This window comes from Rhizobacter sp. P5_C2 (assembly GCF_054049715.1).
The window spans coordinates 1-48,003 of the sequence record NZ_JBFULV010000052.1 but is presented as its reverse complement, the minus strand read 5'-3'; the positions used below and the strand labels follow the sequence as shown (position 1 = coordinate 48,003).

The window sequence follows — 48,003 nt, the reverse complement described above, 5'->3', positions numbered from 1 at the left end:
GAACGGGCCCAGCGGCGCCAGCATCACCGCCACCAGCGCGCAGGCCAGCGCCAGCACCGCCGCCGCGCCATGCGGAGCCGGCTGCGCCGCAGCGGCAAAGCCGGCACGCCGCCGCAGGCTGCGCAGCACGGCCCAGGCGAGCAGCACGAAGGCGAGGATGAGCCCCGTCCATGTACCCGCCGACATCTCGCCCGCCGTGCCGAGCAGGTGGAATTGCTGCGAGCCGGCGATCAGCTTGCGGTAGTTCAGCGCGCCGACGAAGCTCAGCTCGTAGCCGCCGGATTGCAGCGAGAAGCGGGTCAGCGAGAGCCAGGCCGAGGCGAGCAGCGGGAAGATCGAGAACAGCAGGATGACGGTGACGGCCGGCCCGATGAAGACCGTCCCCGCCTGACGGTCCAGCCAGTCGCTGAACTGCGCCTTCGTCACTTGGCGCCGATGCTCGCCTTGTAGGCCGCCTGCTGCTTGGCCTTGCCCAGCTCGTCGTTCAACTCGTTCCACGTGTCCTCGATGTTCTTCATCGTGCCCTTCACGTCCAGCTCACCGGCCAGGAAGCGCGCCATCGCGGTGTCCAGCGCGACCTGCTGGTAGCGCTGGTTGAACGGGATGCGCAGGTCCAGCACCATGTTCGGCGAGTTCAGCGAATCCTGGATCGCGGTCAGGTAGTCCTTGGCTGCCTTGTCCGACATGCCGGCCTTCTTCCACGGGCCCATGTCCTTGAACTGGCTCTGCCGGTACGGGTTGAAGCCGGTCGCGCCGACCGTCACGTCGACGTTCGATTGCTCCGGCTGCGACATGTACGAGAACAGCGCATAGGCCGCATCCTTGGCCTGCGGCTTGGCCTTCGCGTTGATCGCACCCGACCAGCCGCCGAAGGCCGCGAACGGCGCGCGGTTCACGCCGTTCACCGCGTGCGGGCAGCGCGTCGCGTCGCAGGCCACCAGCTTGCCGCTCGCGCGGTCGAGCACCTTGCTCGTGCCGGGCAGCATCAGCGCGCCGACCTTGTCGACCACCTTCGAGGCCTTCGGGTCGACCGCCAGCGGGCCGATGTCGCCCCAGTCGACGGTCAGCGCGCAGCCGCCGCTGACGAACAGCGTGCGGGTGTCGCCAACGTCCATGTTGATCTCGTTCGGCGGGCCGTACTTGCCGGTCTCCTTGTAGATCTCCAGCGCCCGCGCGAAGGCGTCGTTGTTGACCAGCGGCTTCATCGTCGCCGGGTCGAAGAACGCGCCCTCGCTGGTGCCCTTGGCCTGCAGGAAGGCGCCGGCCACCGAGGTGATCATCCAGAACGACTGCGCGCCGCGCTTCTTCGCGATGCACGAGCCGACGATCGGCTTGCCGTCGCCGAAGTCCTTGCCGTGCGCGGCCTTCGCGATGTCGAGGTACTCGTCCCAGGTCTGCGGCGGCTTCTTGCCGAGCTTGGCCAGCACGTCGCTGCGGTAGTAGGCGATGTGGAAGTCGCCGTCCAGCGTCACCGTGTAGGTCTTGCCGCCGTACTTCTGCGAGAACTCGCGGAAGAACGGCGCCACGTCGTCCTCGCGCAGCTTGGTGTCGGCCTTCACGCGCGGGCTCAGGTCCTCGAGGAAGCCGACGTAGTCGGGCATCCACTGCGGCGCGAGGATCGCGGCATCGATCGAGTTGGTGCCGGTCGACCAGTCGGTCAGCAGCTTCTGGTACAGGTCCGAGTACGGCACCGTGATCACGTTGACCTTGGCGCCGGTGGCGGCCTCGAACTCCTTGCCGCGGCGCTGCAGCGGCTCGGCGATCTGCGGGCCGGTGAAGGTCATCACGTTCAGCGTGACGCCCGCGTACTGCTTGGTGGTCTGCGCCTGCGCGCCGGGCATGCCGATGGCAGCGGCGCAGGCGAGCGTCGCCCAGAGAGGAATCGATCTGCGGTTCATGGTGTCTCCATCCTTGTTGTGTTTCACAGCGGGGTCACTCCGTCCAGGCGGTAGAAGCGCTCGGCATTGCCGGCCCACACCGCGTGGCGATCGTCGGCATCCAGCGGCGCCAGCACCTGCTCGGTCGCCGCGATCCAGTCGGCATAGCGGCCGGCCAGCGTCAGCACCGGCCAGTCGCTGCCCCAGATCACGCGGCGCGGGCCGAACAGCTCCAGCACGGTCTCCATGTAGGGGCGCAGCATCGCGGCGCTCCAGCCGGCGCCCGCTTCGGTGGCCAGTCCGGACAGCTTGCAGTGCATGCCCGGCAACTGCGCCAGGGCCTGCAGCCCGCGCCGCCAGGCGCTGAAGGCACCGCGTGCGATGTCGGGCTTCGCGGCATGGTCGATCACGATCGGCAGCGCAGGGTGCCGCTGCGCAAAGGCCAGCAGGTGCGGCAAATGAGGCGGCTTCACCAGCGCGTCGAAGCGCAGGCCGTGGCGCACGAGTGCGCCCACCGCGGCATCGATGGGCGCGGTGGCGATCCAGGCCGGGTCGGCCAGGTCCTGCAGCATCGGGCGCACGCCCTTCAGCAACCGATTGGCGGCGAGTGCCTCGATGGCCGGTACCGCGTCGCCGCGTGTCAGGTCGACCCAGCCGACGACGCCGCGCACCAGGTCGTGCGTTGCGGCCAGGTGCAGCAGCCACTGCGTTTCGGCGAGTGTCGGCGCGGCCTGCACGAGCACGGTGCCGCGCACGCCGTGGGCGGCCAGCAGCGGCTGCAGGTCGGTGGGGCCGAAGTCGCGGTACAGCGGCGTCAACTCAGGAGTGAGCCAACCATAGTCGTCGCGCTCGATCGACCAGAAATGCTGGTGCGCATCGATGCGGTACGTCACCGATCCGCTCCCGGCACCGGCGCGTCGGCATCGATCAGCCCCTGCTCGCGCAGCGCGCTCCACAGCGCGGCCGGAATCGGCTGCGTCATCCAGCGCACGATGCCGTTCAGCTCGTCCGCATTGCGCGGCCCCGGCACGCACGACACCACCGCCGGGTGGCCGAGCGGAAACTGCAGCGCCGCCGCCGCGAGCGGCACCTCGAAGCCGTCGCACACCGCCTGCAGGCGGGCGACGCGCCCGAGCACCTCGGCCGGCGCCGCCGCGTAGTTGAACTTCAGCGTGCTGCTCGGCCGGCGCAGCCCGGCCGCGAGGATGCCGGAGTTGAACGGCCCGCCGACGATGATGCCGACGCCGCGCTCCACGCAGCGCGCGAGGAAGGGGTCGAGCGACTGCTGCTCCAGCAGCGTGTAGCGGCCGGCCAGCAGCGTGCAGTCGAGGTCGACGTGCTCCATCGTGTCGCGCACGATCTCCCATTCGTTGACGCCGAGCCCGATCGCGCCGATCAGGCCTTCGCGGCGCAGCGTCTCCATCTCGCGCAGCCCGCCGCCGCTGGTGAGCTGCCGCCAGTGGAACTCGTGGCGCTCGCCGTGCGTCACGCGGCCGATGTCGTGCACCAGCGCGAGGTCGAGGCGGTTGGTGCCCAGGCGCTGCAGGCTGTCCTCGACCGAGCGGCGGATCGCGCCGGCGCTGTAGTCGTACTGCACCTCGAACGGCAGCGGGTCCTGCCACGCGGTCTCGCCGGCCGGCAAGGCGCGCGGCGGGGCATGCGGCGACAGCGGCTTCAGCAGCCGGCCGACCTTGCTGCTCAGCACCCACTGGTCGCGCGGGTGCTCGCGCAGCGCCTCGCCGAATCGCCGCTCCGACAGCGTGTAGCCGTAGAACGGCGCGGTGTCGAAGAAGCGGATGCCGGCGGCCCACGCGGCGTCGAAAGCCGCGCGCGACGCGGCCTCGGAGATCACGTCGTACATGTTGCCGAGCGGCGCGCCGCCCATGCCGAGCGTGGTCAGCACGTGGCGGGTGCGCGGGAGCATGCGGGTCGGAAGGGTCGTCATGGTGTGGCCTGTTGCATCGAAGGCATCGCGCGGATCGGCAGACAGCTCGGCCCGATCGGCTCGAAGGCCTTGTAGGTGAGGATGAACTCGCGGTGGCCGAGCGATTCGCTGGCCGTCTCGCGGCCGTGGCCGACGTCCTGCACCAGTGCGACGATCTCGGCGCCGACCTCGTCGAGCGTGGCCGCGCCGTGCAGGATGCGCCCGGCGTTGACGTCCATGTCGTCGGCCAGCAGGTCGTAGGTGTCCGGGTTGGCGCACACCTTGATCACCGGCGAGATCGCCGAGCCGACCACCGAGCCGCGGCCGGTCGTGAACAGCGTCAGGTGCGCGCCGCAGGCGATCAGCTCGACGATCTCGGCGTTGTCGGAGATGTTCGGAAAGCCGAAGCGCACCTCGCCGTCGGGCACCACGTCGAGCAGGTACAGGCCGCCGGTGGGCGGGATGTCGCCGGGCTTGATCAGGCCGCTGATCGGCGAATCGCCGCTCTTCGCGTAGGCGCCCAGCGACTTCTCCTCCTGCGTCGTCAGGCCGCCGTCGGCATTGCCGGGCGCGAAGCTGCCGTGGCCGAGCGTCTCGTAGTAGCGCGCCGCCTTCGCGACGCAGCGCACGATCTCGTCGCCGAGCTCGGGCGTCGCGGCACGCCGCTGCATGTGGAACTCGCAGCCGACCAGCTCGCCGGTCTCCTCGAAGATGCAGGCGGCGCCGCGCGCGATCAGCGTGTCGAACGCGCGGCCGACCGCCGGGTTCGCGGTGATGCCGCTGGTGCCGTCGCTGCCACCGCAGACGGTCGCGACGATGAGTTCATCCCAGCGCATCGGCACGCGCGGTTGCGCGTCGAGTTCGGCGAGCGCCCAGCGCACCCACTCGACGCCCTCGGCCAGCGTCTTGCGCGTGCCGCCGCGCTCCTGGATCGTCAGCGTGTGCACCGGCCGGCCGCTGGCCGCGACCTCGGCCTCCAGGCCGCGCTTGTCGAAGCTTTCGCAGCCGAGCGACACCAGCAGCACCGCACCGACGTTCGGGTGCGTCAGCAGGCGGCGCATCATCTTGTCGGCATAGGCGTTCGGGTAGCAGCCGGGGAAGCCGACCAGGTGCACCGGCTCGCCGCGGAAGGTCTGCGTCACCTCGTGCGCGACGAAGTGCGCGCACTCGACGAGGTAGGCCACCGCGACGACGTTGCGGATGCCCTTGCGGCCGTCGGCGCGGGGGAAGCCGGTCAGTTCGGGCAGGGGCTCAGTCATGGGTGGAGAGGACATATTTCGAGCCGTCCTGCAGCGTGTAGGTCGGCAGGTAATCGCTGCCGAGGTTGTCGGTGTGGATGTGCTCGCCGCGCGCGATCGGCCGCTGCACGCTGCCGATCACCGCGCCGTAGCGCAGCACCTTGTCGCCGACCGCCAGCGCACGCCGCGCCAGCTTGTGCGCCATCCCGACCGGCCGTGGCAGCGTCACCGGCTCGCCGTCGATCAGCAGCGTCTCGCCGGCCGGCAACGCGCGGCAGGCCACCAGGCAGTTGTCGGCCGGGTTCAGCAGCAGCAGGCGGGGATCGGTGGCGGGCGGGTCGCTGGCAGGGTTCATTCCGGCTTCCTGGGGTCGGCCTGAAAAGGTATAAAGGTCAGACCAATAGACCATTGTTGCGATCGCCAGCGATCCGCGGCAACCGGGTTGACCCTGATGGGAAAATCGACCGATGAGCCACCAGCGACTGCCGCCGATCGAGACCAAGCGCCTGTACCAGCACATTGCCGGCGTGCTGCGCGAGTCGATGGACAGCGGCCGTTTCGGCGTCGGCAGCTACCTGCCGCCGGAGCGCGAGCTGGCCGACCAGCTTGGCGTCAGCCGGGCCTCGGTGCGCGAGGCGCTGATCGCGCTGGAGGTGCAGGGGCGGGTGTCGGTGCGCGTCGGCGCCGGCGTGCAGGTGCTGGATGCGTCGGCGCCGAAGGCCCCGGCATCCGTCGTCGCGGCGGCCACGTCAGAGGACGAGCCGCCGGTCGGCCCGCTCGAACTGCTGGAGGCGCGGCTGGTGGTCGAGACCGAGACCGCCGCGCTGGCCGCGCGCCACGCGACCGCGCAGGACCTGCAGGGTTTGCAACGCAGCCTGGACCAGATGGTGCAGGACCATGCCCGCAACCCGATGCTGCACGACGGCGACCGCGCCTTCCACATCGGCATCGCGCGCGCCAGCGGCAATGCGGCGCTGCTGTTCATCGTGACGACGCTGTGGGACCAGCGCTACACGCCGATGCAGGAGCGGATGGAAACGCTGTTCACGACGCCCGGCCTGCATGTCGCCGCGGTCGACGACCACCGGCGCGTGCTGGAGGCCATCGCGGCCCACGACCCGGCGGCCGCCCGGCAGGCGATGCGCCGGCACCTGACGACGGTGCGCAAGACCTTCTCGCGCGCGATCGTCGCGGGCCGCTGAAGGCGCGGCCCGAGAGGTGTCAGGCCGACGGCATCGTCTCGGACCACTGCCGCGGCCGCGACACGCTGAAGTCGGCCGGGTGCGCGCCGTCCATCTGCGTGCGCGGGCGCTGGTCGCTCGGGAGGTCGACCCGCAGCATCACGAAATCCTGTTCGCCTTCGACGATGTTCAGGTCCGGCGCATGGCGCACGCTCGGGTGCAGGTACACCGGGTCGTGGTGCGCCTCGACCAGCGCGACCTCGCCTGTCAGATGCACGAGCTGCTGCGAGCGTGGCTCGACGAACGACAGCGTCAGGTTCGGGTCGAGGTCGATGTCGCGGGCGACCCGGCTGTCGCGCGGGACCATCAGCCACACATGCGGCGGGCCGTCGCCCGAGGTCATCGAGATCCGCACCCGGGCGGCATGCGGGTCGCCGCTGGCCAGGCGGGTCGTCACCATGCAATGGTGGGCACGCTGCAGCGCGGGCCACACCGACGGGAAGTCCCCGTCGTTGCGGCGGCTGAGGAAGGGCAGGTTCGGAAGGTTCATGACTGCTTGTAGGTATGGGTCGAGCGATTGGATGCAAGACCTCGGGGCAATCGGTGTGCCTGGGTCAGCTGGCCAGCAGTTCGCCGACCCGCTTGCGCAGCCCGTCCGGCGTCACCTCGCCCGGCGCCAGCGGCACGCCGGCCACCATGCCGACGCGCGAGAACATGCCGCGCCGGAACGGCTTGACCATCGCGCCGCCCTGCTCCACCCGCGAGAAGAACGAGCCCCACAGGTTCTGCAGCGCGAGCGGGATCACCGGCACCGGGTGCGTCTCGAGCAGCTTCATCACGCCACCCTTGAACTCGCCGAGTTGGCCGTCCTTGGTGATCGCGCCCTCGGGGAAGATGCACACCAGCTCGCCGTCGGCCAACACCGCGCGGGCGCGTTCGAAGGCCTGCTCGTAGACTTTCGGATCGTCGCGCTGCGGCGCGATCGGGATCGCCTTCGCCAGCTTGAACATCCAGCCCAGCACCGGCAGCTTGAAGATGCGGTGGTCCATGATGAAGGCGATCGGCCGCGGGCTCGCCGCCATCAGCAGCACCGCGTCGACGAAGCTGACGTGGTTGCACACCAGGATGGCCGCGCCCTTCAGCGGGATGTGCTCGTCGCCGCGCACCTTGAAGCGGTAGATGCAGCGGGTGGCGATCAGCGCGATGAAGCGCAGCAGGTACTCCGGCACCACCAGGAAGATGTAGAACGCGACGATCGCGTTCAGCACGCCGACGATCAGGAACACCTGCGGGATCGACAGCCCCGCCTTCAGCAGCGCGCCGACCAGCACCGCGCTGACGATCATGAACAGCGCGTTCAGGATGTTGTTGGCCGCGATGATGCGGGCGCGGTGGCTGGGCTGCGAGCGCAGCTGGATCATCGCGTACATCGGCACGCTGTACAGGCCGGCGAACAGGCTCAGCAGCGCCAGGTCGGCCATCACGCGCCAGTGCGCGCCGACCGACACGAAGCCCGCGAGCGACAGCTGCGCCGAATCGGGCAGCCCGCGCGACGCGAAGAACAGGTCGATCGCGAAGATGCTCATGCCGATCGCGCCCAGCGGCACCAGGCCGATCTCGACATGCCGGCGCGACACCACCTCGCACAGCAGCGAGCCGGTGCCGATGCCGATCGAGAACACCACCAGCAGCAGCGAGGCGACCTGCTCGTCGCCGTGCAGCACCTCCTTCGCGAAGGCCGGGAACAGCGACAGGAAGACCGCACCGAAGAACCACATCCACGAGATGCCCAGCAGCGAGCGGAACACCGCGACGTTCTGGTTCGCGAGCTTCAGGTTGCGCCAGGTCTCGGTGACCGGGTTCCAGTTGATCTTGAGCCCCGGGTCGGTCGATGGCGACGGCGGCACGTACTGCGAGGTCAGCCGGCCGAGCAGCGCGACCGCGATGCAGCCGATCGCGACGTAGTGGCGCCCGACTTCGGGGATGCCCACCAGCAGCCCGCCGGCCACCTGGCCGAGCAGGATCGCGACGAAGGTGCCCATCTCGACCATGCCGTTGCCGCCGGTCAGCTCGCGCTCGCCCAGGTGCTGCGGCAGGTAGGCGAACTTCACCGGGCCGAACAGCGTGGAGTGCAGCCCCATCAGGAACACGCAGGCCAGCAGCACCGGCACGTTGGTGACCCAGAAGCCCCAGGCGGCCAGCAGCATGATCGCGATCTCGAGCGACTTGACGAGCTGGATCACGCGCGTCTTGTCGTACTTGTCGGTCAGCTGGCCGCTGGTGGCCGAGAACAGCAGGAAAGGCAGGATGAAGAGCGCGCCGATCACCAACCCGGCGAGCTGCGGCGACAGCCACGACACCTGCACCTTGTAGGTCACCAGCACGGTGAACGCGAACTTGAACAGGTTGTCGTTGCCGGCGCCGAGGAACTGCGTCCAGAAGAACGGCGCGAAGCGGCGCTGGCCGAGCAGTGCGAACTGGTTGGGGTGCGCGTGGGGGTCCACGGTGTCTCCTGGTTGCTGTCTGTTGTTGTCGTGCGGGGCGCCGCCGGGCAATCTACCGCACAACGGTGATGGAACCACCCAGCCCGCTGCGTCCCATCCAGCGAAAGACCGAGTCGACCGTGACGGTTTCGATGCGATCGGCGAATCGCTTCGAATTCGGGTGGTCGTCGAACGCGACATTGGCGGCCGTCATGCGCGCGCCCAGCCGCTGGAAGGCCGACAGGTGCAGCGTGTCCGGCACGTAGCCGTGCTCGCGCAGCCAGGCCTGGGCCTGCGGACGGGTCGTGATCGACGGCTCCTGCGCCGCCGCGAGCGTCTCGATCGCCCACTGGTTCGACTGCTGGTAGGTCTGCGCCCACGGGTAGGCGACCATGCTGTAGGCCGGCGTGTGCAGCTGGGCCAGGCGCCGGTTGTCGCGCAGCGCCGGCAGCAGCCGGGCCTGGATCTCGGGGCTCGGCACCACCACGCCGGCCTCATAGTCGTACAGGTCGTCGAGGAAGAACTCGCCGAGGCCCTGGCGGTACACCGCGGCCTTCGCGGTGCCGCACTGGTTCAGCTTGTGCGCGACACGCCAGGGCGCGCCCGGCGCGTCGCGGTAGGCGATGCCGAAGTGCGAGTAGCGCTGGCCGTACTCGCTCAGGTTCTGGCCGACGCGCGCCACCAGCACCACCTGCGCGCCGCTCGCGTCCAGGCGCTGTGCGGTGTGCTCGGCCAGCGTCATCGCGCGCTCGACGTTGCGGGCCTCGGGCAGCTTGCGCTCGCACGAACGGCCGGCCTGGGCGAGCGGCGCCGCGGCGAGCAACGCGATCGCCAGCGCCGCGCGGGCGTTCACAGCGTGACCCGCTCGTTGTAGAGCAGCGCCTTGCCGATCTCGTTCGGGATGAAGGCGATCGCCTGGCCGGCGGCCGACAGCACCCAGCCGGTGCTGATCGCGGCCACCATCACCGTGGTGCCGGCCGCCACCGACATCGCGCCGGCCAGCTGCCCCGACAGGCGCAGGCTGGCGCGCGCGCCGTCGGACGCCCGTTCGAGCACCCAGACCGCGCCGTCGGCCGAGGCCTCGACCGCGACGACGCTCAAGATCGCGCCGGCCGACAGGATCATCGCCGGCGCGCTGACCGAGATCGCGATCGGCAGCAGCGACAGCGCGCTGGCGTCCGAGGCGTTCGGCGGGTGGGCGTGCACCGCCGGGGCGCCGGCGGCCAGCAGGGCGGCCGACAGCAGGCAATGCAAGGCAAATCGCTTCATGGTCGTCTCCGGTGAAGGGTTCAGGGGTTCACTCGGCTTCGCGCATCGAGCGCATGCCGTCGCGGCGGGCTTCGGCCAGTGCCGCCTCGTGGGCGTCGCGCAGCGTCTTGGCCAGCGTGAACACGCTCGAGATCAGGAACAGCCAGCACACGCCCAGGTAGGCCTTCCAGGTCGGGTTGATCTCCATGCGCCACAGGCCCCAGCCGGTCAGCGTCATCGCCAGCGCGAAGCCGCCCCACACCACGAAGCCCCACATCGGCGTGTCGTTCTTTCGCATCTCGTTGTCGCGGATGTACTTGGCCAGCGCGAAGGCGGTCGAGAGGCAGAACACGTAGCCCATCACCATGAAGGCCCGCTGGATGTCCTCGCCGGGCAGGTAGGCGAGGCCGGTCGCGCACAGCGTGGCGGCGGTGCCGAACGAGATCCAGACCTGGGCCTTCCAGGCCGTGGTGTCTTTGCGGATCAGGGTGGGTTGCATGGAGCTCTCGATGGGGTGGTTGAAGACGGAGCGGATGTTCATCTGTCCCGGACCGAAGTTCAATCCCTCCCAGGAGGGGTTGCGGTGGCATGGCTCTCGGGTATCGTTTGGCGGTACTTTTTGAGGATTGCGATGAGCACCACCCAGGACCTGGTCCAGGCGCTGAAGGCCGAGCTGAAGCGCGCCGACATCACCTACGCCCGCCTTGCCGACGAACTGTCGATGTCGGAATCCAGCATCAAGCGCATCTTCGCGAAGGGCGACATGGCGCTGTCGCGCATCGACGACGTGCTGCGCGTGCTGAAGATGGACTTCGCCGAACTGGCGCGCCAGATCGCCGATGCGCAGCCGCTGCGCAGCGAGCTGACGCTCGAGCAGGAGAAGGCGGTGGTGGCCGACCGCCGCCTGCTGCTGCTGGCGATCTGCTGCATGAGCCAGTGGACCTTCGAGCAGATGATCGGCACCTACACCTTCAACGAGGCCGATTGCGTGCGTTACCTGTTGCAGCTCGACCGGCTGGGCATCATCGAGCTGCGGCCGATGAACCGCTACCGGCTGCAGGTGGCCAAGACCTTCCGCTGGCGGCCGAACGGCCCGGTGATGGCGTTCTTCCGCGAGCACGTCGCCGACGACTACTTCAACAGCGGCTTCGACGGCGAGGGCGAGATGCTGATGCTGGTGCACGGCCAGATCGGCACCAGCCTGGCGTCGAGCTTCGTCGAGCGGCTGCAGCGCGTCGGGCAGGATTTCGCGCAGCAGCACCTGGCCGACCAGAAGCTGCCGGCCGACCAGCGGCGCGCCTACACGCTGGTGGTCGGCATGCGCTCGTGGCTGTTTGCGGCCTTTCGCGATCTCAAGAGAGACGCATGAAAAAAGGGGACCCAGCGGGTCCCCTTCGTTGCAGTTGGCGGCAGCTGCCGCCCTGCATCACCAGAACGTGTACTTGGCCGCCAGCGTCACGGTTCGGCCCATCTGGCTGTGGTAGCCCGGGTTGTACGCGATGTAGCGGGTGACCAGGCGCTCGTCGATCGGCGGTTCGCGATTCTCGATGTTGTCGACGTTCACGCTCAGCATCAGGTTCTTGAAGCCCTTGTACTGTACGAACAGGTCGGCGGTGGACCAGGCCTTCACGCGGCACAGGTCCGGGTGCGCACCGCTGGCGTACGAGCAGCTCAGGTCGGCCGGCGTGAAGGCACGCAGGAAGCCGCCGGTGTAGTTGCCGCTCAGCGTGGTCGACCAGTCGCCGATGTCCCAGTCGATGCCGGCCTTGAAGCGCTCCTTCGGCTGGTTGTAGGTGCCGGCGTAGTCGACTTCCGGTGCGTCCTTCACGTTCGCGACCAGGTAGCGCGGCATCTTGTTGTAGACGACGGTCAGGCCGACGCGGCCGGCCGAGCCGAGATCCTGGCGCGCCTTCAATTCGATGTCGTAGCCCCAGATCCGGGTCGAACCGAGGTTGGTGTACTGCAGGTTCAGGCCGTCGATCTCGCCGGCCTGGTTGCGCACCACGTAGCCCGGATAGTTCGCCTCGTTGGCCAGCAGGTAGTCCGGATCGATCGACGAGATCTCGTCACGGCGCTTGATCTTGTAGGCGTCGAACGACAGCGAGACGTTCTCGCTCGGCTCGAACACCAGGCCGGCCGTGAAGCTCTTCGACTTCTCGGGCTTCAGGTTCGGGTTGGAGCCCGACAGTGCCTCGAGCGACAGGTCGCAGTTGGGGTTGGGGTCGGGGTTGGGGTTGTTCGGATCCGGGCAGAGCTTCGGATCGCGGATGCCGGTGTAGAAGGCCTTGACGGGTGACTGCGTCGTCTCGGTCAGCGACGGGGCGCGGAAGCCCTCGGCATAGGTGGCGCGCAGCGCCACGTTCGGCAGCACCTTCCACTTCAGACCGGCCTTCGGCACGGTGGCGCTGCCGAAGTCGCTGTAATGGTCGGTGCGCGTCGCGAGCGAGGCCTCGAAGGTCTTGGTGATCGGGATCGACAGCTCGGCATAGATCGCGCTGACGTTGCGCGAGCCGTCGGACGAGGCGCCACCGAGGACGCTGATCTGGTCCGTCGCGGTCAGCCTGTCCGGCGTGCTCTTGAACGACTCGCGGCGCAGCTCGACGCCGAGCGCCAGGCCCAGCCCGCCGGCCGGCAGCTTCATCAGCTCGCGCGAGCCGCGCAGGTCGATCGACGTGGTGCTGGTCTTGCCTTCGTCGCGCAGCGTCGGGTAGAGGGCTGCCATCAGCGCCGGATCGTTCGCGCCCGGGTTGCCGAAGATGAAGTTCGGGTTCGCGACGCCATTGGCATCGACCACCTGGCCGCCGGTCAGCACCGAATCGTTGATCAGGCCGCGGGTCGTGACGCGTGCGCGCGTGCCGGAGAACATCAGCGCGCTCTCGGCATCCCAGCCAGCGACGGTGCCGCGCCCGCCCACGACCAACCGCGCCGTATCCGCCGTCACCTCGGTGGTGTGCAGCACGTCCATGAAGCGATAGCGCAGCCCCACGTCGGCGCCGGTGGTGTTCTGCGGGTGGTTGGCCGGCAGCGTGATGAAGATGTTGGGCAGCGTGCCTTGCCCCTGGTAGGTCCCGGTGTTGTACGACGGCGACTCGCCCTTGTATTTGTTGCGCACGAACAGCGCATCGCCGAACAGCTCGAAGCCGCCGCCGAGGTCCAGCGTGCCGGCGCCGAACAGCGCATCCTGCTTGGTCTCCGGCACAAGGTCCTGGTGGTCGGTGCCCTGGTAGTAGCAGCGGCCGTTGGTGGCGGCGCCCGGCTCGTTCAGCGGCTTGCAGCCCGGCATCGGCCCGAGGAACGCACCGGTGGCCGGGTCGTAGAGGTTGCCCGGGTAGCCGTAGGCCGAGCGCAGGTCGTTCAGCCCGAAGCGGCGGAAGTCGGCGCTCGAGGTCATCGGCCGCTGCGAGGCCTTCACCGAGTTCTGCTGCTCGTGCGAGTAGTTCAGGAAGAAGTTGTACTTGTCGTTGTCGAGGTCGCCCTTGCCCCAGGTGGTGCTGAACTTGCCCGATTCGCCGTCGTGGTAGCCCGACTGGGCGCCGCTGCCCGACAGCGACAGGCCGTTGTAGTTCTTGCGCAGGATCACGTTGATGACGCCGGCGATCGCATCGGAGCCGTAGATGGCCGATGCGCCGTCCAGCAGCACTTCCACTCGCTCGACGACGTCGAGCGGGATCGAGTTGATGTCGAAGAACGATTGCTGGCCGCCCGACGCGAAGCCGTACGGCGCCATGCGGCGGCCGTTGATCAGCACCAGCGTTGACTGCGAACCGAGGCCGCGCAGCGAGACGCCGCCGGCACCGGGCGTGAAGCTCGCGACCGCGTTCGAATTGAAGTTACCGGCATTGCTGGCCGGCAGGCGGCCCAGCAGCTGCGTGACCGACTGCGCACCGGAGCGGTCGATCTGCTCACGGGTGATCACCTGCACCGGAGAGGCGGTCTCGGCATCGATGCGCTTGATGCGCGAACCGGTGACCTCGACGCGTTGCAGCGTCTTCTGTGCCGCGCTCGGCGTCTCGGGGGCCGGGGTGTCCGTCGTCTGAGCCCATGCGGGGGTGGCGCCGGCGGCGCACAGCGCCATGACGGTCGCGCTCACGTACTTCAAGCGGAACATTCGCATCCTTCGATCAAGTGCCAGGATCTTCTGGCGCCAAAAGAAAGGCAGCGAAAGGATCCCTCCGCTGCCGCCATGTGCCCGAGGCCGGACAATTCGCCGCCCCCTTGCTCAGCCTCCATCCTGATCAGAGCGCCCCCGCTTGTGATCTCGGGGAAACAGCAACTGCTCAAGTTCCTCACGAACGGGTAGGCATTTGTGTCACCCGTGTGAAAAACAGCAAAGCAAATGGTGGGCCATGACATGGCCCGGGCTGCGGGATGCGGCGCTGCGCGCCGCGTCGGCGCGGCCGGATTTCAGCCGGCGGAGGCTGGCGCGGCGCTGCGCAGTGTGAGCGTGAACTCGGCCCAGGCCCCTTGCTGGCTGCGGGCCTCGATGCGCCCGCCCATGCTCTCGATGAGCTGGCGGCTGATCGCCAGGCCGATGCCGCTGCCGGGCTCGGCCCCGGTGTCGCGGCCCAGCCGGTTGAACGGCTCGTACAGGCGCGCGAGCTGCTCGTCGCCGAGGCCGGACCCGCTGTTCCAGACCGCCAGCTGCAGCGCGCCTGCCTCGCCTCGGTGCAGCGTCACCCGGAGGGTTCCACCGGGGGCACCGTACTTGATCGCGTTGGACAGCAGGTTCAGCACCGACTGCTTCAGCCGCAGCGGGTCGGCCAGCGCGAGTGGCAGGCCGGGTTCGAACGCACGCTCGATGTGCATGCCGCGCTGGCCGGCGTCGCCCGCCACCATCGCGAGCGCCTCGTCGGCCAGCGCCTGCAGGTCGACCGGCACGCTGTGCATGTCCATCGCGCCGACCTCGACCTTGCTCAGGTCCATCAGGTCGGTGATCAGGCGCAGCAGGTGCTGGCCGGCGCGCTCGATGTGGTCGACGCGCTCCAGCTGCGGGGCTTGCAGCGGCATCGCGGTGTCCAGCCGCAGCAGCTGCGAGAAACCCAGCACGGCATTGAGCGGCGTGCGCAGCTCATGGCTCACGCGCGCGAGGAACTGCGACTTCATCGCGTTGGCCTGCTCGGCCGCATGCTGCTGCTCGCGCGCCGCCTGGGCCGTTTTCACGTCGCTGATGTCGGCGAAGCTGCCGACCATGCGCAGGATGCGCCCGTCGGCATCGCGCTCGGCGACGTGGCCGCGGCTCAACACCCACACCCAGTGGCCGTCGGCATGGCGCAGCCGGTATTCGTCGGCATAGGGCTGGCTCTGGTCGCGCAGGAAGGCGCGGAAGCGTGCGACAGCCCCCGGCAGGTCGTCGGGGTGGCACAGCTTCTCGAAGCTGTCGGCGGCGATCTCGCCGAAGCGTGAGTTGAAATCGTCCGGGGTCGTTCCGATCAGGTCGGCCCAGCGCCCGCCGAGTGTCAGCACGCCGCTGCGCAGGTCGCGTGCCCACAGGCCGATGCGGCCGCCGTCGATCGCGGCATCCAGCCATTCGCGCGAATGCTGCAGCTGCGTGATCATCTGCTCGCGCTCGGCGGCCAGCGCCTGCTGCGCCGTCACGTCGGTCACCAGGCACAGCCGCGCGCTGCGGTCGCCGAACTGCAGGCTGTGCGCGCTGATGCGCGCGAGCAGCTCGCGACCGTCCTTGCAGCGGTGGCGCCACGGACCCGACGACGTGACGCCGGCCGCATCGGGTGCGCGCGCCAGGCGCACCTGCGCTTCCATCGCCGGGACATCCTCCGGCGGGCGCAGGTCGGCCAGCGTCATCTGCAGGAACTCCTCGCGCGACCAGCCGTACTGCGCGATCGCCGCGCCGTTCACGTCGAGGAAGCGCAGCGACAGCGCGTCGTAGATCCACATCGGCTGCGGGTTGGCGTGGAACATCTGCTCGTAGCTGACGGCGATCTCGTGCAGCACCGTGTCTTCGGTGCTGGCACGCGTGGTCAGCGAGCGCAGCAGCAGGATCAGCAGGCAGCCCGACATCGCGACGAACAGCAGGCCCTGGATCGTGTGCACCAGCGTCAGCTGGCGCGGGTCGCTGGTCAGCGCGAGCGCCGCATGCTCGGAGAACAGCACCCAGGCCGTGCCCACCGCCAGGTAGGCGAGGACCAGCACGACGGGGCTGCGGTGGGGGCGCTCTTGCATGAGGATCGCTCCGGTTCTGGAGGCGTGGATCAGAGAACGCCGCGCTCGCGCAGCGCAGCCAGTTGCTCGGGGGTCACGCCGATCTCGCGCAGCACCGCCTCGCTGTCTTCGCCGAGGGTCGGGGCCCGGCGGCGGATCGAGCCGGGCGTCGCGCTCAGGCTCGGCACGATACCCGGTGTCTCGAGCGACAGGCCCTGCGCGCTGGTGATGCGCTGCAACATGCCGCGCGCGCGGTAGTGCGGGTCGTCGGCGATGTCGCGCGCGGTGTAGATGCGCCCGGCCGGCACGTGCGCGGCGTTCAGTGCGTCGAGCACCTCGGCGACGCTGCGCGGCGCGGCCCAGGCGCCGATCGCCGCATCGATCTCGGCGACCCGCGCGACACGCCCGGCGTTGCCGGCCAGCGCCGGGTCGCGGCCGAGGTCGTCGCGGCCGATCGCGGCCATCAGCCGCTTGAAGATGCTGTCGCCGTTGCCGGCCACCAGCACCCAGCCGTCGTGGCAGGCGTAGGCGTTGCTCGGGGCGATGCCGGGCAGCGCCGAGCCGGCCGGCTCTCGCACGGTGCCGAAGGCGCTGTACTCGGGCAACAGGCTTTCCATGCAGTTGAAGACGGCTTCGTAGAGTGCCACGTCGATGACTTGCCCACGCCCCTTCGGCGCCTCGGGCGACACGCTGGCGTGCCGGTGCTGCAAGGCCATCAGGATGCCGATCACGCCGTGCAGCGAGGCCAGCGTGTCGCCGATGCTGACGCCCACGCGCACCGGCACGCGGCCCGGCTCGGCGGTCAGGTGGCGCAGCCCGCCCATCGCCTCGGCGACGACGCCGAAGCCCGGCCGGTCCTTGTAGGGGCCGGTCTGGCCATAGCCGCTGATGCGCAGCATCACGAGGCCCGGGTTGGCGGCCGACAGCGTCTCGTAGCCGAGGCCCCAGGCTTCCATCACGCCGGGCTTGAAGTTCTCGACCAGCACGTCGCTCTCGGCGGCGAGCCGGCGCACGATGTCGCGCGCCTCGGGCTGCTTCAGGTCGAGCGCCAGGCTGCGCTTGTTGCGCGACTGCACCTCCCACCAGACGCTGGTGCCTTCGTGCATCAGGCGCCACTGGCGCAGCGGGTCGCCGCTGCCGGGCGGTTCGACCTTGATCACGTCGGCGCCGAAGTCGGCCAGCGTCTTGGCGGCGAACGGGCCGGCGATCAGCTGGCCGAGTTCGAGCACCTTCAGGCCGGCGAGGGGGCCGGGGGAGGTGGGCGCTTGAGCAGACATGCCCGCGATGGTAGTGTCTGGCGCCGCCAGATCGCCGGAGAAAGCCATGCGCTTCATCGCTCTCGGAGTCTCATGCGCGCTGCTGCTTGCAGCGGCCGCCGTGCCTGCCGCCGCTGCCGAGCGCGCGATCGACAAGGAGGTGGTGGTGGCCGCGCCGCTGGCGGCGGTGCCGGCGCGCTGAACGGAGCGTGCGGCCCGCTACCACTTGCACCCGCTGCCCTTGACCGCATCGACTGCGAGCGGCACCGCCGCCAGCAGGCCCATGCCGTTGTAGGCGGTGCGGCAGTCGGCGCGGCCGGCCTTGTCGAGCTCCTCGGTGATCTTGGCCTTGCGCTCGGGCGGCGGCGGCAGCAGCGGCAGCACGCCTGGTGCCGCGCCACCGAAGCTGCTGCCGCGGCTGCGCAGGCTCGGCAGGTTCAGGTTCAACTTCGGCTCGCCGGGAGCGCCTGGCGGGGCGGTGGCGTCGCGGCCGGTCTCGCCGTTCAGGCCAGTGGCCGGGCCCACCGGGGACGGCGCCGTGGCCGGCTCGGCCGTGGTGCCGGGGCTGACGCGCCGCGTGGAAGGCTGCGCGGGCTGCGGTGCGGGCGAGGGCGCGAACACCGGATCGGGCGCAGGGACCGGGGCCGGGGGAGCCGGCACGGGGGCCGGAGGCGGAACAGGCGCAGGAACAGGTGCAGGAACGGGTGCCGGGACCGGGGCAGGAGCGGGTGCAGGCGGCGGTGGCGGCACGGTGAGCGGCGGCACCAATTCCACTGGCTCGGGGCGCCGGAGAGGCTCCGGGAACGCCTCGGGCAGCGACGGCATGGGTGTCGGCACGGGCATCGCCATCGGCGGCGCGACAGGCGCTGCGGGCAGCGGCAGCGCTGGCGGCATCGGTTGCGACGCCGCCGGCTCGGGTGCCGACGCGGCCGCTTCGGTCACGGCCGGCTGCGGCGCGGGTGCGGGGCGGTCGATGCGCGGTGCGGCGGGTGTCGGTGCCGGCATCGTCCGAACCTCGACCTTCGGTGGCGCCGGCGCCGGCGGCGGAGCTTCGACGCGAGGAGGCGCAGGTGCGGGCGTGGGCACCGGTGCCACGGCCTTCGCGACGGGGGCCGGCGGCGGCGCGACGACAGCGCGCGGTGGCGGTGGAGCGACGGGCACGCGCGGTGCAACGGGTCCCACCGGCGCCACGCGCGCAGGTGATCGCGATGGCGGCGGCGCCAGCGTGACCCGCAGCGGCCCCCAGGCCTCGGCGCGCGGCGCAGCGCCGCCGTTCGGCTGGCCGGTCTGCGTGCCGACCCACATCACTGCGAGCACGTGCAGCACGATCGACAGCGTAACGAACTGCGCGAGCCTGGCGCGCTCCTGGTCCGACACACGCAAGCTGTCGGCGGGGTGGAGCGGGAGGATGGGCAGGGCACTCATCGCCTCCCAGCATGCCATCATCGTGCGGTGGAAGCCGTCCCCGACCGTTTCGAGCACGCCAGCGACCGTGCGCAGTTCAAGCAGCCCGCGCACCGTGGCGGCATCGAGTTGTACCGCGCGCACATCGTGCGCTACGCGTTCGAGCCGCACACGCACGAGGCCTATGGCTTCGGCGTGATCGATGCCGGCGTCGAGCGTTTCCGCTACCGCGGCAGCGACCACCTGGCGCCGCCGCAATCGCTGGTGCTGATGAATCCCGACGTGCTGCACACCGGCCGCGCCGAGACCGAGCATGGCTGGCGCTACCGCATGGCGTATGTCGATGCGGCGCTGCTGCGCGAGGTGAGCGGCGAGGCGGACTGGTCGTTCGCCGAGCCGGTGTTGCGGCATGACTTGAGCGCACTGCGTGCGAGTGCAGCGTTGCAGGCACTGTGGGCGGCCGATTCGCCACTCGCGTTCGATGGTGCGCTGCTGGACCTGCTGCAGGCGGTGCAACCGCATGCGCGCCGCGGATCATCCGAGCGCGCGAGCGAAGTCGACGCGCCGCTGCAGCGTGCGATCGAGCTGATGCACGACCGCCTCGCCGACCCGCTGACGCTGGCCGACCTGGCGCAGGCGGCCGGGCTGAGTCCGTTCCATTTCCAGCGCCGCTTCAAGGCGAGGCACCACGCGACGCCACACCAGATGCTGATGGCGTTGCGGCTGTTCCGCGCGAAGCGGCAGCTGGCCGCCGGCCTCGCGCCGGCGCTGGTGGCGGCCGACAACGGGCTCACCGATCAGGCGCACCTGACGCGGCGATTTGCGGGCATGTATGGCGTCACGCCGGCGCGCTATCAGCAGCAGGTGCGCGCCGGCCTCAGTCCAGCAACCCCCCCGACCGCTTGACCAGCACCTGATTGCGCCGCCGCTCCGCCGCGATCTGCTGCGCGAAATCCTGCTGCGTCCCACCGGCCGGCAGGTTGTGCGATTCACGCAGCCGCGACGCCACCGCATCGCTCGCGAGCAGACGCCCGATCTCGGCATTCAGCCGCGCCACCACCGCCGCCGGCGTGCCGGCCGGCGCGAACAGCCCGAACAGCGAGCCGATGTTGGCCTGCGGATACCCCAGCTCCGCCAGCGTCGGCACCTGCGGCAGCGCCTCCAGCCGCGTCGGCGCGCCGACCGCCAGCGCCTTCAGCCGCCCCGCCGCCAGCAGCTGCAACTGCGCTGCCGCGACATTGGTCGACAACACCTCGAACTGCCCGCCGAGCGCATCGTTGATCTGCGGCCCGCCGCCCTGGTAGGGCACGTGCGTGATGTCGACGCCGCTTTGCAGCCGTGTCTGCGCGAGCACCATGTGGCCGCTGGTCGCGATGCCCGACGTGGCCCAGCGTACCGCCCCCGGATGCGCGCGCGCCTGCGCGATCAGGTCCGCAAAACTCTGGCCGCTGAAGGCCGGCGTGCCCGCCACCAGCACCGGCGTGTTCATCACGCCGGCCACCGGCACGACGCTGCCCAGCAGGTCGCGCGGGCCACCGGCCAGCAGCGGCTGCAGCGTCAGCGGCGAGACGGCCGAGAACGCGAGCGTGCAGCCATCGGGCGCAGCGCGTGACAGCATCTCCATGCCGAGCGCCCCGCCGGCCCCGCCACGGTTCTCGACCACCACCGGCACGCCCAGCGCCTGCGCGAGCGGCTCGGCCAGCGTGCGCGCCATCGCGTCGCTGACGCCGCCCGGCGGGTAGACCACGATCAGGTGCACCGGCCGGCTCGGCCAGGGCGCTGCCGGTGCCGCGGCCACACCGAAGGCCGGCCACGCCAGCGCCGCGCGAACGATCTGTCGACGCGTCGCGTTCATGCCTTCCCCTGCTTCGATGCCAGCTCGCGCGCCAAGGCCGCGAAGCGCTGCGCCGGCAGATTGTCTTCATCGCTGCGCGACACCAGCGTCAGCGGCGCATCGAGCGGCCCGCTGCCGGCCAGCCGGCGGTAGGCGATCGCATGCGGGTGCGCGCCGGTCATCGACGCTGGCACCACCGACAGCCCCGCGCCGGCGGCCACCAGGTTCAGGTTCGTCATCATGCGATCGACCTCGGCGACGATGCGCGGCCGCAGGCCCTTCGAATGGCACAGCGCGAGCAGCTCCGCGTACAGCCCCGGCGCACCCGGCCGGCGCACCAGGATCAGCCCTTCGGAGCACAGCTGCGCGAGCGTCAGCGGCCTGGCGGTCACACCAACCCGCCTGGCCGCCGCCGCGAACGCATGGTCGCTCGGCATCGCGGCCATCACCGGCTCGCGCAGCAGCGTCTCGAAGTGCAGGCCCTCGGGCCGCGCGACCGGCACCCGCAGCAATGCGCAATGCAATCGGCCGGCCGACAGCGCCTCGGTCAGCTCGGCGGCGTTCTCCTCGCGCAGTTGCAGCTCGACCTTCGGATGCAGGCGCCGGAAGGCTCGCAGCACCTCGGGCATGAAGCGGTGTGCCGCCGCCGAGCTGGTGAAGCCGATCGCCAGCGACCCCTCCTGCCCCTGCGCGACGCGCGCCATGCGCTGCGACATCGCCTCCATGCCCTGCAGCAGCCGCGCGGCCTCGACCTGGAACTGCCGACCCGCGTCGGTCAGCGCCATGCCGCGCGGATGGCGCCGGAACAGCGACATGCCGAGCTCGCGTTCCAGCGTGTGGATCTGCTGGCTCAGCGGCGGTTGCTGGATGCCCAGCAGTTCGGCCGCGCGCGTCATGTGGCCGGTCTGCGCGACGGCCGCGAAATAGCGGAGCTGTCTCATCTCCATGTCGTCGTCTCCATATGTTTTTCGTATCGGAATGACCTGCTTATTTTATTTGACCGCAGATCAGGCTCGCCCCTATCGTCGCGGCGCTGTTCAACAGAAGGCCCTCGAGGCCTCAGACCGGAGACAAGACCATGGGCCCAGGCCGCCGCATGGATGGACGCGTCATGCAACGCATCCGTCCCTTCCTTTCCACCCTCGCGCTGTCCGCGCTGCTCGCCGCTTGCGGCGGCGGTGGCGATGACGACACGCCGCCGTCCGACGCCCCGCCGGTCGCGACCGGCACCACCTGCGCGGCGCTCGCCGGCCTGCAGATCACCGCGGCGCAGATCGGCCTGCCGACGCAGGGCGCGAGCGTGACCAGCGCGACGCCGGTCGCCGCCACCGACGCCGGCAACTCGCGCGGCGACTACTGCCGCGTGCGCGGCAGCATCCTGCCGGTCGACCCGACGGCGCCGGCGATCACCTTTGCGGTCAACCTGCCGGAGCAGTGGAATCGCAAGGCCATCCACTTCGGCGGCGGCGGCTTCAACGGCACGCTGATCGACGGCACCGAGCCGCTGCGCTTCGGCCCGGCCGGCAAGTCGGCCCCGCTCGCGCTCGGCTACGCGACCTTCGGCGACGACGGCGGCCACCAGAGCAGCAGCATCACCGACGGCAGCTTCGCCGCCAACGACGAGGCGCTTGCCAACTACGGCGGCCAGTCGCTGAAGAAGACGCACGACGTCGCGATGCTGCTGGTGAAGACGCGCTACGGCAGTGCGCCCGAGAAGGCGTACTTCCTCGGCACCTCGACCGGCGGGCGCGATGCGCTGCTGCACATCCAGCGCTGGCCGGCCGACTACGACGGCGTGGTCGCCAACGAGCCGGCGCTCAACTACAGCGGCACGCGGCTGTCGAACGTGGCCGTCGGCCGCGCGCTGTACGCGAACGGTGGCGCCGGCTGGGTCAACCTCGCGAAGACGCTGCTGGTGCAGAAGACCGTGCTGTCCGCCTGCGACAAGCTCGATGGCGCCACCGACGGCATCGTCAGCAACGTCGAGAGCTGCCGCCAGCTGAACCCGCAGATCCTCGCGACGCTGCGCTGCGCGGGCGGCGCCGACACCGGCGACACCTGCCTGTCCGATGCGCAGCTCACCACCATCCGTACGATCGAATCGCCGCTTGAGTTGAACGGCTACACGCTGGCCGCCAACACCACGCGCGCCGGCGGCTACAACATCCTCGAAGGCACGCTGGTGGCCGGCCCCTCCACCTCGCGAGACCTCGGCACGCGCCCGGTCCCCGGCAACCCCGCCACCACCGCCGATGCCAACGTCTTCGTGACCGGCGACCAGTGGGCCAAGTACTTCGTCACCCGCGATGCCGGCTTCGACACGCTGACGCTGGACCCGGTCACGGGCGGCGCGTGGGCCGCGCGCATCGCGGCGGTCTCGGCGCTGACCGATGCGCTCGATCCCGACCTGTCGCCGTTCCTCGCGCACGGTGGGCGGCTGATCCTGCTGCACGGCCTGGCCGACGAGGTGATCAGCAACAACTCGACGATCGCGTACTACGGCCGCGTGAAGAGCACCGTCGGCGACGCGGCCACCGAGCAGGGCATCCGCTTCTACACGGTGCCGGGCATGGGCCACGGCACCGGCGTGTTCATTCCGAGCTGGGATTCGCTGGCCGCGCTGGAGACCTGGGTCGAGAAGGGCGTGGCGCCGGAGACCGCCATCGTGACCGACACCGTCGCCGCGACCGCCGGCCGCACGCGCCCGCTGTGCCGCTTCCCGGCGTGGCCGAAGTACAAGGGCAGCGGCAGCGTGGATGCCGCGTCCAACTACAGCTGCGTGCAGGAAACGGCCGACCCGCTGGCCTGCCCGAACCTGCCGGCCTCCGCCACCACCTACAAGGGCGGCAACCTGTTCGGCGAGGAACTCAGCGTAGCGCTCGACCCGGCAACGATGGGCTACACCATCACGATCGACGCCAGCGGGCAGCGCGCGGCCGGCACGCAGCGCAGCGGTGCGCTGCTGCCACGCGGCAACTGCGTGTTCGCCAGCGGCGAGAACGGGGCCGACTTCACGTTCGGCACCGGCGGGTTGCTGCAGGGGGGCGTCGCGGCGCCGACCGGCAGCACGTCCATCGGCCTGGTGGCGTTCCAGAACACTTTCCAGAACGGCGCGACGCCGGCGGTGTTCAACCCGGTGGCCAACATCTTCGACGTGACCGGCGTGCAGTACGGCGCCGATGGCGTCGCCAGCGCCTACGCCGCGTCGTCGCGGGTGCGCAATGCCGGCACCTTCCAGCATTGCCAGGACCCGGCGAGCGGCCGCTTCATGACCTACGACGCCGCGTGCACGTCGACCGCGAAGGGCTACGTGACCTACAACGCGACGCGCAACGCCTTCGACGTGTTCACCACCTCGCCGACCGGCGGCGCCACCACCACCGGCGGCACGCTGTCGGGCTCGGTCGTGTTCGGCCAGGTCGGCGCGACCACGGTGCCGCTGTTCCTGGTGCGCGACGCGTCCGGTGCGCACGGCCTGCGGCTGTATGCGCCGCAGACGCCGCTGGCGGCAGGCAGCGCCGACGGGCACTTCGCGCTCGCCGCGAGCGATGGCAGCCAGGCCGACGCGGTGGTGTCGGGCACGAGCCTGACGCTGGGTGGCAACACCGGCACGCTGGCCTACGATGCGCCGGTGCTGGGCGTCGCGCAGAGCGGTGGCGCCGCGGCCGGCAACTTCGTGTTCAATGCCGGCGTGCTGGGCTATGTGTCGTCCGGCGGCGCTGCGGTCTACCAACTCGGGATCCGAAACTGATGAAGAACCACGCCACGGGTGTCTGGCGGGCCTGGGCCCTGGCTGCGGTGCTGGCTGTGGCGGCTTCGGCCCCGCATGCCGAACCGAAGGCCGAGCCGCAGTCGGCGCCCTGCCCCGAAGGCGTGGTGCCCGACGCGCGCTGCTACAACGGCCGCGATGCCGAGGGCGCGCTGTACTGGATCGCAATCCCCGCGGACTGGAACAAGGTGCTGGTCGTGCATGCGCACGGCGGGCCGGAGGTCGGCACGCCGACGCTCGCGCGCGGCGCCGAAGACCTGCAGCGCTGGGCCGTGATGGTGAAGGCCGGCTACGCCTGGGCCGGTTCGACCTACCGGCGCGGCGGCTACGGCGTCACGATGGCCGCCGAAGACACCGAGCGGCTGCGCCAGCTGTTCGTCGAGCGCTTCGGCAAGCCGCGCCGCACCGTGCTGCACGGGCAGAGCTATGGCGCCGGCGTGGCAGCCAAGGCGGCCGAGCTGGTCGGCCCGCCGGCCTACGACGGCGTGCTGCTGACCAGCGGCGTGCTGGGCGGTGGCAACAACGCCTACGAATTCCGGCTCGACCTGCGGGTGGTCTACCAGCAGGTCTGCCACAACCACCCGAAGCCCGACGAGCCGGCCTACCCGCTGTGGCAGGGCCTGCCGCCGGACGCCAAGCTGACGCGCGCCGAGCTGGCCGAGCGCGTCAAGGAATGCACCGGCGTCGGCCTGCCGGCGGCGCAGCGCACGCCCGAGCAGGCGGCGCGCCTGCACACCATCCTGTCGGTGGTGCACATCCCCGAGCGCACGCTGCTCAGCCACCTGCAATGGAGCACCTGGCTGTTCCAGGACCTGACGCAGAAGCGCCTGGGCGGCCGCAACCCGTTCGGCAATGCGAAGGTGGTCTACAGCGGCTCGGGCGACGATGCCGCGTTGAACAAGCAGGTGCAGCGCTACGCCGCCGACCCGCAGGCGGTGGCCGCGCTGGCGGCCGACAGCCGCCCGACCGGCCGGCTGAAGCTGCCGGTGCTGACGCTTCACGCGATCCACGACCCGACCGCCTTCGTCGAGCTGGAGAGCGCCTACCGCGAGATCGTCGACGCGGCCGGTGCGTCGTCGTGGCTGGTGCAGACCTTCAGCGACGAGGCCGACCACAGCTACCTGGGCGACCCGGAGTACCCGGCGTTGATGACGGCGCTGCTGCGGTGGATCGATGACGGCGAGCGGCCGTCGCCCGAGGGCGTCGCAAAGCTGTGCGCGGGCAACGAGGCGCGCTTCGGCAGCGGCTGCAAGATCCGGCCGGAGTACCACCCCCCGCCGCTGTCGTCGCGCGTGCCGGCGCGGGCGCCCTGAGCCTCACCGGACGGCAATCTCGTACAAGACCGGCGACCGCCGAGGCGCGACACTGCGCCGATGACGACGACCCCCGCCCTGCTCACCGGAACCCTGTTTGCCCTCGCCGCCGGCCTGATGTGGGGCCTCGTGTTCGTCGGCCCGCTGATGCTGCCGGAGTACCCGGCCACGCTGCAGTCCTTCGGCCGCTACCTGGCGTTCGGGCTGATCGCGCTGCCGCTCGGCTGGCTCGACCGCGCGCGGCTGTCGCAGCTGACCCGCGCCGACTGGACCGAGGCGCTGAAGCTCGCCGCCGTCGGCAACGTCGTCTACTACCTGTTCCTCGCGAGCGCGATCCAGCGCGCCGGCGGGCCGCTGCCGACGATGATCATCGGCACGCTGCCGGTCGTCATCGCGGTCAGCGCCAACCTGCGCGGCAGCGTGGCCGGCGGCGCGCCGATCGCGTGGGCGCGGCTGCTGCCGTCGCTGCTGCTGATCGGTGCCGGCATCGGGCTCGTCAACCATGTCGAGATCACGCAGTTGCGCGCCGACCCGCAGGCCGACCTCGCGCGCTATGCGTGGGGCGCGGCGCTCGCGCTCGGCGCCGTCGTGTGCTGGACCTGGTACCCGCTGCGCAATGCCGACTGGCTGCGTGCCCACCCGGACCGCAGCCCGCGCAGCTGGGCCACTGCGCAGGGCCTCGCGACGCTGCCGCTGGCCGCCGTCGGCTATGCCGGCACCTGGGCCTGGATGGCGTTTGAGGGAAATGCGTTCGCGATGCCGTTCGGCCCGCGCCCCGGCGACTTCATCGGCTTGATGTTCGCGATCGGGTTGTTCGCGTCCTGGCTGGGCACGCTGTGCTGGAACGAAGCGAGCCAGCGGCTACCCACCGCGCTGGCGGGCCAGCTGATCGTGTTCGAGACCTTGTCAGCGCTGGCCTATGCCTTCGTGCTGCGCCGCAGCTGGCCGCAGGCCGAGACGCTGGCCGGCGTGGCGTTGCTGATCGCCGGCGTGTCGTGGGCGCTGCGCACCAAGGCGGCAGCGACTGGCGAGCTCACCTCGGAACTGCATCCCTGAGCGGGGTCGTCGGCCGGTGGCTGGCGGCGAGCGGGGCGTCGTTGGCGGCGCGCGCATCGGCGCACGGGATCGAATGCGTGATCGGCAACGCCGCAGCGTGCGCATGGGCGGTATTGACGGCACGGCGGTTGCGGTACCAGGCGCTCACGCGCTCCGCGGCTTGCAGGGTTTCGATGTTCATGATTCGTCGGCATTGAAGTTGAAACAGCCCGGTCGCGCCCTGCGCGGCCCGGGCCGGTGTGATCACGCGAAATCAGTCGCGATCACCTGTCAATGTCCTTGCCGAGGTCCTTCGCGACGTCGGCGACCTTCTTCTTCGCATCGCCGTACGCGGCTTGCGACTTGCCGGCCACCTGGTCGGCGACGCCTTCGGAGCGCAGGCGGTCATTGCCCACGGCCTTGCCGGCGGTTTCCTTGATCTTGCCCTTGACGTCCTCGACACGTCCCTTGACTTGGTCCTTGTTCATCACTGAACTCCTTGTTCAAGGCAGCGCGGTGTGCGCTGCGGTGAACACAGTGTCGGCGTCGAATCGGGGCAGGTCTGTCGGACGTGGCCGCGTTCGATGTCGGACAAGTCCGTCCGTTTCTGTGGGCGATCAGATCAGGCGGCGAGCGCCTCGTCGAGCACTTCCACCCAGTGCCGCACCGGGATCGCGGTGCCGCTCTGCAGGTGCTGGATGCAACCGACATTCGCCGACACGATGGCCTGCGGCTGCAGCGCGTCCAGGTGGCCGATTTTGCGGTCGCGCAGCTGGTAGGCCAGCTCGGGCTGCAGCACCGAGTACGTGCCCGCCGAGCCGCAGCACAGGTGGCTTTCGGTGGCCGCGACGCGCACCTCGAAACCGAGCGTCGTCAGGTGCGTCTCGACCCCGCCGCGCAGCTGCTGGCCGTGCTGCAGCGTGCACGGCGGGTGGAAGGCCAGCGAGCGCAGCGCGGCCTTGCCGTCCCGCAGCTTCATGCGCGGCTTCAGCCGCGGCACCAGCTCGGGCAGCAGCTCGCTCAGGTCGCAAGTCAGCTCGGCGATGCGTTGCGCCTTCTCGGCATAGGCCGGGTCGCGCGCCAGCGCATGGCCGTAGTCCTTCACGGTGACGCCGCAGCCGGACGCGTTCATCACGATCGCCTCGACCTGGTTCGACAGCACCAGCGGCCACCAGGCGTCGATGTTGCGACGCATGTCATCGAGCCCGCCGTCGATGTCGCCCAGGTGCGTGCGGATCGCGCCGCAGCAGCCGGCCTCGTCGGCCACCACCGTCTGGATGCCGGCCGCATCGAGCACGCGCGCGGTCGCGCTGTTGATGTTGGGCGCCATCGCCGGCTGCACGCAGCCCATCAGCAGCAGCATCTTGCGCGGGTGCTGGCGCGTCGGCCAGCGGTGCGCGGACGCACCGGCGCGCGGTGGCACCTTGTTGCGCAGCGTGGCCGGCAGCAGCGGCCGCACCGCCTGGCCGAGCTTCAGCGCCGGCGCGAACAGCGGCGAGGTCAGCCCCTCCTTCAGCAGCCAGCGCACCGCGCGTTCGCCGCGCGGGCGCTCGACGCGCGCATCGACCAGCTTGCGGCCGATCTCGACCAGCTCGCCGTACTGCACGCCCGACGGGCAGGTGCTCTCGCAGTTGCGGCAGGTCAGGCAGCGGTCCAGGTGCTGCTGCGTGCTGCGCGTGACCGGCTCGCCCTCGAGCACCTGCTTCATCAGGTAGATGCGGCCGCGCGGGCCGTCGAGTTCGTCGCCGAGCAGCTGGTAGGTCGGGCAGGTCGCGGTGCAGAAGCCGCAGTGCACGCACTTGCGCAGGATCGCCTCGGCGGCATCGCCGTCGGGCGTTCCCTTGAACTCGGAAGACAGCCTGGTTTGCATCGGTGTACAGCGTGGATCAGAGGCCGGGATAGAGCCGGCCCGGGTTGAACAGTCCCGCGGGGTCGAAGGATTTCTTCAGCTCGCGGTGGATGCGGTCGAGCGGCGCGCGCAGCGGTGCGAACGCGCCGGCCGACTTGTCGTTCGACATGAACAGCGTGGCATGCCCGCCGACCAGTGTGGCCGCGTCGCGCACCGAGGCGGCCGGCGCCGCGGTGCACAGCCAGCGCTGCGCGCCGCCCCATTCGATCAGCTGCTCGCCCGACACGCCGAGCGGCGGCGAGGTCGGCGGCACCGACAGCCGCCACAGCGCGCCGCCGTGCTCCACCGCGTGGCGCGCCTTCACGAAGTACTCGTCGGTCTGGTTGCGCAGGCCGCGCCAGAACGTGCTGGCCTGCGTCGGCTCGATCACGTCGCCGCCGAGCGCGGCCAGCGCCGACTGCACCGCCGCCAGCGCGCCGCGCAGCCGCACCACGAGGATGCCGTCCCACCAGGCGCTGGCGTTGATCGGCAGCGGCAGGCCGCTCCATTCGTTGATCTTCTGCATCGCGCTGATCTGCGCCAGCTCGAAGCGCACGGTGGCGGTGGCCGGTGCGAGCGGCAGCACCTTCAGCGAGACCTCGAGGATCACGCCCAGCGTGCCGAGCGAGCCGGCCAGCAGCCGCGAGACGTCGTAGCCGGCGACGTTCTTCATCACCTGGCCGCCGAAGCTGAGCACCTCGGCGCGGCCGTTCAGCAGCGTCGCGCCGAGCACGTAGTCGCGCACCGCGCCGACCGCCGCGCGCGGCGGGCCCGACAGGCCCGCGGCCACCATGCCGCCCACCGTGGCGCCGGGCCCGAAGTGCGGCGGCTCGAACGGCAGGTACTGGTTCTTCTCGGCCAATGCCGCTTCAAGCGTCGCGAGCGAGGTGCCGCAGCGCGCGGTGACGACCAGCTCGGTCGGCTCGTAGCTGGAGATGCCTTCGAGCACCGTGGTGTCGAGGATCTCGCCTTGCGGCGGCTCGCCGTAGAAATCCTTGGTGCCGCCGCCGCGGATGCGCAGTGGTGCGCCGACGGCGCGGGCGGCTTCGACCTTGTCGATCAGGATCTGGAGCGCGGGGTCGTTGATCATCAGGACATCAGAAACGGGGAATGTCGGCGAACGGCAGCAGGCCGCGCTTCACGTGCATGCGCCCGTACTCCGCGCAGCGCACCAGCGTCGGGATCACCTTGCCGGGGTTCAGCAGCCCGGACGGGTCGAAGGCGTGCTTGACGGCCAGCATCTGCTCGCGCTCGGCGTCGGAGAACTGCACGCACATCGACGACAGCTTCTCGACGCCCACGCCATGCTCGCCGGTCACCGAGCCGCCCATCGCGACGCTGGTCTCGAGGATGTCGGCACCGAACAGCTCGCAGCGGTGCAGCTGGTCGGGGTCGTTCGCGTCGAACAGGATCAGCGGGTGCAGGTTGCCGTCGCCGGCATGGAACACGTTGGCGCAGCGCAGCCCGTATTTCTTCTCCATCTCGCCGATCGCCAGCAGGATGTCGGCCAGCCGCTTGCGCGGGATCGTCGAATCCATGCACATGTAGTCGGGGCTGATGCGCCCGCTCGCCGGGAAGGCGTTCTTGCGCCCGCTCCAGAAGCGCAGGCGCTGCGCCTCGTCCTTGCTGACCTCCATGCGCGACGCGCCGCTGCCGGCCAGCACGTCGAGCATGCGGCCGATCTCCTCGGCCACTTCTTCCGGCGTGCCGTCGCTCTCGCACAGCAGGATGGCCTGCGCGTTCAGGTCGTAGCCGGCGTGCACGAAATCCTCGACGGCGGCCGTCATCGGCTTGTCCATCATCTCGAGCCCGGCCGGGATGATGCCGGCGGCGATCACGTTGGCGACCGCGTCGCCGGCCTGCCGGATGTCGTCGAAGCTCGCCATGATGCAGCGCGCGAGCAGCGGCTTGGGCACCAGCTTCACGGTGACCTCGGTGATGACCGCCAGCATGCCCTCGCTGCCCACCAGCACCGACATCAGGTCGAGCCCGGCCGCGTCGAGCGCCTCGGAGCCGAACTCCACCGGCTCGCCCTGCCCGGTGTAGCCGCGCACGCGCAGCACGTTGTGGATCGTCAGCCCGTACTTCAGGCAGTGCACGCCGCCGGAGTTCTCGGCCACGTTGCCGCCGATCGTGCAGGCGATCTGGCTGCTCGGGTCAGGCGCGTAGTACAGCCCATACGGCGCCGCGGCCTCGCTGATCGCGAGGTTGCGCACGCCGCACTGCACGGTGGCGGTGCGGGCCAGCACGTCGACCTTCAGGATGCGGTTGAACTTGGCGAGGCTGAGCGTGACGCCGAGCGCATGCGGCAGCGCGCCGCCGCTCAGCCCGGTGCCGGCACCGCGCGCGACCACCGGCACGCCGAGCCGGTCGCAGGCGCGCAGCACCGCGGCCACCTGGTCCTCGGTCTCGGGCAGCACCACCACCAGCGGCTGCTGGCGGTAGGCGGTGAGGCCGTCGCATTCGTAGGGCACGGTGTCTTCGCTGCGCGACAGCAGCGCATGCGGCGGCAGCAGCGGCGCCAGTTCGGCGACGACCTGCGTGCGGCGTTGCGCGCGCTCGTCCGCGCTGGGCGCATCGGCACCGGTCGCGTGGACCGGAAGAAGGGCATTCACGGAGTCAGGTCTCCCACATCGGCCTGTTCGACGAGCCCACGACTGTAGCGCCTGCTCAGGGCGCTTCGGCCGCGTACAGCACATGCGCACGCAGCGGGTGGTCCGCGGCGATGCGCGGGTGATCGAACTGCGCGCGCTGCGTCAGGCCGATGCGTTCCATGACCCGGCGCGACGGCTGGTTGCCCAGCGCCGTGAACGAGACCACCTGCGGCAGGCGCATCACCTGCCAGGCATGATCGAGCACGAGACGGGCCGCCTCGCTGGCAAAGCCTTGCCCCCAGGCCGCGCGCACCAGCCGCCAGCCGATCTCCCGGGGATCCGGCGCGATGCCTGGCACCGGAAGCTCGAACGGCACCGCAGAGAGCCCGACGAAGCCGGCAAACGGCCGCCCCGGCACTTCCAGCGCCCACAGCCCATGCCCGAACTGCTCGACGTGCAGTCGCGCACGTGCGGCGAAGGCATCGCTCTGCGCGCGCGTCAGCGGCGCGAGGAAATGCTGCATCACCTGCGGGTCGGCGTTCATCGCGGCGCAGGGTTCGAGGTCGTCGTCGCGCCAAGGCCGCAGCGTGACACGCCCCGCGCGCAGCGTGACCGGCGCATGCAGGCTCATGCAGCGGTCGTGAACACCGTCAGCACACCGGTGTAGCCGTAGAGGTGGTGGCGCGCGATCTCGCCGGCGGCGAAGAAGCCGACCAGCGGCACGTCGCCGAGCGCGCGCCGCACGATCGCGAGTTCTGCCGACGGCGCACCGAAATGCGGGCCGCCGCGGCCGGCGCAGCTCACGTAGACCGCGCCGGCCATGCGGCGCGCGGCATGCGGGGCCGAGCTGCCGTCGGGCCCCTGCTGCAGCGCGAGCGCGGTCTCGCGCGGCATCGTCTCGGGCTCCAGCTCTTCGCGGATCTCGCTGCAGATGCGCACCAGGTCGCGCCGCGCCGCCTCGGTGCTGCGCGCGCAGAACGCCAGGTGCATGCCGGCTTCGACCTGGTCGCTGACCGCGACGCCACGCTGCTGCGGGTCGATGCCGACCAGGTGGCGCACCCGCGTGTCGGTGCCGAACTGGCCGGGCCGGGCCATCAGGTCGTCGCGCGGGTCGCTCAGGCCGACCAGCGTCTGGCGCAGCCGCGGCAGCGCCTCGCGCGGCTCGTCGCCGTCGATTCCCAGGTCGCGCAGCAGGCAGTCGAGTGCCGGCTCGCCGTCGAGTTGCGCGACCACGTTGCGCTCGCCCTGCGTGATGCGGCGTGCCGGGCCGACCGGCTGGCAGCCCTGCGTCACGCGCGAGACCAGCGCCACCTCGCGGCTGAACGCGACGCCGGAGAGGCCGCCGTCGAACACGCCGTCGGCGATGTGCAGGGCCTGCGTGCGGGCCGACGCGAGCCCGCCGAACAGGTAGCCGGTGGCGGTGCGGTCGCTCATCTCGGCGATCAGCTCGGCCAGGTCGGTGGCGGCCGGGTCGGCATGCACGAGCGCGGTGCTGGCCGCGAAGCCGGCGGCGCCGACGTTCAATGGCGCGGCACCCGAGAACACGCGGAACTGGTCGCGCGGCAGGTCCGACAGCATCAACGCGAGGGCCGGCTCGTCGAAGTATTCGACGCCGTTGGCCGCGATGCCGACGCCGACCGCGCCGACCCAGGCCGTGCCCGGCCAGCGCTGGCGCAGCTCGGCCAGCAGCTCGGCCGCATGTGGCGCGTAGTGGTCGCTCAGGTAGACCCAGCCGAGCGTCGGTTCGCTGATGTGCGCGCCACCGGGGTCGGCGCGCTGCGCATCGATCTGCGCCGCCGACAACGCCAGCGCCATGCGCCAGTCGGGATGGGTCGCATGGGCGTGGGCGAACAGCTTCATCGCGGCACGCTCCTCACGGCCGCGGCGCGGCGCGCTTGCGGGCAGCGGCTGTTTTGGCCGCCGATTTGGCGGCTGACCGGGCGGCCGATTTCGCGACCGTCCTGGCGGCCACGCCGGCCGCCGCCTTCGCGGTCTTGACCGCCACCTGGCCCGGCATCGTCGCGGCGCGTTTCAGCGTCTGCCCCGCGGCATCGACCGATTGCTTGACCAGCGCGCCGGCCAGGTTGCGCGCCGCATCGGACGCGCTGTCCTTCATCGCGGTGGCGGCGAGTTCGGTGAACTGCTTGGTCAGCGCGCCCCACCATTGCATCGGGTCGACGGCGGCGGGGTTCGCTGCGGCCGTGGCGGCCTTTGCGTCACCCCGTGCGGCCGGCTTGCGCGCCGGCTCGGACTCGGCCGCAGCAGCCGGCCGCGCGGTCAGCGAATCGCGCAGGTCTTCCATCTGCACGTTCATCGTCTTCAGCGTCGACAGCGTCATGCGCTGCACCTCGAGCGCCTGGATGGTCGCGCCCAGCATGCGGGCGTTCTGCTCGAGCCAGAACTGCACGGTGCGCAGCTCCTCGATGCGCTTCTCGAGTTCCTCGGGGTTCAGCGTCGGTGCGACCCACTGGCCAATGTTCGGAAGCGCCGCGCCGGCGTTCTTCACGAGGCCCTGCAGGAAATCGAAACCGGGCACCAGCTTCGTGAAGTTCGGGGCCTCGGCCATGGTGTCTCCTTGTAAGCAGCTGTTGTCTTTTGGACAGTCGATTGTGCACGCCTTGCACGGGCCGCACACGCACGCAACCCCTAGCACCCCTATACCTGAAAACTCTTGCAGGTGAGGGACGAGCGGCGTTGACGCGACCCCCGCTTGTGCCCGACGCTGGGGGCGCGCCGCTGACTGTCGGCGCGTTTGCTTCCAACCTCACAAGGGATGAACATGACAAAGCGATCCATGCATCGAATCTCTCTGCGCAGGGTGTTGTCAGCCCTGCTGGTCCTGACGGGCGCCACCGCGCTCCCGGTCCATGCCGGCGTGCTGTCGGCAGCAGCGGCGGCCCAGAGCATCACCGCAGTACCCCAGGCCGACGTCCCCACGCCCACCGACCGGCTGATCATCAAGTACCGCAGCGGCGCCGCCGGCGCTGCTTCCACCGCCTCCACCACCGAACGCAGCGTGCTGCACCGCAGCGCCCAGGATGTCGCGCTGCGGGCCGGCGTGCAGATGCAGCTGTTGCGCATCGGCGCGTTCGACACCCACGTGATGAAGTTCGACCGCCGGCTGCCGCAGGCCGACGTCGCGCAGATCGCACGTGACATCGCGGCCTCGGACCCGAACGTCGAGTACGCCGAGCCCGACCGCATCCTGCATGCGCTGTTCACGCCGAACGACACGCAGTACGGCCAGCAGTGGCAGTACTTCGAGGCCACGGCCGGCCTGAACCTGCCGGCCGCGTGGGACAAGTCCACCGGCACCGGCGTCGTGGTGTCGGTGATCGACACCGGCTACCGGCCGCACGCCGACCTGGCGGCCAACATCCTGCCCGGCTACGACTTCATCGCCGACACGGCCACCGCGAACGACGGCGGCGGGCGCGACAACGATCCCAAGGATCCCGGCGACTGGATCACCGCCGGCGAATGCGGTGCCGGCATCGCGGCCGAATCGAGCAGCTGGCACGGCACGCACGTGGCCGGCACCATCGCGGCGGTCACCAACAACGGCAGCGGTGTGGCCGGCGTGGCGTTCAACGCCAAGGTCGTGCCGGCGCGCGTGCTCGGCAAGTGCGGTGGCTACACCTCGGACATCGCGGCGGCCATCATCTGGGCCTCGGGCGGCACGGTGAGCGGCGTGCCGGCGAATGCCAATCCGGCGCGCGTGATCAACATGTCGCTGGGCGGCAGCGGCGCCTGCGACACCACGTCGCAGAACGCCATCACCTCGGCCCGCAGCCGCGGGACGGTGGTGGTGGTGGCGGCCGGCAACAGCAACGCCAACGCGTCCGGCTTCTCGCCGGCGAGCTGCAGCGGCGTGATCACCGTGGCGGCCACGAACCGCAGCGGTGGGCGCGCGTACTACTCGAACTTCGGCGCCCTCGTCGACGTGGCGGCCCCGGGCGGCGACGTGCGCACGAGTTCGGCGAACGGCATCCTGTCGACGCTGAACAACGGTGCCACGACGCCGGGCGCGGACAGCTTCGCCTACTACCAGGGGACGTCGATGGCGACGCCGCACGTGGTGGGCGTGGTGGCGCTGATGCTGTCGAAGAATCCGTCGTTGACGCCGGACCAGGTGGAGACGCTGCTGAAGTCGTCGTCACGGGCCTTCCCTGCCACCTGCTCGCAGTGCGGCGCAGGCCTGGTGGATGCCAATGCGGCGGTGGATGCGGCGGGCGGCGGCGTCACGCCGCCGACGACGACGCCGGAGGTGGAGTCCAACAACACCCGCGCCACGGCGCAGGCGGTGACCAAGGGCACGACGATCGCCGGTACCGCCGGCAGCAGCAGCGACACCGACTACTTCAGCGTGACGGTGGCCAGCGGCACGTCGCTGACGGCGACGCTGACGCCGAACAGCAGCTCCGACTATGACCTGTACGTCTACAACAGCAGTGGCACGCAGGTGGGTTTGAGCGAGAAGGGCACGGGCCAGGTCGACGCGGTGACGGTGACCAACAGCGGTGCGTCGGCGACGTACTACGTGCGGGTGCTGTACTACAGCGGCGGCACCGGTGCGACGAACGGCAAGTACACCCTCGCCGTCAACTGATCAGCGCTTGAAAATGATGCGCTCGACACGGTAGCCGCGGGCCTTCATCAGGGCCGGGAGGCCCTGGGGCCCGATCATGTGCAGGCTGCCGACGGCGGCGAACACCCGTTCGCCGCCGTCGTGCCAGGCCGCGACCTGCTCGGCCATCGCCGGGTTGCGCTCGTCGAGCATGCGCTTCATGTCGCGCCGGTCGTCGGCGGTCTTCATGCAATCGCACCAGCTCGCGTAGCGCTCCAGCTCGTCGAGCTTGCTGCCCGACCAGACGTCGGCGATGCGCTTCAGCATGCGCCGCGTCTGGCCTTTCTCGAGCTCGGCCAGCGTGCGGTCGATCATCTCGACGCGTTCCTCCGGCGTGCCGCCGGTCAGCATCTCGAGCTGCATCTCCGGCGTCTCGAGCGAATCGACCTGCTTGCCCAACTGGTGCCCGAGCAGCGCGATGAAGGCGTCGATGCCGTAGGCAGGGTCCAGCCCGTCGGCGCGGCCGGCCGTGACGGCCAGGTTCAGCGCCAGCAGCACCGGGCTCAGCGACTGGCTGATGGCGTCGGGGATGCAGGCGGCGCGCGCCTGGCCCTGCAGCCGCTGCTCCAGCGCCTCGGGCAGCGGCTCGCCGCCGCCGGGAGCTTGCGCGGCGCCGAGCCGGCGCGCGATGTCGGCGTCGGTGATGTCGAGTTCGAGCGCGATGCGCTGGCTCTCGCGCAGCGCGGCCGCGACGGCCGGCCCCGGGATCACCCAGTCGGGCCGCGCGACGTGCATCGTGCCGTACAGCCACGAATCGTGGCCGCCCTTGCTGATGCGCCACAGGAAGCCGCGGTCGCGCGAGCCGCCGGGCTCGGACTGCGCCTTCAGCGCACGCGCCGCCTGCGCGGCCGCCTGCTGGGCGCAGGCCGCGCCCACCTCCTGCGCGGGCGCGGTGGCGGCGAACCACAGCAACGGGAGGGCGGCCAGCAGCCGGCGCGCGAGGGCGAGGAGGGAAGGCGTCATGGCTGCGACTGTAGCCAAGCTGCGCGAGAATCGCCCACACCATGCGCAGCCTGTTTCACCTCGCCTTCCATGTCACCGACCTCGATGCCGCGCGCCGCTTCTACGGCGGCGTGCTCGGCTGCCGCGAGGGCCGCAGCACCGACACCTGGGTCGATTTCGATTTCTTCGGCCACCAGCTGTCGCTGCACTTGGGCGAGCCGTTCGCGACCACGAACACCGGCCGCGTCGGCGCCCACCTGGTGCCGATGCCGCACCTGGGCGTGGTGCTGGAGCTGCCCGATTGGCAGGCGCTCGCGGCGCGGGTGCAGGCCGCCGGCACCGCGTTCGTGCTGCCGCCGGGCGTGCGCTTCGAGAACCAGCCGGGCGAGCAGTGGACGATGTTCTTCCGCGACCCGTCAGGCAACCCGATCGAGGTCAAGGGGTTTCGGTCGCTGGACGCGGTCTACGACCACTGACTTCGTTCAGGTCTCGATGGCGCCGCCTTGTCGCACCTGCTGGTCGATCGCGCCGAACAATGAATTCCCGTCAGGCCCCTTCATCTCGATGCGGATCGTGTCGCCGAACTGCATGAACTCGGTCTTCGGCTCGCCGGTCTCGATGGTCTCGATCGCGCGCTTCTCGGCGATGCAGCTGTAGCCGCGCGACCAGTCCTTGTTGCTGACCGTGCCGCTGCCGACGATGCTGCCGGCGCGCACGTTGCGCGTCTTGCAGATGTGGGCGATCAACTGGCCGAAGTGGAAGGTCATTTCCTCGCCGGCATCGCACAGCCCGACCTTCTTGCCGTTCCAGGTGCTCTGCAGCGGCAGGTGCACGCGGCCACCCTTCCACGCGCCGCCCAGCTCGTCGGGCGTCACCGCGACCGGGCTGAACGCGGTGGCCGGCTTGCTCTGGAAGAAGCCGAAGCCCTTGGCCAGCTCGGCCGGGATCAGGTGGCGCAGCGACACGTCGTTGGCCAGCATCAGCAGCCGCACGCCCTCCAGCGCCTGCTCGGGCGGGGTGCCCATCGCGACGTCGCCGGTGACGACCGCGATCTCGGCCTCGAAGTCGATGCCCATTTTCTCGCTCGGCACGACGATGTCGTCGCAGGCGCCGATGAAGTCGTCGCTGCCGCCCTGGTACATCAGCGGGTCGGTGTAGAAGCTCTCCGGCACCTCGGCGTTGCGCGCCTTGCGCACCAGCTCGACGTGGTTGATGAAGGCCGAGCCGTCGGCCCACTGGTAGGCGCGCGGCAGCGGCGCGGCGCACTGCTTCGGATCGAACGCGAAGGCATGGCGCGCCTTGCCGTGGTTCAGCGTGACGAACAGGTCTTCGAGCTGCGGCGACAGGAAGTTCCAGTCGTCCAGCACCTGCTGCAGCCGGGTGGCGATGCCGGTGGCGTAGTGGGCGGTGCTCAGGTCGCGCGAGACGACGACCAGCTGGCCGTCGCGCGAGCCGTCCTTGTAGGTGGCGAGTTTCATCGGGTGTCCGTAGGATCGGGGAAGGTATGCGGTTTGCCGTATTGTCGATGCCTGAACGATCCCCACCTGCCTCCCATCCCCCAACTTGACGTCCCGTCGCCCCGCCCCCTTGCGAATCCTGCCGCCGCTCACCGCCCTGTCCCTCGTGCTGCTGATGCATGCCGCCGCGTGGCAGGGCGTCGCAGGTGGCGCGTCGGCCGGGCGCTCCGACCTGGTGGTGTCGGCGATGCAGGTGCGCACGGTAGAGGCGGTACCGGTTGCGGCAGCGGTTGCCGCGGTCATCGCGCCGTCACCGGCCGCGCCGCGCCGCGAGGCCCCCCTCAGGACCGAACCCAGGCCCCCCTCATCTGACGCGCCGACGCTGCTGGCCGCGGCCTCTGCCGCGTCCGCACCGGCTGCGCCGAACGACGCCGAGGTCGCGCCGGTCTACCCGACCCGCCTGCCGCCATCGGCCGTGCTGCGCTTCGACCTGCGCCGCAGCGGCTTCAGCGGGCGCAGCGAGCTGCAGTGGCAGAACCTCGGCGGCCAGGGCCAGTACCAGGCACGGCTCGAAGGCAGCGTCGCCGGCTTCCGCGTCTTCACCTGGGCCAGCCAGGGGCGCGTCGACAAGGCCGGCATCGCGCCGCTGCGCTTCACCGACGAGCGCCGCGGCAAGTCGCTGCAGGCGGCCAATTTCCAGCGCGAGGCCGGCAAGATCACGTTCTCCGGCCCGGGCACCGAGTACCCACTGGTCGCCGGCGCGCAAGACCGCCTCAGCTGGATGATCCAGCTCGGTGCGGTGCTGAACGCGCGCAGCGCGCCGCCGGCGGCCGGCGAGCGGCTGTCGTTCTTCGTGGCCGGCGCCAAGGGCGAGGGCGAGGTCTGGCACTTCGTTTCGCAAGGCCTGCAGAGCGTGAACCTGCAGGACCAGGCGACGCCCGCCTGGCGCTTCACGCGCGAGCCGCGCAAGCCGCATGACACGCGCATCGAGGTCTGGCTCGACCCGGCGCGCCATTTCCTGCCGGTGCGCTACCGGCAAAGCAGCGACGGGTCGAACGACGTGCTCGACCTGATCCTGCAAGAGATGCAAATCGCCTCCTGACCCGCATGGGGGCGCGACTTGAAAACCAGCCACGCCCCACCACCTGCCCCTGAAGGAGAGCTTTCCATGCACATGCTCTACAACTCCGAGAACTTCGTCGTGGTGCAGTTCGACACCACCCAGGGCGCCAGCGCCGTGCGCGAGGAATCGCTGATGCGCGGCGGCTACGAGATCGTCGACAAGTTCGCCCGCAAGGAGATCTTCATCGAAGGGGCGCTCGCCGAAAGCTTCAAGCAGGGCGTCGAGGCCTTGATCGAAAGCTCGCCCACCGAGGAGGAGATGGACGACTACCTCGAGCGCTTCTCGCCGCTGATGCAGCACCCGCTGGTCCTCCATTAAGACCGTTCGCTGACAGTTTTGTAAAGCCGGGCACCTCCCCCGGCCGATGGGGCTTGCCCCCCGGCGCGGGCTGCGCCAAGATCGCCCGCACCGAGGAGGATCCATGGCAACCCGCCAGCTCGAGGCCCGCATGCTGCTGTCGCCCGGCCTGAAAGAGGCGCCGGTGCTCGACCGCATGTGCTCGCAGTTCGTGCTGACGCTCACCGTGCGGCACGCCGGGCGCTTCAACCTGCGCCGCGACTGGAACAGCCTGCTGTCGCTGACTGGGCGCCACCTGGTGTGGCCGGCCAGCGTGCTGGGGCGGCTGCGCGATTTCCTGAAGACCCGCTGCAAGGGCAACGAGCACTGGCGTGGCCACGAGGCGCTGGCCGACGAGGCCTTCATGGCGCGTCACGGCGCCTGGCGCGGCCCGTATGAAGAAGGCACGCTGTTCTTCTACGTCGACGAATACATCAAGGACGCGCCGAAGGACCTGCTCGCGGTGCTCGGCGCCACCGCCGACTGGCTCGACCGCAGCCTGAAGAAGGAATCGACGCTGGTCGAGAAGAACATCGACGCGCTGGCCGGCCTGCTGCAGCTGAACCCGGCCGAGCGCGCGCTGCTGCTGTACGGCACGCTCGCCCGCTACCAGCGCGACCTGCGCGGGCTGCTGGTCGAGTTCAAGGTGTCGAACGCGCAGGAGGCCTATGCCGCGATCGCCGCGGTGGCCGGCGTCAACGAGCAGGACGTCGCCGAGGCGCTGCGGGCCGGCTCGCGCCTCGAGCGCATCGGCATGGTCGAGAACCTGATCTCCGAGCACAACATCACCGACCTGGCCGACCTGATGAAGGTCAGCGAGCAGCTGCCGCCGGTGCTGATGCGCCATTACGCCGGCCCGTCCGACCTGATGGCGGTGTTCACCCGGCCGGCCACGCGCAGCGAGCTGCAGCCCGGCGATTTCCATTACGTCGGCGACGACCAGCGCGTGCTGACCGCGCTGCTGCGCAATGCGGTCGCGCGCAAGGCGGCCGGCGTCAACGTGCTGCTGTACGGCCCGCCCGGCACCGGCAAGACCGAGCTCGCGAAGGTGGCGGCGCAGGCCGCCGGCCTGGAGCTGTACGAGGTGGAGTACGCCGACCGCGACGGCAATTCGCTGTCCGGCCGCGACCGCTACCGCTCGCTGCAGATCAGCCAGGTGTTCCTGAAGGGCGGCAACCTCGTCGCGCTGCTGTTCGACGAGGTCGAGGACGTGTTCCCGCCGATCTCCACCGATGCCGCCCAGCTGATGGCGCGCATGGACACCGGCGACGGCGTCGTCTCGGGCAGCGTCAGCGGCAAGGCCTGGGTCAACCAGATCCTCGAGACCAACCCGGTGCCGGTGATCTGGGTCACCAACCGCATCGAGCAGATCGACCCGGCATTCCGCCGCCGCTTCCAGTACCACCTTGAGCTGAAATCGCCGCCGCCCGGCGCGCGCGAGGCGCTGGTGACGCGCGCGCTGGTCGACGTGGCGGTGTCCGAGGGCTTCGCCGCGCGGCTGGCCGAGCGGCGCGGGCTGACGCCGGCGCAGGTGCGCACCGCGGTGAAGTTCGCGCGGCTCGCCGCCGAAGACGACGCCGGCCCGGCGATCGAGGCGCTGATCGAGCGCCAGCTCGGGCATGCCGACAAGGCGCTCGGCAACGGCATCGCCGGCCGCGGCGCGCGCCACGTGGTCACCACCTACGACCTCGGCCTCGTCAACACCGAATCACGCTTCGAGCTGGTCCGCATCATCGAGGCGCTGCGCCGCAAGGGCCACGGCACGCTGTGCTTCCATGGGCCGCCGGGCACCGGCAAGACCGCCCTGGCCGAGCACATCGCGCAGCAGCTGCAGCGCCCGCTGCTGATCCGCCAGGCCTCCGACATCGTCAGCAAGTTCGTCGGCGAGACCGAGCAGAACATGGCGCGCATGTTCGACGAGGCCCAGTCCGAGCAGGCGGTGCTGCTGCTCGACGAGGCCGACAGCTTCCTGCGCAGCCGCCGCATGGCCGAGCGCAACTACGAGGTCAGCGAGGTCAACGAGATGCTGCAGGGCATGGAGCGCTTCGGCGGCGTCTTCATCTGCACCACCAACCTGTTCGACGACCTCGACGAGGCGGCGCTGCGCCGCTTCACCTTCAAGATCCGGTTCCTGCCGCTGACCGCCGCGCAGCGCGAGCGCATGTTCGTCGCCGAGGCGCTGGGCGGCGACGCGGCGCTGCTCGACGACGAGCAGCGCGGCCGGCTGGCCTTGCTCGACCTGCTCGCGCCCGGCGATTTCGCCGCGGTGCGGCGCCAGATCGACGTGCTGGGGGAAGCGTTCACTCCGGCCGAATTCCTGTCCCAGCTTGAATCCGAACACCGCGTGAAACCCGAGGTGCGGCATCGCCGCGGGATCGGCTTCATGCATTGACGCCGAATCGTCCGCGCGCGCCTCAAGCCCGCGTCGTCCCGGCCGATAACGACCGAACGACCTGGAGCGGCGAGTTCGATGGACGAGGCATTCATTCCTTGGAGGTTCCGGCCTGAGCTGTGGGCGGCTTCCTTCGGCATGGCCGTCTTTGCCGCGTACGTCGCGCTCGACCTGGCCCGCGGTGTGGCGTCCAGCCACCGCGCGACCTCGCTGCGCGCGCTGTCCGGCTCGGCACTGGCGCTGGCGGTCGGCACCTGGGCGCTGCATTTCATCGTGATGGCGTCGGGCCCGCTGCCGTTCCCGATGGGCTATAGCGGCTGGATCGTGTTCGGCTCGCTGGCGGTGGCCTATGCCGGTTCGCTGCTGGCCTGCACGCTCGGCAGCCGCGCCGGCCTGCATGTGCGTGACGGATTGCTCGCCGCGCTGACGATCGGCAGCGCGCTGTGCGCGACCTCCGTCGTCGCGCTGTTCGCGCTGCGCCTGCAACCGCATGTCGAATGGGACTGGCGCATCCTGGTGCCCGGCTGGCTGGCTGCCTGCGCGATCGGCGGCAGCGGGCTGGGGTTGATGGCCTGGCGCCGGCGTATCGCGCCGGTCGGCTTCCGCTGGCGCGCCATCGTCTCGGTGGTGCTGGGCACGGCGATGGCCGTCGGCAATGCCGCGGTCGTGATGGGCGCGCAGGTGCCGATGCTGGCGCTGTCGCCGACCGCCGACGAGGTGAGCCTCGCCACCGTCACCGCGCTGGCCGTGGTCGGCGTGCCGATCCTGCTGGCGGTGCTGCTGCTGACCTCGATCCTCGAGGCGCGTTTCCGCTCGATGCTGCGGCGCGCCCGCGAAGACCTGCAGGTGGCGGCCTACACCGACCGGCTGACCGGCCTGCCGAACCGCGCGATGTTCGACGAGCGGCTGCAGCGCGCGGTGCTGCGCGCCGACCGCCACGGGCACCGGCTCGCGCTGCTGTTCTGCAACCTCGACGGGCTGAAGGCCATCAATGAATCCTTCGGCCAGGCGAGCGGCGATTCGGTGCTGCGCGAGGTCGCCGAGCGCGTGACCCGGCTGGCCGGTGAGCGCGACATGGTCTCGCGCGCCGGTGGCGACGAATTCCTGGTGCTGCTCGAAGGCGCGCCCGACAAGGACGTGGCCGGGCGGCTCGCGTCGCGCGTGATGGCGGCGCTGAACGAGCCGTGCCGCTTCGACGGGCACGAGGTGCCGCTGAGCTGCTCGATCGGCATCGCGATCTACCCCGACGACGGCGCGCTGTCGAAGCTGGTGCCGCATGCGGCGGCCGCGATGAATGCCGTCAAGCGGACCGGCGGCGCGGCGCACTGCTTCTTCGAGCCGCACATGGTGGCCGGCGCGCGCGACCAGGTCGAACTGCTGCACGACCTGCGCCGCGCGATCGAGCACGGCGAGCTGGAGCTGTACTACCAGCCGAAGATCCACGCCCCCAGCGGCCAGATCACCGGGGCCGAGGCGCTGATGCGCTGGCACCACCCGCAGCGCGGCATGGTGAGCCCGGCCGTCTTCATCCCGCTGGCCGAGCGCTTCGGGCTGATCAACGCGCTCGGCAACTGGCTGATCGAGGACGCCTGCCGGCAGATCCGCCTGTGGCGCGACCAGGGCCTGCGCATGCGCGTCGCGATCAACCTGTCGGTGCACCAGCTGCGCCAGCCCGACCTGCCCAAGCGCATCGAGGCGGCGCTGCGCGCGCACCGCATCGAGCCCTCGCTGCTGACCTGCGAGATCACCGAATCGGCCGCGATGGACGACACGCGCGCCAACCTGCAGGTGCTGGAGGAGCTGTCGGCGCTCGGCGTGCATTTGTCGATCGACGACTTCGGCACCGGCTACTCGAGCCTGAGCTACCTGCGCAAGCTGCCGTCGGAGGAGCTGAAGATCGACCGCAGCTTCGTGCTCGACCTGGAGAGCAGCCCCGATGCGCGCGCGATCGTCGACGCGGTCGTCAAGCTCGCGCAGGCGCTCGGGCTGAAGGTGGTGGCCGAAGGCGTCGAGACCGAGCAGCAGCAGGACATCCTGCGTTCGCTCGGCTGCAACGAGCTGCAGGGCTTCCTGTTCGCGAAGCCGATGTCGGCCAAGGCGCTGGCGCTGTGGGCGATGAACGACGAAGGGCCGGCGCCGATCGACTTCCGGGCCTCGCTGTTCAGCGACACGATCTCGTCGGCTGCGCTCTGATCACGATCCGCTGATTCGTCGACCCTGCCGCGGGTGCGGCCCGCGGAGGTTTCCTACAATCGCCCGATGAACGCTCCTGTCTACACCCGTGGTGCGGCCCTGCCGCAGATCCTGTCGCAACGCATCGCGGTGCTCGATGGCGCGATGGGCACGATGATCCAGCGCTACAAGCTCGGCGAGGCCGACTACCGCGGCGAGCGCTTCGCCGACCACCCGAAGGACCTGAAGGGCAACAACGAGCTGCTGCAGTTCACGCGGCCCGACGTGATCCGCGAGATCCATGAGCAGTACCTGGCGGCCGGTGCCGACCTGATCGAGACCAACACCTTCGGGGCGACCAGCGTCGCGCAGGACGACTACGGCCTGGGCGCGGTGGCGCGCGAGATGAACGTGGTGGGCGCGCGGCTGGCGCGCGAGGCCTGCGACAAGTACAGCACGCCCGACAAGCCGCGCTTCGTGGCCGGCGCGCTCGGCCCGACGCCGCGCACCGCGAGCATCAGCCCCGACGTGAACGACCCGGCCGCGCGCAACGTCAGCTTCGACGAATTGCGCGAGGCCTACTACGAGCAGGCGGCGGGGCTGCTGGAAGGCGGCTGCGACCTGTTCCTGGTCGAGACGATCTTCGACACGCTGAACGCCAAAGCCGCGATCTTCGCGCTCGACGAGCTGATGGAAGACACCGGCGAGCGGCTGCCGGTGATCATCTCCGGCACGGTGACCGACGCGTCGGGGCGCATCCTGTCGGGGCAGACGGTCAGCGCGTTCTGGCACAGCGTGCGCCACGCCAGGCCGATCGCGATCGGGTTGAACTGCGCGCTCGGCGCGACGCTGATGCGGCCGTACATCGAGGAACTGGCGAAGGTGGCGGGCGACACCTTCATCAGCTGCTACCCGAATGCCGGCCTGCCCAACCCGATGAGCGACACCGGCTTCGACGAGACGCCGGAGATCACCGGCAGCCTGGTCGAGGAGTTCGCGCGCGCCGGCTTCCTGAACATCGCCGGCGGCTGCTGCGGCACGACGCCGGCGCACATCGCCGAGATCGCGAAGCGGGTGGGCGCGTACCGGCCGCGCTCGCGGCACGATCCGTTGTTCGCCGGATTGGTGCCGGCCGACGAGGCCGCCGAGGCCTGAGCACAGGTCGCCGAGTCGTCAACGCGTCGGCTGCGAAGCGGCCTGCGGGTTCTCGATGCGAGGCTGCTGGTACTTCATGGCCTGGATCTCGTTCATCGCCGATTGCGGCGACGGTTGCGACAGCACGTAGCGCGTGGTCAAGATCACCGGGTAGTTGCCGGGACGCGGTTCCTCGACGATGAAGCGGAGGTAGTAGGTCTGCTGCGCTCCCCAGGTGAGCTTCATCCGCAGCGGCCGCCCGAACAGCCCCACGACGTCCAAGGGCCATTTCTGCTCCAGCTCATGCTCGCCCGCAGGGACGTAGAAGCGCGTGTAGCCCTGCGAGCTGAGGTCGCCGACGTTCTGTCCGTCGACGTAGAAGTACGCGTCCCGCATCGAGAGCGACAGCGGCCCGCCCTGGGGCCGATAGATGTAGACGAGGGCCTGGTCGCCGTGCGGCGCGGGGGCCCGCTGGAACGCCGGGCCGGTGGCGGCACATCCTGCCAGCGCGGTGCAGCACCAGGCGATGGCCAGCCGGCGACTTTGTCGGATAGAGGTGGAGTGGTCGTGCATGGCGACGGAGTCTAGGGGGGTCCGCGCTGACAACAGGGCAACGCCTCCATCCTTGTGAGCTTTTCCGCTGCTTTTGTATGTGAATCCAAGCTGAACTAAAAGCCGGCCCACTCCGAAAATGAGAGCTCTCCCTGCAACGGCTTGGAGTCAGGCATGAAGAGGCACCATCGGATCGGAATTTGGTATGGCTCCAGTTGTCGGTAAATATGGCGATCCATGGCGAGTTTGATTTGCCCAAGTCCAACGGTCGCTCCGAGACTGACGGCTTGCTGCGGATGAATCACGCTCAAGCCGCGCATGCGAAGCTCGTCCGACGATGCGAGGAATCGATAGCGTGACCACTCCTTGCCGTTCTCCTCAATGCGGTTGATCAGCGAAGCGCCGGTGGGAAGGGTGGTCGCCCTCGCCGCGTCTACTGATGCTTTGGGATAGTCGACATCCAAGATCCAGCCATCGAGGGATTTCACACCAACGTTCTCCAGCTCGATTTCGTAGTAGAAAACTTGGTGTTCCATGGCCATGCTGAGAACTTGCCGACGCATGTGAAGTGCGATGACCGGTGCCGTTCGGCGGTTCATGACGTCACGAATCTGGAAATCCACCATCGGCTTCGTCTGAGTGCCGATCCGCTGGTAGTACTTGTGATCGAAGCTGTTCTGATGTGCCGTATCGCCAGCCGAGATGTCGACTACCAGTACCCGGCCACCGTCTACCGGCACGTCGCGTACTGAGTACGAGCCGAGCGGGGGCGCCGTATTGGCCGCGACCACCTGCATCATCCAGTCAACCGAAATTGTTGGATCAGACACCGGATCGACTCGATCGGCATACACCCGACCGTTGTCCTTGCGCTCCGCCAAACCATAAATGATGCGGCCACCGGCGCCGTTGGCCATGCCACTGATGTCTTTGACCATCTCTTGCGGGGCGCTGCCCGTTCTCGCCAGAGACGGCGCGCCTTTGAACTCCAGCGTCGCTGATTCGGGAGCACCGATAAGCTTGATGATGTCGTCGAGCGTCATGTGGAGTATCAATGCCTCACCATGTCATGCGTCCATGGGTCGTTGCCGCGGAGGGAAAGTTGATGAACGCGCACATCTTCGTTGACAACTCCAACATCTTTCAAGGGGCCCGACGTGCCGCGCAAACCAGTGAACCAACAGTTGATCGCGCGCAAGTACGCGTCTACTACAAGAATTTTTTCGAGTTGATTGAGCGTGGCTACTCGCCTGTCACACGTGTGTTGGCAGGTTCAGTCCCACCGGGAAACGACGATCTCTGGCACTACTCGCGTGAGGCAGGCTACAGCACCGACCTGCTACGCCGTGTGGATACAGTCGATGGGGGAAGCAAAGAGCAAGGCGTCGATGAGATCTTGCACCTGAAGATTGCCCACGCCCTTCTCGACCACGAGCCGCCGCAGGTGCTTGTCATTGCCACTGGTGACTCCGCAGTCTCGGAATTTGGAACAAGCTTCACAGATGGCATCGCACGAGCCCTGCGTCGCAAGTGGAATGTGCGCCTCTGGTCGTGGCGAGAGCAAATCGGAAGCGCATTCCTCCGGCAGATGGAGCACGCGGCTGGGGCGATGACGGTCAGCTATCTGAACGACTTCTATGAAGAGATCACTTTCGTGAACCACGGGCGTGTCGTCGAAAAGCTTCGGTACTAGTCTTACTGTGTCACTAAAATCGTGGCACGATACGTACCTCTTCATTCTTCAGATGAGGAACGATGGGTGCGAGCGAACGGTTTGACGAGTACATGGAGCACCTGGCGCAAGGTCTGGGGCATTCGGACCGCCATGCGGGGCTCAAGGGGTATTGCACGGGGCTGATGCTGCCGCTGTCGCGCAAGAGCGTGGAGCCGATGGCCGCGCGGGTGGATCCCGTGCATGCGAGCGCTCGGCATCAAGCGCTGCATCACTTCGTGGCCAAGGCTGAATGGTCCGATCGAGAGATGCTGCGCCGGGTCTGCCAATGGGTGGTGCCGCAGATGGACTTCAGCCAAGGCGGCTGGTGGATCATCGATGACACCGGGTTCC

General features: G+C 69.9%; 44 protein-coding genes and 1 pseudogene. 16 read left to right on the top strand and 29 right to left on the bottom strand.

All coding sequences use genetic code 11. The features are described 5' to 3' along the window. The 6 genes and pseudogenes from ACXJLU_RS19535 to ACXJLU_RS19510 all read right to left on the bottom strand — a co-directional run. A pseudogene (locus ACXJLU_RS19535) lies at positions 1–426 on the bottom strand (hypothetical protein); the annotation flags it as partial. Next, entirely contained in the window at positions 423–1,898 is a 1,476-nt protein-coding gene (locus ACXJLU_RS19530) for an ABC transporter substrate-binding protein (RefSeq protein WP_457333787.1), read from the bottom strand. The gene ACXJLU_RS19530 and the pseudogene ACXJLU_RS19535, both read right to left, overlap by 4 nt. Positions 1,899–1,921: 23 nt before the next feature. After that, entirely contained in the window at positions 1,922–2,770 is an 849-nt protein-coding gene (locus ACXJLU_RS19525) for an amidohydrolase family protein (RefSeq protein WP_457333785.1), read from the bottom strand. Then, on the bottom strand, positions 2,767–3,822 hold the full coding sequence (locus ACXJLU_RS19520) for an aldo/keto reductase (protein WP_457333783.1): 1,056 nt from the start codon (positions 3,820–3,822) through the stop codon (positions 2,767–2,769). The genes ACXJLU_RS19525 and ACXJLU_RS19520 overlap by 4 nt, the downstream gene beginning before the upstream one ends. Further along, entirely contained in the window at positions 3,819–5,060 is a 1,242-nt protein-coding gene (locus ACXJLU_RS19515) for a UxaA family hydrolase (protein ID WP_457333781.1), read from the bottom strand. The genes ACXJLU_RS19520 and ACXJLU_RS19515 overlap by 4 nt, the downstream gene beginning before the upstream one ends. Next, entirely contained in the window at positions 5,053–5,394 is a 342-nt protein-coding gene (locus tag ACXJLU_RS19510; RefSeq protein WP_457333779.1) for a UxaA family hydrolase, read from the bottom strand. The genes ACXJLU_RS19515 and ACXJLU_RS19510 overlap by 8 nt, the downstream gene beginning before the upstream one ends. A gap of 112 nt (positions 5,395–5,506) precedes the next feature. Between ACXJLU_RS19510 and ACXJLU_RS19505 the strand changes: the two genes are divergently transcribed. Then, positions 5,507–6,241 (top strand): FadR/GntR family transcriptional regulator, encoded by a 735-nt coding sequence (locus tag ACXJLU_RS19505; RefSeq protein ID WP_457333777.1) that lies wholly within the window; start codon positions 5,507–5,509, stop codon positions 6,239–6,241. A gap of 19 nt (positions 6,242–6,260) precedes the next feature. Here the strand turns inward: ACXJLU_RS19505 and ACXJLU_RS19500 are convergent, their stop codons facing one another. The 5 genes from ACXJLU_RS19500 to ACXJLU_RS19480 all read right to left on the bottom strand — a co-directional run bounded on the left by ACXJLU_RS19500 (position 6,261) and on the right by ACXJLU_RS19480 (position 10,450). Beyond that, a complete protein-coding gene (locus tag ACXJLU_RS19500) occupies positions 6,261–6,770 on the bottom strand; it encodes a pyridoxamine 5'-phosphate oxidase family protein (protein WP_457333775.1) in 510 nt (169 codons plus the stop codon). Between the two features lie 64 nt (positions 6,771–6,834). After that, positions 6,835–8,724 (bottom strand): MFS transporter, encoded by a 1,890-nt coding sequence (locus tag ACXJLU_RS19495; RefSeq protein ID WP_457333773.1) that lies wholly within the window; start codon positions 8,722–8,724, stop codon positions 6,835–6,837. A 52-nt stretch (positions 8,725–8,776) separates the two neighbouring features. Continuing rightward, positions 8,777–9,556 (bottom strand): DUF2145 domain-containing protein, encoded by a 780-nt coding sequence (locus tag ACXJLU_RS19490; RefSeq protein ID WP_457333771.1) that lies wholly within the window; start codon positions 9,554–9,556, stop codon positions 8,777–8,779. After that, positions 9,553–9,972, bottom strand: coding sequence for a hypothetical protein (locus ACXJLU_RS19485; protein ID WP_457333769.1), 420 nt, complete (start codon positions 9,970–9,972; stop codon positions 9,553–9,555). The genes ACXJLU_RS19490 and ACXJLU_RS19485 overlap by 4 nt, the downstream gene beginning before the upstream one ends. 28 nt (positions 9,973–10,000) lie before the next feature. Next, on the bottom strand, positions 10,001–10,450 hold the full coding sequence (locus ACXJLU_RS19480) for a YiaA/YiaB family inner membrane protein (protein ID WP_073465907.1): 450 nt from the start codon (positions 10,448–10,450) through the stop codon (positions 10,001–10,003). Positions 10,451–10,582: 132 nt separating this feature from the next. Between ACXJLU_RS19480 and ACXJLU_RS19475 the strand changes: the two genes are divergently transcribed. After that, positions 10,583–11,320, top strand: coding sequence for a helix-turn-helix domain-containing protein (locus ACXJLU_RS19475; RefSeq protein WP_457333767.1), 738 nt, complete (start codon positions 10,583–10,585; stop codon positions 11,318–11,320). A 57-nt stretch (positions 11,321–11,377) separates the two neighbouring features. Here ACXJLU_RS19475 and ACXJLU_RS19470 read toward each other — a convergent pair whose 3' ends face one another. From ACXJLU_RS19470 to ACXJLU_RS19460, 3 genes are all read right to left on the bottom strand, one after another. Beyond that, the gene (locus ACXJLU_RS19470; protein WP_457333765.1) at positions 11,378–14,059 is read right to left on the bottom strand and encodes a TonB-dependent receptor plug domain-containing protein; all 2,682 of its coding nucleotides are present in this window, start codon (positions 14,057–14,059) and stop codon (positions 11,378–11,380) included. Between the two features lie 296 nt (positions 14,060–14,355). Continuing rightward, positions 14,356–16,131, bottom strand: coding sequence for a sensor histidine kinase (locus ACXJLU_RS19465; protein WP_457333763.1), 1,776 nt, complete (start codon positions 16,129–16,131; stop codon positions 14,356–14,358). Between the two features lie 29 nt (positions 16,132–16,160). Beyond that, entirely contained in the window at positions 16,161–17,387 is a 1,227-nt protein-coding gene (locus tag ACXJLU_RS19460) for a CaiB/BaiF CoA transferase family protein (protein WP_457333762.1), read from the bottom strand. Positions 17,388–17,433: 46 nt separating this feature from the next. Between ACXJLU_RS19460 and ACXJLU_RS19455 the strand changes: the two genes are divergently transcribed. Further along, positions 17,434–17,568: a hypothetical protein gene (locus ACXJLU_RS19455; protein WP_457333761.1), complete on the top strand. Its 135-nt coding sequence runs from the start codon at positions 17,434–17,436 to the stop codon at positions 17,566–17,568. Positions 17,569–17,585: 17 nt separating this feature from the next. On the opposite strand, the gene ACXJLU_RS19450 is transcribed toward ACXJLU_RS19455, so the two are convergent. After that, entirely contained in the window at positions 17,586–18,791 is a 1,206-nt protein-coding gene (locus ACXJLU_RS19450) for a hypothetical protein (RefSeq protein ID WP_457333759.1), read from the bottom strand. 27 nt (positions 18,792–18,818) lie between these two features. Between ACXJLU_RS19450 and ACXJLU_RS19445 the strand changes: the two genes are divergently transcribed. Further along, positions 18,819–19,676, top strand: coding sequence for an AraC family ligand binding domain-containing protein (locus tag ACXJLU_RS19445; RefSeq protein WP_457333758.1), 858 nt, complete (start codon positions 18,819–18,821; stop codon positions 19,674–19,676). Here the strand turns inward: ACXJLU_RS19445 and ACXJLU_RS19440 are convergent. Both ACXJLU_RS19440 and ACXJLU_RS19435 read right to left on the bottom strand, forming a co-directional pair. After that, entirely contained in the window at positions 19,648–20,625 is a 978-nt protein-coding gene (locus ACXJLU_RS19440) for a Bug family tripartite tricarboxylate transporter substrate binding protein (RefSeq protein ID WP_457333756.1), read from the bottom strand. The genes ACXJLU_RS19445 and ACXJLU_RS19440 overlap by 29 nt on opposite strands. Continuing rightward, positions 20,622–21,551 (bottom strand): LysR substrate-binding domain-containing protein, encoded by a 930-nt coding sequence (locus tag ACXJLU_RS19435; protein ID WP_457333754.1) that lies wholly within the window; start codon positions 21,549–21,551, stop codon positions 20,622–20,624. Before ACXJLU_RS19435 ends, ACXJLU_RS19440 begins: the two co-directional genes overlap by 4 nt. A gap of 164 nt (positions 21,552–21,715) precedes the next feature. Between ACXJLU_RS19435 and ACXJLU_RS19430 the strand changes: the two genes are divergently transcribed. The 3 genes from ACXJLU_RS19430 (at position 21,716) to ACXJLU_RS19420 (ending at position 26,742) form a co-directional block, all read left to right on the top strand. Continuing rightward, the gene (locus ACXJLU_RS19430) at positions 21,716–24,355 is read left to right on the top strand and encodes a tannase/feruloyl esterase family alpha/beta hydrolase (protein ID WP_457333752.1); all 2,640 of its coding nucleotides are present in this window, start codon (positions 21,716–21,718) and stop codon (positions 24,353–24,355) included. Then, complete coding sequence (locus ACXJLU_RS19425) at positions 24,355–25,686, top strand: alpha/beta hydrolase family protein (protein ID WP_457333750.1); 1,332 nt, start codon at positions 24,355–24,357, stop codon at positions 25,684–25,686. Before ACXJLU_RS19430 ends, ACXJLU_RS19425 begins: the two co-directional genes overlap by 1 nt. A 78-nt stretch (positions 25,687–25,764) precedes the next feature. After that, the gene (locus tag ACXJLU_RS19420; protein WP_457333789.1) at positions 25,765–26,742 is read left to right on the top strand and encodes a DMT family transporter; all 978 of its coding nucleotides are present in this window, start codon (positions 25,765–25,767) and stop codon (positions 26,740–26,742) included. Here the strand turns inward: ACXJLU_RS19420 and ACXJLU_RS19415 are convergent. From ACXJLU_RS19415 to ACXJLU_RS19380, 8 genes are all read right to left on the bottom strand, one after another. Then, positions 26,720–26,989 carry a hypothetical protein gene (locus tag ACXJLU_RS19415; RefSeq protein ID WP_457333748.1) on the bottom strand — a complete coding sequence of 90 codons (270 nt, stop codon included), beginning with the start codon at positions 26,987–26,989 and terminating at the stop codon, positions 26,720–26,722. The two genes, ACXJLU_RS19420 and ACXJLU_RS19415, sit on opposite strands and share 23 nt — an antisense overlap. Positions 26,990–27,005: 16 nt before the next feature. Continuing rightward, positions 27,006–27,209 (bottom strand): CsbD family protein, encoded by a 204-nt coding sequence (locus ACXJLU_RS19410; RefSeq protein ID WP_457333746.1) that lies wholly within the window; start codon positions 27,207–27,209, stop codon positions 27,006–27,008. 134 nt (positions 27,210–27,343) lie between these two features. Next, a complete protein-coding gene (glcF, locus tag ACXJLU_RS19405) occupies positions 27,344–28,591 on the bottom strand; it encodes a glycolate oxidase subunit GlcF (protein WP_457333744.1) in 1,248 nt (415 codons plus the stop codon). A 16-nt stretch (positions 28,592–28,607) separates the two neighbouring features. Beyond that, positions 28,608–29,699: a glycolate oxidase subunit GlcE gene (glcE, locus tag ACXJLU_RS19400; protein WP_457333742.1), complete on the bottom strand. Its 1,092-nt coding sequence runs from the start codon at positions 29,697–29,699 to the stop codon at positions 28,608–28,610. Positions 29,700–29,706: 7 nt separating this feature from the next. Then, positions 29,707–31,224, bottom strand: a complete 1,518-nt coding sequence (locus tag ACXJLU_RS19395; RefSeq protein WP_457333740.1) for an FAD-linked oxidase C-terminal domain-containing protein — start codon at positions 31,222–31,224, stop codon at positions 29,707–29,709. Between the two features lie 55 nt (positions 31,225–31,279). After that, positions 31,280–31,834, bottom strand: a complete 555-nt coding sequence (locus ACXJLU_RS19390) for a GNAT family N-acetyltransferase (protein ID WP_457333738.1) — start codon at positions 31,832–31,834, stop codon at positions 31,280–31,282. Further along, on the bottom strand, positions 31,831–33,063 hold the full coding sequence (locus ACXJLU_RS19385) for an FIST signal transduction protein (protein ID WP_457333736.1): 1,233 nt from the start codon (positions 33,061–33,063) through the stop codon (positions 31,831–31,833). The genes ACXJLU_RS19390 and ACXJLU_RS19385 overlap by 4 nt, the downstream gene beginning before the upstream one ends. A 13-nt stretch (positions 33,064–33,076) precedes the next feature. Beyond that, on the bottom strand, positions 33,077–33,769 hold the full coding sequence (locus ACXJLU_RS19380) for a PhaM family polyhydroxyalkanoate granule multifunctional regulatory protein (protein WP_457333734.1): 693 nt from the start codon (positions 33,767–33,769) through the stop codon (positions 33,077–33,079). A 228-nt stretch (positions 33,770–33,997) separates the two neighbouring features. Between ACXJLU_RS19380 and ACXJLU_RS19375 the strand changes: the two genes are divergently transcribed. Beyond that, positions 33,998–35,812 carry a S8 family peptidase gene (locus tag ACXJLU_RS19375; protein ID WP_457333732.1) on the top strand — a complete coding sequence of 605 codons (1,815 nt, stop codon included), beginning with the start codon at positions 33,998–34,000 and terminating at the stop codon, positions 35,810–35,812. Here ACXJLU_RS19375 and ACXJLU_RS19370 read toward each other — a convergent pair whose 3' ends face one another. Then, entirely contained in the window at positions 35,813–36,793 is a 981-nt protein-coding gene (locus tag ACXJLU_RS19370; protein ID WP_457333730.1) for a TraB/GumN family protein, read from the bottom strand. 41 nt (positions 36,794–36,834) lie between these two features. On the opposite strand from ACXJLU_RS19370, the gene ACXJLU_RS19365 reads away from it, so the two are divergent. Then, a complete protein-coding gene (locus ACXJLU_RS19365; RefSeq protein WP_457333728.1) occupies positions 36,835–37,248 on the top strand; it encodes a VOC family protein in 414 nt (137 codons plus the stop codon). A gap of 6 nt (positions 37,249–37,254) precedes the next feature. On the opposite strand, the gene ACXJLU_RS19360 is transcribed toward ACXJLU_RS19365, so the two are convergent. Beyond that, positions 37,255–38,250 carry a fumarylacetoacetate hydrolase family protein gene (locus ACXJLU_RS19360; protein ID WP_457333726.1) on the bottom strand — a complete coding sequence of 332 codons (996 nt, stop codon included), beginning with the start codon at positions 38,248–38,250 and terminating at the stop codon, positions 37,255–37,257. Positions 38,251–38,359: 109 nt separating this feature from the next. Between ACXJLU_RS19360 and ACXJLU_RS19355 the strand changes: the two genes are divergently transcribed. The 5 genes from ACXJLU_RS19355 (at position 38,360) to ACXJLU_RS19335 (ending at position 45,407) form a co-directional block, all read left to right on the top strand. Next, the gene (locus tag ACXJLU_RS19355) at positions 38,360–39,331 is read left to right on the top strand and encodes a DUF3108 domain-containing protein (RefSeq protein ID WP_457333724.1); all 972 of its coding nucleotides are present in this window, start codon (positions 38,360–38,362) and stop codon (positions 39,329–39,331) included. Positions 39,332–39,397: 66 nt separating this feature from the next. Next, positions 39,398–39,670 (top strand): BTH_I0359 family protein, encoded by a 273-nt coding sequence (locus tag ACXJLU_RS19350; protein ID WP_073465867.1) that lies wholly within the window; start codon positions 39,398–39,400, stop codon positions 39,668–39,670. Between the two features lie 103 nt (positions 39,671–39,773). Then, the gene (locus ACXJLU_RS19345; RefSeq protein ID WP_457333721.1) at positions 39,774–42,080 is read left to right on the top strand and encodes an ATP-binding protein; all 2,307 of its coding nucleotides are present in this window, start codon (positions 39,774–39,776) and stop codon (positions 42,078–42,080) included. Positions 42,081–42,218: 138 nt separating this feature from the next. Further along, the gene (locus ACXJLU_RS19340) at positions 42,219–44,273 is read left to right on the top strand and encodes a putative bifunctional diguanylate cyclase/phosphodiesterase (RefSeq protein ID WP_457333720.1); all 2,055 of its coding nucleotides are present in this window, start codon (positions 42,219–42,221) and stop codon (positions 44,271–44,273) included. A gap of 66 nt (positions 44,274–44,339) precedes the next feature. Then, positions 44,340–45,407 carry a homocysteine S-methyltransferase family protein gene (locus tag ACXJLU_RS19335; protein ID WP_457333718.1) on the top strand — a complete coding sequence of 356 codons (1,068 nt, stop codon included), beginning with the start codon at positions 44,340–44,342 and terminating at the stop codon, positions 45,405–45,407. 18 nt (positions 45,408–45,425) lie between these two features. Here ACXJLU_RS19335 and ACXJLU_RS19330 read toward each other — a convergent pair whose 3' ends face one another. After that, positions 45,426–45,959, bottom strand: a complete 534-nt coding sequence (locus ACXJLU_RS19330; protein WP_457333716.1) for a DUF2846 domain-containing protein — start codon at positions 45,957–45,959, stop codon at positions 45,426–45,428. A 95-nt stretch (positions 45,960–46,054) separates the two neighbouring features. After that, positions 46,055–46,981 (bottom strand): AlbA family DNA-binding domain-containing protein, encoded by a 927-nt coding sequence (locus ACXJLU_RS19325; RefSeq protein ID WP_457333714.1) that lies wholly within the window; start codon positions 46,979–46,981, stop codon positions 46,055–46,057. A 62-nt stretch (positions 46,982–47,043) separates the two neighbouring features. On the opposite strand from ACXJLU_RS19325, the gene ACXJLU_RS19320 reads away from it, so the two are divergent. Both ACXJLU_RS19320 and ACXJLU_RS19315 read left to right on the top strand, forming a co-directional pair. Continuing rightward, positions 47,044–47,631, top strand: a complete 588-nt coding sequence (locus ACXJLU_RS19320) for an NYN domain-containing protein (protein ID WP_457333712.1) — start codon at positions 47,044–47,046, stop codon at positions 47,629–47,631. A 62-nt stretch (positions 47,632–47,693) separates the two neighbouring features. Further along, positions 47,694–48,003, top strand: a 310-nt coding sequence (locus ACXJLU_RS19315; RefSeq protein WP_457333710.1) for a transposase, incomplete at its 3' end; no start/stop codon positions are given.

Bases quoted from the DNA above. Each gene is read 5' to 3' on its own strand.
- ACXJLU_RS19530 (WP_457333787.1), bottom strand. From the start codon at position 1,898: ATGAACCGCAGATCGATTCCTCTCTGGGCGACGCTCGCCTGCGCCGCT.
- ACXJLU_RS19520 (WP_457333783.1), bottom strand. From the start codon at position 3,822: ATGACGACCCTTCCGACCCGCATGCTCCCGCGCACCCGCCACGTGCTG.
- ACXJLU_RS19515 (WP_457333781.1), bottom strand. From the start codon at position 5,060: ATGACTGAGCCCCTGCCCGAACTGACCGGCTTCCCCCGCGCCGACGGC.
- ACXJLU_RS19510 (WP_457333779.1), bottom strand. From the start codon at position 5,394: ATGAACCCTGCCAGCGACCCGCCCGCCACCGATCCCCGCCTGCTGCTG.
- ACXJLU_RS19505 (WP_457333777.1), top strand. From the start codon at position 5,507: ATGAGCCACCAGCGACTGCCGCCGATCGAGACCAAGCGCCTGTACCAG.
- ACXJLU_RS19500 (WP_457333775.1), bottom strand. From the start codon at position 6,770: ATGAACCTTCCGAACCTGCCCTTCCTCAGCCGCCGCAACGACGGGGAC.
- ACXJLU_RS19485 (WP_457333769.1), bottom strand. From the start codon at position 9,972: ATGAAGCGATTTGCCTTGCATTGCCTGCTGTCGGCCGCCCTGCTGGCC.
- ACXJLU_RS19480 (WP_073465907.1), bottom strand. From the start codon at position 10,450: ATGCAACCCACCCTGATCCGCAAAGACACCACGGCCTGGAAGGCCCAG.
- ACXJLU_RS19475 (WP_457333767.1), top strand. From the start codon at position 10,583: ATGAGCACCACCCAGGACCTGGTCCAGGCGCTGAAGGCCGAGCTGAAG.
- ACXJLU_RS19470 (WP_457333765.1), bottom strand. From the start codon at position 14,059: ATGTTCCGCTTGAAGTACGTGAGCGCGACCGTCATGGCGCTGTGCGCC.
- ACXJLU_RS19465 (WP_457333763.1), bottom strand. From the start codon at position 16,131: ATGCAAGAGCGCCCCCACCGCAGCCCCGTCGTGCTGGTCCTCGCCTAC.
- ACXJLU_RS19460 (WP_457333762.1), bottom strand. From the start codon at position 17,387: ATGTCTGCTCAAGCGCCCACCTCCCCCGGCCCCCTCGCCGGCCTGAAG.
- ACXJLU_RS19455 (WP_457333761.1), top strand. From the start codon at position 17,434: ATGCGCTTCATCGCTCTCGGAGTCTCATGCGCGCTGCTGCTTGCAGCG.
- ACXJLU_RS19450 (WP_457333759.1), bottom strand. From the start codon at position 18,791: ATGAGTGCCCTGCCCATCCTCCCGCTCCACCCCGCCGACAGCTTGCGT.
- ACXJLU_RS19440 (WP_457333756.1), bottom strand. From the start codon at position 20,625: ATGAACGCGACGCGTCGACAGATCGTTCGCGCGGCGCTGGCGTGGCCG.
- ACXJLU_RS19435 (WP_457333754.1), bottom strand. From the start codon at position 21,551: ATGGAGATGAGACAGCTCCGCTATTTCGCGGCCGTCGCGCAGACCGGC.
- ACXJLU_RS19430 (WP_457333752.1), top strand. From the start codon at position 21,716: ATGCAACGCATCCGTCCCTTCCTTTCCACCCTCGCGCTGTCCGCGCTG.
- ACXJLU_RS19425 (WP_457333750.1), top strand. From the start codon at position 24,355: ATGAAGAACCACGCCACGGGTGTCTGGCGGGCCTGGGCCCTGGCTGCG.
- ACXJLU_RS19410 (WP_457333746.1), bottom strand. From the start codon at position 27,209: ATGAACAAGGACCAAGTCAAGGGACGTGTCGAGGACGTCAAGGGCAAG.
- glcF (WP_457333744.1), bottom strand. From the start codon at position 28,591: ATGCAAACCAGGCTGTCTTCCGAGTTCAAGGGAACGCCCGACGGCGAT.
- glcE (WP_457333742.1), bottom strand. From the start codon at position 29,699: ATGATCAACGACCCCGCGCTCCAGATCCTGATCGACAAGGTCGAAGCC.
- ACXJLU_RS19390 (WP_457333738.1), bottom strand. From the start codon at position 31,834: ATGAGCCTGCATGCGCCGGTCACGCTGCGCGCGGGGCGTGTCACGCTG.
- ACXJLU_RS19385 (WP_457333736.1), bottom strand. From the start codon at position 33,063: ATGAAGCTGTTCGCCCACGCCCATGCGACCCATCCCGACTGGCGCATG.
- ACXJLU_RS19380 (WP_457333734.1), bottom strand. From the start codon at position 33,769: ATGGCCGAGGCCCCGAACTTCACGAAGCTGGTGCCCGGTTTCGATTTC.
- ACXJLU_RS19375 (WP_457333732.1), top strand. From the start codon at position 33,998: ATGCATCGAATCTCTCTGCGCAGGGTGTTGTCAGCCCTGCTGGTCCTG.
- ACXJLU_RS19370 (WP_457333730.1), bottom strand. From the start codon at position 36,793: ATGACGCCTTCCCTCCTCGCCCTCGCGCGCCGGCTGCTGGCCGCCCTC.
- ACXJLU_RS19365 (WP_457333728.1), top strand. From the start codon at position 36,835: ATGCGCAGCCTGTTTCACCTCGCCTTCCATGTCACCGACCTCGATGCC.
- ACXJLU_RS19360 (WP_457333726.1), bottom strand. From the start codon at position 38,250: ATGAAACTCGCCACCTACAAGGACGGCTCGCGCGACGGCCAGCTGGTC.
- ACXJLU_RS19350 (WP_073465867.1), top strand. From the start codon at position 39,398: ATGCACATGCTCTACAACTCCGAGAACTTCGTCGTGGTGCAGTTCGAC.
- ACXJLU_RS19345 (WP_457333721.1), top strand. From the start codon at position 39,774: ATGGCAACCCGCCAGCTCGAGGCCCGCATGCTGCTGTCGCCCGGCCTG.
- ACXJLU_RS19340 (WP_457333720.1), top strand. From the start codon at position 42,219: ATGGCCGTCTTTGCCGCGTACGTCGCGCTCGACCTGGCCCGCGGTGTG.
- ACXJLU_RS19335 (WP_457333718.1), top strand. From the start codon at position 44,340: ATGAACGCTCCTGTCTACACCCGTGGTGCGGCCCTGCCGCAGATCCTG.
- ACXJLU_RS19330 (WP_457333716.1), bottom strand. From the start codon at position 45,959: ATGCACGACCACTCCACCTCTATCCGACAAAGTCGCCGGCTGGCCATC.
- ACXJLU_RS19325 (WP_457333714.1), bottom strand. From the start codon at position 46,981: ATGACGCTCGACGACATCATCAAGCTTATCGGTGCTCCCGAATCAGCG.
- ACXJLU_RS19320 (WP_457333712.1), top strand. From the start codon at position 47,044: ATGAACGCGCACATCTTCGTTGACAACTCCAACATCTTTCAAGGGGCC.